This is a genomic window from Myxococcus sp. AM009, assembly GCF_013372605.1.
Classification (GTDB): Bacteria; Myxococcota; Myxococcia; order Myxococcales; family Myxococcaceae; genus Myxococcus; species Myxococcus vastator.
The window spans coordinates 1-57,671 of sequence record NZ_JABXEP010000033.1 but is presented as its reverse complement, the minus strand read 5'-3'; the positions used below and the strand labels follow the sequence as shown (position 1 = coordinate 57,671).

Annotated in this window: 48 protein-coding genes (1 of these 48 running past the window's edge); 22 read left to right on the top strand and 26 right to left on the bottom strand. The window is 68.7% G+C overall.

Translation table 11 applies throughout. The features are described 5' to 3' along the window. Both HV824_RS11365 and HV824_RS11360 read left to right on the top strand, forming a co-directional pair. Nucleotides 1-1,705, top strand: the 3' portion of a protein-coding gene (locus HV824_RS11365) for a lamin tail domain-containing protein (RefSeq protein ID WP_176423257.1). It extends 314 nt beyond the left edge of the window; 1,705 of the gene's 2,019 nt are visible here — the last part of the coding sequence; its start codon lies beyond the left edge, outside the window; the stop codon is at nt 1,703-1,705. 335 nt (nt 1,706-2,040) lie between these two features. Then, nucleotides 2,041-3,009, top strand: a complete 969-nt coding sequence (locus tag HV824_RS11360; RefSeq protein WP_176423256.1) for an abortive infection family protein — start codon at nt 2,041-2,043, stop codon at nt 3,007-3,009. A 1,031-nt stretch (nt 3,010-4,040) separates the two neighbouring features. On the opposite strand, the gene HV824_RS11355 is transcribed toward HV824_RS11360, so the two are convergent. Both HV824_RS11355 and HV824_RS11350 read right to left on the bottom strand, forming a co-directional pair. Next, nucleotides 4,041-7,028 carry a DEAD/DEAH box helicase gene (locus HV824_RS11355; RefSeq protein WP_176423255.1) on the bottom strand — a complete coding sequence of 996 codons (2,988 nt, stop codon included), beginning with the start codon at nt 7,026-7,028 and terminating at the stop codon, nt 4,041-4,043. Beyond that, on the bottom strand, nt 7,025-7,876 hold the full coding sequence (locus tag HV824_RS11350) for a Hachiman antiphage defense system protein HamA (protein ID WP_176423254.1): 852 nt from the start codon (nt 7,874-7,876) through the stop codon (nt 7,025-7,027). The genes HV824_RS11355 and HV824_RS11350 overlap by 4 nt, the downstream gene beginning before the upstream one ends. 374 nt (nt 7,877-8,250) lie before the next feature. On the opposite strand from HV824_RS11350, the gene HV824_RS11345 reads away from it, so the two are divergent. From HV824_RS11345 to HV824_RS11305, 9 genes are all read left to right on the top strand, one after another. Beyond that, complete coding sequence (locus HV824_RS11345) at nt 8,251-8,943, top strand: sigma-70 family RNA polymerase sigma factor (RefSeq protein ID WP_176423253.1); 693 nt, start codon at nt 8,251-8,253, stop codon at nt 8,941-8,943. Next, a complete protein-coding gene (locus HV824_RS11340) occupies nt 8,940-9,698 on the top strand; it encodes a hypothetical protein (protein ID WP_176423252.1) in 759 nt (252 codons plus the stop codon). The genes HV824_RS11345 and HV824_RS11340 overlap by 4 nt, the downstream gene beginning before the upstream one ends. Next, nucleotides 9,695-11,428, top strand: coding sequence for a caspase family protein (locus HV824_RS11335; protein ID WP_176423251.1), 1,734 nt, complete (start codon nt 9,695-9,697; stop codon nt 11,426-11,428). The genes HV824_RS11340 and HV824_RS11335 overlap by 4 nt, the downstream gene beginning before the upstream one ends. A gap of 11 nt (nt 11,429-11,439) precedes the next feature. Further along, nucleotides 11,440-13,299, top strand: a complete 1,860-nt coding sequence (locus tag HV824_RS11330; protein ID WP_255207951.1) for a hypothetical protein — start codon at nt 11,440-11,442, stop codon at nt 13,297-13,299. A gap of 46 nt (nt 13,300-13,345) precedes the next feature. Continuing rightward, complete coding sequence (locus tag HV824_RS11325) at nt 13,346-14,971, top strand: hypothetical protein (RefSeq protein ID WP_176423250.1); 1,626 nt, start codon at nt 13,346-13,348, stop codon at nt 14,969-14,971. Between the two features lie 37 nt (nt 14,972-15,008). Then, nucleotides 15,009-16,880 (top strand): hypothetical protein, encoded by a 1,872-nt coding sequence (locus tag HV824_RS11320; protein ID WP_255207950.1) that lies wholly within the window; start codon nt 15,009-15,011, stop codon nt 16,878-16,880. A 198-nt stretch (nt 16,881-17,078) separates the two neighbouring features. Further along, nucleotides 17,079-18,707, top strand: coding sequence for a DUF6311 domain-containing protein (locus tag HV824_RS11315; RefSeq protein ID WP_368738047.1), 1,629 nt, complete (start codon nt 17,079-17,081; stop codon nt 18,705-18,707). A gap of 58 nt (nt 18,708-18,765) precedes the next feature. Further along, a complete protein-coding gene (locus HV824_RS11310; protein ID WP_176423247.1) occupies nt 18,766-20,154 on the top strand; it encodes an ATP-binding protein in 1,389 nt (462 codons plus the stop codon). A 111-nt stretch (nt 20,155-20,265) separates the two neighbouring features. Further along, nucleotides 20,266-21,054 carry a VOC family protein gene (locus tag HV824_RS11305; protein ID WP_176415656.1) on the top strand — a complete coding sequence of 263 codons (789 nt, stop codon included), beginning with the start codon at nt 20,266-20,268 and terminating at the stop codon, nt 21,052-21,054. Nucleotides 21,055-21,072: 18 nt separating this feature from the next. Here the strand turns inward: HV824_RS11305 and larC are convergent, their stop codons facing one another. The 9 genes from larC to thiL form a co-directional block, all read right to left on the bottom strand. Beyond that, on the bottom strand, nt 21,073-22,245 hold the full coding sequence (gene larC, locus HV824_RS11300; RefSeq protein WP_176423246.1) for a nickel pincer cofactor biosynthesis protein LarC: 1,173 nt from the start codon (nt 22,243-22,245) through the stop codon (nt 21,073-21,075). A gap of 5 nt (nt 22,246-22,250) precedes the next feature. After that, nucleotides 22,251-23,003, bottom strand: a complete 753-nt coding sequence (larB, locus tag HV824_RS11295; protein WP_176415654.1) for a nickel pincer cofactor biosynthesis protein LarB — start codon at nt 23,001-23,003, stop codon at nt 22,251-22,253. A gap of 25 nt (nt 23,004-23,028) precedes the next feature. Continuing rightward, on the bottom strand, nt 23,029-23,631 hold the full coding sequence (locus tag HV824_RS11290; protein WP_176415653.1) for a chemotaxis protein CheC: 603 nt from the start codon (nt 23,629-23,631) through the stop codon (nt 23,029-23,031). After that, the gene (locus tag HV824_RS11285) at nt 23,628-26,108 is read right to left on the bottom strand and encodes a chemotaxis protein CheA (RefSeq protein ID WP_176423245.1); all 2,481 of its coding nucleotides are present in this window, start codon (nt 26,106-26,108) and stop codon (nt 23,628-23,630) included. The genes HV824_RS11290 and HV824_RS11285 overlap by 4 nt, the downstream gene beginning before the upstream one ends. Nucleotides 26,109-26,161: 53 nt before the next feature. After that, nucleotides 26,162-26,530, bottom strand: a complete 369-nt coding sequence (locus HV824_RS11280) for a response regulator (RefSeq protein ID WP_011556618.1) — start codon at nt 26,528-26,530, stop codon at nt 26,162-26,164. 70 nt (nt 26,531-26,600) lie between these two features. After that, entirely contained in the window at nt 26,601-27,023 is a 423-nt protein-coding gene (locus HV824_RS11275; RefSeq protein ID WP_011556619.1) for a chemotaxis protein CheW, read from the bottom strand. Nucleotides 27,024-27,050: 27 nt separating this feature from the next. Further along, the gene (locus tag HV824_RS11270; RefSeq protein WP_176423244.1) at nt 27,051-27,584 is read right to left on the bottom strand and encodes an MmcQ/YjbR family DNA-binding protein; all 534 of its coding nucleotides are present in this window, start codon (nt 27,582-27,584) and stop codon (nt 27,051-27,053) included. After that, nucleotides 27,581-28,966 carry a HAMP domain-containing methyl-accepting chemotaxis protein gene (locus tag HV824_RS11265; protein WP_176415650.1) on the bottom strand — a complete coding sequence of 462 codons (1,386 nt, stop codon included), beginning with the start codon at nt 28,964-28,966 and terminating at the stop codon, nt 27,581-27,583. The genes HV824_RS11270 and HV824_RS11265 overlap by 4 nt, the downstream gene beginning before the upstream one ends. A 56-nt stretch (nt 28,967-29,022) precedes the next feature. After that, nucleotides 29,023-29,970 (bottom strand): thiamine-phosphate kinase, encoded by a 948-nt coding sequence (gene thiL / locus HV824_RS11260; protein ID WP_176415749.1) that lies wholly within the window; start codon nt 29,968-29,970, stop codon nt 29,023-29,025. A 130-nt stretch (nt 29,971-30,100) separates the two neighbouring features. On the opposite strand from thiL, the gene HV824_RS11255 reads away from it, so the two are divergent. After that, on the top strand, nt 30,101-31,627 hold the full coding sequence (locus tag HV824_RS11255; RefSeq protein WP_176423243.1) for a hypothetical protein: 1,527 nt from the start codon (nt 30,101-30,103) through the stop codon (nt 31,625-31,627). Nucleotides 31,628-31,652: 25 nt separating this feature from the next. Here the strand turns inward: HV824_RS11255 and HV824_RS11250 are convergent, their stop codons facing one another. From HV824_RS11250 to HV824_RS11230, 5 genes are all read right to left on the bottom strand, one after another. Continuing rightward, nucleotides 31,653-33,035: a di-heme oxidoredictase family protein gene (locus HV824_RS11250; protein WP_176415648.1), complete on the bottom strand. Its 1,383-nt coding sequence runs from the start codon at nt 33,033-33,035 to the stop codon at nt 31,653-31,655. Nucleotides 33,036-33,105: 70 nt separating this feature from the next. Beyond that, nucleotides 33,106-33,945, bottom strand: a complete 840-nt coding sequence (locus HV824_RS11245) for a hypothetical protein (protein ID WP_176415647.1) — start codon at nt 33,943-33,945, stop codon at nt 33,106-33,108. 222 nt (nt 33,946-34,167) lie between these two features. Further along, on the bottom strand, nt 34,168-34,755 hold the full coding sequence (locus HV824_RS11240) for an NYN domain-containing protein (protein ID WP_176415646.1): 588 nt from the start codon (nt 34,753-34,755) through the stop codon (nt 34,168-34,170). A 70-nt stretch (nt 34,756-34,825) separates the two neighbouring features. Then, nucleotides 34,826-36,334 (bottom strand): ATP-binding protein, encoded by a 1,509-nt coding sequence (locus HV824_RS11235; RefSeq protein WP_176415645.1) that lies wholly within the window; start codon nt 36,332-36,334, stop codon nt 34,826-34,828. After that, nucleotides 36,331-37,050 carry an ATP/GTP-binding protein gene (locus HV824_RS11230; RefSeq protein WP_176415644.1) on the bottom strand — a complete coding sequence of 240 codons (720 nt, stop codon included), beginning with the start codon at nt 37,048-37,050 and terminating at the stop codon, nt 36,331-36,333. Before HV824_RS11230 ends, HV824_RS11235 begins: the two co-directional genes overlap by 4 nt. Before the next feature lie 289 nt (nt 37,051-37,339). Here HV824_RS11230 and HV824_RS11225 point away from each other — a divergent pair, with 289 nt between their 5' ends. The 5 genes from HV824_RS11225 to HV824_RS11205 all read left to right on the top strand — a co-directional run bounded on the left by HV824_RS11225 (nt 37,340) and on the right by HV824_RS11205 (nt 41,963). Beyond that, on the top strand, nt 37,340-37,876 hold the full coding sequence (locus tag HV824_RS11225) for an N-acetyltransferase (protein WP_176415643.1): 537 nt from the start codon (nt 37,340-37,342) through the stop codon (nt 37,874-37,876). Between the two features lie 254 nt (nt 37,877-38,130). Continuing rightward, nucleotides 38,131-39,792 carry a type IV pilus twitching motility protein PilT gene (locus tag HV824_RS11220; protein WP_176423242.1) on the top strand — a complete coding sequence of 554 codons (1,662 nt, stop codon included), beginning with the start codon at nt 38,131-38,133 and terminating at the stop codon, nt 39,790-39,792. Nucleotide 39,793: 1 nt separating this feature from the next. Further along, nucleotides 39,794-40,903, top strand: a complete 1,110-nt coding sequence (locus HV824_RS11215) for a type IV pilus twitching motility protein PilT (protein ID WP_163781809.1) — start codon at nt 39,794-39,796, stop codon at nt 40,901-40,903. A gap of 40 nt (nt 40,904-40,943) precedes the next feature. Beyond that, complete coding sequence (locus HV824_RS11210; protein WP_176415748.1) at nt 40,944-41,333, top strand: VOC family protein; 390 nt, start codon at nt 40,944-40,946, stop codon at nt 41,331-41,333. A 66-nt stretch (nt 41,334-41,399) separates the two neighbouring features. Beyond that, nucleotides 41,400-41,963 carry a regulatory protein RecX gene (locus tag HV824_RS11205; protein WP_176415641.1) on the top strand — a complete coding sequence of 188 codons (564 nt, stop codon included), beginning with the start codon at nt 41,400-41,402 and terminating at the stop codon, nt 41,961-41,963. A 65-nt stretch (nt 41,964-42,028) separates the two neighbouring features. Here HV824_RS11205 and HV824_RS11200 read toward each other — a convergent pair whose 3' ends face one another. From HV824_RS11200 to map, 7 genes are all read right to left on the bottom strand, one after another. Then, the gene (locus HV824_RS11200; RefSeq protein ID WP_163781805.1) at nt 42,029-42,232 is read right to left on the bottom strand and encodes a YtxH domain-containing protein; all 204 of its coding nucleotides are present in this window, start codon (nt 42,230-42,232) and stop codon (nt 42,029-42,031) included. A gap of 89 nt (nt 42,233-42,321) precedes the next feature. Beyond that, nucleotides 42,322-43,779: a S28 family serine protease gene (locus HV824_RS11195; RefSeq protein WP_176423241.1), complete on the bottom strand. Its 1,458-nt coding sequence runs from the start codon at nt 43,777-43,779 to the stop codon at nt 42,322-42,324. 155 nt (nt 43,780-43,934) lie between these two features. Next, on the bottom strand, nt 43,935-44,726 hold the full coding sequence (locus tag HV824_RS11190) for a hypothetical protein (protein ID WP_255207949.1): 792 nt from the start codon (nt 44,724-44,726) through the stop codon (nt 43,935-43,937). A gap of 62 nt (nt 44,727-44,788) precedes the next feature. Then, complete coding sequence (locus tag HV824_RS11185; protein WP_176423239.1) at nt 44,789-46,537, bottom strand: hypothetical protein; 1,749 nt, start codon at nt 46,535-46,537, stop codon at nt 44,789-44,791. Continuing rightward, nucleotides 46,534-47,136 carry a hypothetical protein gene (locus tag HV824_RS11180; RefSeq protein ID WP_176423238.1) on the bottom strand — a complete coding sequence of 201 codons (603 nt, stop codon included), beginning with the start codon at nt 47,134-47,136 and terminating at the stop codon, nt 46,534-46,536. The genes HV824_RS11185 and HV824_RS11180 overlap by 4 nt, the downstream gene beginning before the upstream one ends. Nucleotides 47,137-47,269: 133 nt before the next feature. After that, nucleotides 47,270-47,926, bottom strand: a complete 657-nt coding sequence (locus tag HV824_RS11175) for a DUF2231 domain-containing protein (protein ID WP_217917309.1) — start codon at nt 47,924-47,926, stop codon at nt 47,270-47,272. 96 nt (nt 47,927-48,022) lie between these two features. Beyond that, a complete protein-coding gene (gene map, locus HV824_RS11170; RefSeq protein ID WP_176423237.1) occupies nt 48,023-48,805 on the bottom strand; it encodes a type I methionyl aminopeptidase in 783 nt (260 codons plus the stop codon). A 77-nt stretch (nt 48,806-48,882) separates the two neighbouring features. Here map and HV824_RS11165 point away from each other — a divergent pair, with 77 nt between their 5' ends. Together HV824_RS11165 and HV824_RS11160 are read left to right on the top strand one after the other, a co-directional pair. Further along, nucleotides 48,883-49,161 (top strand): LysR family transcriptional regulator, encoded by a 279-nt coding sequence (locus HV824_RS11165; protein ID WP_176423236.1) that lies wholly within the window; start codon nt 48,883-48,885, stop codon nt 49,159-49,161. A gap of 88 nt (nt 49,162-49,249) precedes the next feature. Continuing rightward, complete coding sequence (locus HV824_RS11160; protein ID WP_255207948.1) at nt 49,250-51,478, top strand: TonB-dependent receptor; 2,229 nt, start codon at nt 49,250-49,252, stop codon at nt 51,476-51,478. A 3-nt stretch (nt 51,479-51,481) separates the two neighbouring features. Here the strand turns inward: HV824_RS11160 and HV824_RS11155 are convergent, their stop codons facing one another. The 3 genes from HV824_RS11155 to HV824_RS11145 form a co-directional block, all read right to left on the bottom strand. Continuing rightward, complete coding sequence (locus HV824_RS11155; protein ID WP_176415633.1) at nt 51,482-53,470, bottom strand: ATP-dependent DNA helicase; 1,989 nt, start codon at nt 53,468-53,470, stop codon at nt 51,482-51,484. A 163-nt stretch (nt 53,471-53,633) separates the two neighbouring features. Continuing rightward, a complete protein-coding gene (locus HV824_RS11150; protein ID WP_176423235.1) occupies nt 53,634-54,431 on the bottom strand; it encodes a hypothetical protein in 798 nt (265 codons plus the stop codon). Further along, complete coding sequence (locus tag HV824_RS11145; RefSeq protein ID WP_176415631.1) at nt 54,428-55,426, bottom strand: site-2 protease family protein; 999 nt, start codon at nt 55,424-55,426, stop codon at nt 54,428-54,430. The genes HV824_RS11150 and HV824_RS11145 overlap by 4 nt, the downstream gene beginning before the upstream one ends. 211 nt (nt 55,427-55,637) lie before the next feature. Here HV824_RS11145 and HV824_RS11140 point away from each other — a divergent pair, with 211 nt between their 5' ends. The 3 genes from HV824_RS11140 to HV824_RS11130 all read left to right on the top strand — a co-directional run bounded on the left by HV824_RS11140 (nt 55,638) and on the right by HV824_RS11130 (nt 57,630). Then, entirely contained in the window at nt 55,638-55,985 is a 348-nt protein-coding gene (locus HV824_RS11140) for a hypothetical protein (RefSeq protein WP_163781778.1), read from the top strand. A gap of 78 nt (nt 55,986-56,063) precedes the next feature. Then, nucleotides 56,064-56,867, top strand: coding sequence for a hypothetical protein (locus HV824_RS11135; RefSeq protein ID WP_176423234.1), 804 nt, complete (start codon nt 56,064-56,066; stop codon nt 56,865-56,867). Nucleotides 56,868-56,913: 46 nt separating this feature from the next. Next, nucleotides 56,914-57,630 carry an HAD family hydrolase gene (locus tag HV824_RS11130; protein ID WP_176423233.1) on the top strand — a complete coding sequence of 239 codons (717 nt, stop codon included), beginning with the start codon at nt 56,914-56,916 and terminating at the stop codon, nt 57,628-57,630. Nucleotides 57,631-57,671: the final 41 nt, after the last annotated feature.

Here is a 57,671-nt window from a genome sequence, read left to right as displayed (position 1 = left end):
GTACGCGCTGAAAATCTATCCACGCCCGGAGGTCACCAGCGACGGGCTCCCCGCCGCCACGGCGGGAGACAGCTACGAGCACGTCCTGGTCGCCACGGGCGGGCGCCCTCCCCTGCAGTGGGAGCTGGTGGGGGGCTCGCTGCCCACGGGCATCGCGTTGAGCGCCGCGGGCGTGCTGACGGGGCAGGCCCAGGGCGAAGGGGACTATCCCATCACCCTGCGGGTCCATGACGCCCACGGCGCCGAGGCCGAGGTCCAGCTGGGGCTGGAGGTGGTGGGCCCCGGGCAGACGCCGGACGGGGGTGCGCCGGATGGGGGCTTCCCGCTGTCGGTGGGGAACTGGAACATCGAGTGGTTCGGGGACCCGGACTATGGGCCCAACGATGAGCCGCTGCAGTTGGCCAATGCGCAGGCCGTCCTCGCCGACGCGGGCGTGGACTTCTGGGGGCTGGCGGAGATTGTCAGCACGGCGCAGTTCAACGCGCTGAAGGCGCGGCTGCCGGGCTACGACGGCTTCCTGGCGGACGACGGCTCGCGGGTGACGTCGGGGTCGAGCTACTACGCGGCCAACGAGCAGAAGGTGGGCGTGCTGTTCAAGTCGGACGTGGTGCAGGTGCTGCGGGCGGACGTGGTGCTGCTGGACCACGACTACGACTTCGGCGGGCGTCCGCCGCTGCGCGTGGACCTGCGCATCCAGCGCGGCGGCGCCAGCGTGGACGTGACGGCGTTGGTCCTCCACATGAAGGCGCTCACCGGTCCCGACGACTACGCGCGGCGCGTGTCGGCCTCCATGGCGATCAAGGACTACCTGGACGTCCGCCTGCCCACGCAGCGGGCCATGGTGGTGGGTGACTGGAATGACGACGTGGATGTGTCCATCGCGACCAATCCCAACACCGGGCTAAAGTTTGAATCGCCGTTCCGCAACTTCGTGAACGACTCGGCCAATTACAAGTTCACGACCCAGGCCCTGTCCGAGGCGGGCATTGGCAGCACGGCGAGCCGCAGCACGTTCATTGACCATCAGCTCGTCACCAATGAGCTGTGGGCCGGCTATGTCCCCAACTCGACCCAGGTGCTGCGGCCGAACATCACGGGCTACCGGAACAACACGTCCGACCACTACCCCATCATCAGCCGCTTCAACCTCGGCAATGGGGGAGGAGGAACGGGGACCGGCGGGACGCAGTACAAGGTGTTCATCAACGAGTACCTGCCGCAGACGCACAACCTCCCGGGCACGAGCACGCCGGATTATGACCAGCAGTTCGTCGAGCTGGTGAACGTGGGCACCACGGCGGTGGACCTGGGCGGCTGGAAGGTTCACGACGCCAGCTCCTACGCGGGCGAGGATGACACACGGCACGTGTTCCCCGCGGGGACGATGATTCAGCCGGGCAAGTCGTATGTCGTGTACTCGGGCCCGACTGCGGTGCCCGGGGGCGTGACGAACGCCACGGCGGCCTCGGGAGGCGGGCTGTACTTCAACCGGGGCGTCAACGTGGGCAGCAGCGGCGACACCGTGTACCTGGTGCGGCCGGATAACACCGTGCAGGACAGCGCGGGGTATCAGGACACGACGGTGGGTGTCTCCTACAACCGGAGCCCGGATGGGAGCTCCAGTGGGAGCTGGGTGCCGCATACGCAACTGTCAGCCGGTGTGGAGGCTTCGCCTGGGCGGCGGGTGAACGGCACGGCGTTTTAACGTCGACACATCAGGGGCAGTCACTGTAGCCCACCTAAAGTAGCTGCAACCGTTACTTGGAACTTGCTGCAATGGGCTGAGGTTAAGTTTAGTTCGCGAGCCATGCAGTGAGGGCAATTCAGATGCCATTCCAATGGCCTGATGCGGCCGCTTCCACCCGTGGCAATCATGCGTGAAGCACACAGCAGAGGGGGCTTGGCGATAGGAAGCGCTCACCAACCTCTCTCAAGCCACCCGCCTCGCCTTGTTCGACATTATCCGACACAACACACCAGCCATACCCCATCTCCAAACATTCCACAGAACCATCCTAAACGCAGCCCCAACAAACATTCATGAAAAGCGACCTGCGCACGAAGCTAGAGGAACTGGAGATTCGCACTTCAGAGCTTGAGCAGCACGACAACCAAATTCGCGCTCACGTGATTAAGCTAAGTGAGCGACTCAAATCCATTTGCATTCAGGGCGGGATCAACTCCTCAACGAAACGCTTCACAATAGAGCACTTCGCTGGCGGAGAGGAGGAAATCTACGGCTACCTACTAGCAGGAGAAGATGGCATCACACTGACTTACAGATCAACACTGGACGACATTAAGTACGCCGAGGATTACGAAGCAGACGCACGTGACGCCCGCATAAAACCTGACGCCTGGGATACCAAGTGGCTTCGGACAATCGCAACCAAAGACAGACTCGAAGAATTAGTCAGCAGTCTCTCGGAAGCAACGAATGCACTTCTCCAAGGGCGCGCGGCTACTGTCGAGAGCGTCCGCAGCGCGGCAGCAGGCCCAACAGCCGTCGCGGGTGAGCGACTCACCGCTATTGCTGGCGAACTATCCTTTGGCCGCGTGAAATCTGATTTTGCGCGAGCCCTCCGATTGGTCGCCGTCGACCCGCCAGCAGCTACTACGGCAGCTTGTGTCTTGCTCGAAACCACACTCAAGCACATCATCAACAAACTCAATCTGGAAACGCCAAATGACATGCAAATTCGGACACTCTACAAGCCAGTGGCAGCCGAATTTGGACTTAAAACCGGAGGAGCAGAATTGCACGCCATATCAAATGCACTCAACACCGTCATACAAAACATAGGCTCCTTTCGTTCAGGTTCGGGGGATGCACATGGAAGAGCACCAGGACAGGAGAATGCTAGCACGGAGGAAGCGGATTTCGTAGTGACCGCAGCCGCAGCTATCAGCACGTTTCTGATGCGCCGCCTAGCCATGCACCAAGAAATCAAATCCACCAGCCCCACCACGCCAAACAAAATGGCGCACACATCAATATCGGAAAGATGAATGGGAAACGACATGCCTCTTGCAATGCCGAACAAAGAGGAGTTCTACCATCGAATTGAGCTAGGGCTCTCCAAATTTCCCTCTCTCCTTGCACGCCTCCCATCTGGGTACCCCCGAGCCGGGACCGCAGCCGTTGATCAAGAACGGGCGTTGACCTTCGAAACAGACCGAACCGGGCACTTCAGCCACAACATCAACCTGCCGTTAGCCCTATACCTCATCGGCTATGATCATGCGCGACCCGGTGCCCGCGCATTCGCCAGCCAATTGCTTCGTGTGGTAGACACCTTTCTTTCTCGATTTCGCGACATTCGTTGCGTCGTTCAGGTAGCCGAGCCACTCTGGCGAGCAGGGTGGGACGTTCATGACCCAACGCTATGGACCGTGGTTGCGCACGCAGCTCGGGCCTTGCGGCTCCAGCACGAAGGGGCCACTGTCATCCAATTCGAAGCGCGAACAGGCGTTGGAAACACAACAGCCGACATCCTCTTCAATCGGGACGGTACTGACACATTTCTGGACATAGAGCTTTGGCATGCAGCCAAAGGAAGCACTATAGAACACGTGAGGGAGCGAGCAGTCCAACGCGCTGAAGAAAAAGCTGCGAAGAAGTTTCCCAACCTCCCAGCAGGCGCACGCGGCATTGTGTCCGAATACTGCTTTCCCGTTTTGGATTCGTTCAACCTCGTCGCGAACGAACGCACTCTGCTAGAGCCGTTTTCGCTAGTTCGCACACCGCGTTGCTCGGGCGAATTGTTCGTATTTCATGGCGTCGCAGACAAAGCCGGACAACTTTGGGGATTTCGGATTGCCGACCCCACCGGGGATGCTCTACCAGTTCTTCCTGTCCGCTTGCAGCGACGGTAACGAGTTGGATGCTCAACTCCCGCGCTCCTCGACTCAACAGCCTCGCCTAACCAGCAAAGACAATCGAATCCCCAATTCAGAGAAGCCAACTCATCCTCTCCCTGTCCTCACCTCCCCAAACGCACAAAACAAACAAGGACTCGACAGCCCCCCCTCACACACAACTACCGAACCACCCCCGGGGCAAGGTCATTCACGGTATTCAAATACACCAACTCTCCAAGTACCTCCCTCCAGTAGCCCGCAGATTCGATCAAAGGCTGACTTGCAAAGGAAGAAAGTAGCGGTCGATTATCTGCTGGCAGGTTGAGCGACTGTAGCGCATTCCCGAGCATGACCGCCGCACGTCGATGCCGGACGCCGTTTGCCGCTAAGGCGCAGCCTGTGGCACTCGGCACGCCGAACCGAAGTCGTTCAGGAAGGTTAGCCACATAGGATGAAACTGTACTTCCCTGCGTTTCGAGTAGCCTCTCCAGCACAGTGACGCCCTGATCCACCAGTGTCTGCAAGACGAATGACACCACTTGCGCATGCACCGAAAGTACATCATCAATCGACAGATCTGCGACGCGCGCAATATCTACAAAAGGCAGCCCGTCAATCCACGCTTTCACGATCATGACAAACTCCGAGAAAGCGGTAGAACGAGGCACATCCTGCTCGTCCGAACGAAATGCCGCCGCGACGGCCGCCTGCATCTCTGGCTGTTCCCATGCCCAAGTTAAAATAGCATCAAGCGCGACGGCCTCAAGATGCTCCGAGATGTCATCCCAGCGCGCAAGCCGAGGAAGCAAGGTACTCTCCACTGAGAAGAGCATCCGCAACGCAACTCCAGCCTCGCGGATCCAACCACCTCGCCCATTAGAATATGCGCTTGACACTCGCCTGGCACGAAGCGCCAAAACTTTCTTTAGAACATTCTTGGACTCTGCAGTAGCGCGAGCGGCCGCAAATGTCTTATCTGCAACCTGCTCAGCAAGTTGTACTAGCTTCGCCTCTCCGAGTTCTTCTGCCGCCAAGTCTACAAGGGTGGCATCGATTCCATCAATAAGAGTATGCAAACTTGGCTGCCGCTCCAACGCCTCATCCGTCAGCATTATGCGCTGATTCCTAAGCGCAGCATCTAGCCCGACAAGAAGTCGATGAAGCGCACCTTCAACTAGTTCACCGGCCTGCTGCTTTGCAGTTGGCGCAACCTGCGGCCATTGCAGCGGATTGGCACAGATAACGAGCCCTCGAGTAGCAGTCCCCGGCCGGCCAGCCCGCCCCACAAGGTTCTTGATGTCGCGTGCCAGCAACGGCTCGGATGCGCCACCGGCCAACTGGCGTATAACTGAGTAAAGGACAAGGGTGCAAATAGGGAGATTGACTCCTTCTGCCAGAGTACTCGTGCAGAATGCGAGCCGGACCTGCTCCCTCCGCAAAAGGGCCTCTAGGACCTCGCGGGTTTCTTGCGGTATATCCCCATGGTGCAAGACTGCTCCCACAGAGAGCACGCGACAGCCTATCCAATCGGCCCCGTACTCCTGAATAAGATAGTCCAACGACGGCCGAACACTCTCCTGCCGCACAAATGCATTCGGCTCGGGCAGCGCCAATCCAAACTCAAGTTGCTGAAGCAACTCACCAGCCAGACCAACAGCACCTTGCTTCCCATGTTTGTTGGCAGAAAAAACGGCAACCATTCCCAAGTGCAGAGATTTTCGCGCGGCAGCAACCGCCTGAGCCTTGATCGCCTTGTACTTATATGTATTAATACGTCCCGTCTTTACATTCCGCCGTTGAAAATCGGTGGGTCCGAGGAAAGCCTCAATGGAGTACCGAGCAGGCTCCTTCTGATGCGGGTGCATTTCAAGAGCAACGACAGGCGAAGCAGCGCCGCTCGGCCTCAAGACCGAAAAATCAGCACCAGTCGGCTGATAATCACTCCGAACTACCGTATCATCCGCCCCACCCAACCAAGCATTAATCTCTTCAATATTCGGAACAATGGCAGACATAAAAACAATTCGTAGAGCCATCTCTTGCTGGACTCGCATGCGCGACAACAGCAATTCCAATCCCACACCACGCGCCCCACTGTCCAACAAGTGTCCTTCGTCACAGATCACCAGCGAGAGGCGCTTGTAAAATCCCGGGTTGGCGCTTAGGAGCCCTGATAAGGACTCCGGCGTAGCAATCAACGCTCTTACATCATCAAGACTGCGGACTTCTTCGCGGGCGGGAACCGTTCCTCCATAGGCGCATCGCGATGCCAAGCCCATGGCATTAAGCCGCTTTACCAACGACGACCGCAATTCTGTCGCCAATGCGCGAAACGGCACCAGCAGCACGGCAGAACTGTTTGGACGGCACTTCAAATGGTGATAAATCAATGTCTCACAAAGCGTCGTCTTGCCGGCCCCAGTCGGCATCTGCAAAGCGAAAGGCTCCTCTCGCGTAAGCAGTCCTTGACGAAGTGCTTCAATCTGCGATGGGAAAAAATCCCAGGTGGGCGGCGATCTTTCCAAGAGCGACTGAACAAGCGGCGTCCAGAAGTCAGACTGGCCCTCAGGCAAAATGGCGCGGATGTTTGTCTGCGTGAAGCGACTCAGAAGAAGATGGAGCAGGGTCTGAACGATCCATTCGTCAGGCCCGACCGAGAGAGCTTGCGCTGCCGCCATCCTTGCCACATTTTCAACAACTGAAATCGCTTCAAGGTCGCCAAGCCGCAGGGAGTTTACGACCAACTCCATCGTTCCTGAGCGCAACTCTCCCGGGCGCGCCAATAATTCAAAACAAGCAAGCTGCGCCTCATTTAGCTTCGTCCGATCAATTTCTTTCGCCACAATGTAAGCGGAGGCCGGAAAGCCTCCGGCATAGAAAGCCGTCGCGGAGAAAAGAGCGGACTCCTCGGAGGAAATATGCGTCCCTTCCCGAGACGACTCAGGACCTATGAAATGATAGAAGGCGTTACCCAATTTTGCCCAATCCGCTCGATGCACATACCCGTGACGCAGGGCATAAAACAGTTCCCCGACAAGCGAGATATAATAATCATCGCTTCGCAATACGACGCGACTAAGTCTGAGTGGGGCTTGGGGGACGCGGAACAGCCTAAGCTGACGTAGCGCATCCGAGTCGATAATCCAGCGTTCGAGCGTAGGCCTCATAGAACTTCCGCCTCTCCCTTGGTCGCGACTGAAGGCCCGTTTTCAGATGTTGTGTTCGGGACTGAGGCTCGAACCGCCTCAAACACTGCTTCATACGTGCACTTCAAATCATGCACCGAAACGATGAGCAGTTTGTGACCTACCGGAACGACAGGCGGAACAGCCGCTAATTCTCCATCCAGGAGATTCGAGCACACCACCGCAACCGCATTAAAACGCCGTTCCGCAGGGGGAGCATCGACGGCCTCGATAAACCGGTTCAACTGCTTGAGGTGAACCCCACATTGGTCACCACCGATTGCCCGCTCCCGTAGCCAGACCAGTGTCTTGGCTAACCGGCTCGTTCGATCTTTTTCCGAATCCTTTAGCGCGCTTGCAATGGGCGTGCTTCCCCCGTCGGTGGACTTCGTTTTCACCTCAGAGCAAATTATGACATCTTCAGCACTAGCCCTCGGCCAGTGGGGAAGGACGAAGTGAAGGACGTCTGAGTGTGGCGCTGGCTTCGTCCTATCCTGCTTCAGACGCCACTTTTTAGGAGCAACGGCGGCGATAGGATTCAGCAATGTAGCTTGGAGAAGGAGAACGAGTATCTCTCCGAAATCTCCAGCCATCGTCGAACCAGGATCTGGTATCTTGGTTGCAAGAACTTCGGATTGGGGAACACCAAGTTGCGAAGCTCTTTCGACGAGTAATTGGTCTGTAACATAGCAGCGCCGAACGGCGATTGCCGCGCCAGTAGGCAAGTCCTCTGTCTGCTCCGCAGGTACACATAGTAAGGTGTACGGACCGTTTTCAGTCCGCGTGAACCAACGGCCAATCACCTCAACATCAAGGCCTAGCTCATTCACAGAGCCCCCAGAAGAAACCACCGCATAGTACCTTCACCACAAGCTCTGGGGGATCTAAGCGACGGCCGCGCTATGCAACCAAGGCATTCAGCACAGATTTCGTACCCTCCATACCTCGGGACATCGCACTAGGAGCAACGATGCTGTGCTTCCGACCTTTACTCACGGTAATAGCGGCATCTGCCGCTGCACGCATGGGTCCTAATGCACCCTGTTTCCGGACGCGAATCCGCAAACGGGCACACAATGAAAACACGCCCCATGCGTTATAGGCGCGACCCATTTTGCGACCCCGCTCCGTATCCCATTTTGAAGGGATGACGGACGGCCGGGCATTGGGCTCGAGCCGGCTCGCGATGAGGGACGGAGCTACCGTGCTGCCTGGAAACGACCGGTCCGTCTTGGAGTCCTTCCGCCGGGGGGAGACGTCCGTCCTCACGCAGGTGTACCGGACCTATTCGCCCGAGGTGCTCCGCTACCTCTCGCGAAAGTTCGCGGTCGGCTCGGACGGGGGGACGCGCACCGCCGCGTTGTCCGCGCTGGACCTGGACGCCGCCCATCAAGAGACGTTCGTCCGGGCCTTCCGGCCCAACATGCGGCAGGCCTATGACGGGGTTCGCCCCTACCTGGGCTTCCTCCTCACGGTGGCGCGCTCGACGGCCATCGACCTCATGCGCGCGTCGGGACGCGTGTCCCGCGAGGCCCTCTCCATGGACGACGCGCCCGAGCTGACGCACCTGCCCACCGAGGGCCGGACGCCCGAAGAAGAGGCCCTCAGCTCGGAGGTGCGCGACCTGGTCCGCGCCTTCCTCGACACCCTCACGGACGAAGGCCGCGCCCTGGCGCACCTGCGCTTCGTGGAAGGACTTTCACAGGAATCCGCCGCCCAGCAGCTCCAGCTCTCCCGAGGCGAAGTCCGGGTGCGCGAGCGGCGGCTGCGGACGCAGTTCACCGAGCATTTGAAGGACTCGGGCTGGCTGGACGCATCGGCCGAGCCCGGGCGGATGGAGCTGGGAGTCCTCCTGGCCTCGCTCGCGCTGTGCGCAATAGGGAGCATGCCCTCATGAGGTGGTACGAGAGACATATCGACGCCAGCCTGACCCGGTGGTCGCTGGGAGAACTGTCCTCCCACCAGTCCGCTCGCCTGCTGCGCCACGCCCACTCCTGCCAGCGCTGCGGCGCCCGCTACGAGCGCTGGGCTCAGGCCCACCGCGCCCTGGAGGGAAATGACCTCCACGCCCCCTCCTCCGTGGAGCTCCAATCCCTGTCACTCGGAGGCCTGGAGGCCGCCCTCGCCGCCGCCGCGCCAGAGCAGGCTCCGTCCCGGTGGCCCTCCCTGGCCCTGCTCGGCGGCGCGCTGGCCGCGGTCTTCCTCGCGGTGGTGCTCGTCCCCACCGCCACGACGACGCCCGGCGAGTTCGTCTCCCGCGGCGAAGGCACCGCGCCCCCCGGCGTCGCCCTGCGAATCTTCTGCGCCACCCCGGGCCAGGCCCTGCGCGAGCTGCACGCCGGAGACACCTGCCGCGCCGGCGCCATGCTGGCCTTCGCCGCCGGTGGCCACGCGCCCTTCACCCACGTCGCCGTCCAGGTCCGCGGCGCCAGGAGTGCGGAGGTGACGGCCGGTCCCTTCACCCTGTCCGGAGGCCTGGGCAAGGAAGCCCCCCTCGAGCTGACCGTGCCCATGCCAGAAACGGCGGGCACCGTCGAAGTCGTCGCCGTCTTCGCAGGCAGCCCGGCCGAGTCCCTGGCGACCCTGCGCGGTGAACAGACAGAGGGCACGGTGGTGCTCAAGCAGTCAGTGAGGGTAGAGGAAGCTCCATGAAAAAGCTGGGAGTGCTCCTCGGCGCCGCGGCACTGCTGCTGGCCCGTGGTGCCTCGGCCGAAGCCGTGGTCCGCCGCGCCCTGGTCATTGCCCATAACGGGAGCGACGACCCGTCGCTCCCGTCATTGCGTTTCGCGGACGATGACGGCGTGCTGTGGGCGGAGACGCTTCAACGCCTGGGCGTGGAGACAACGCTGCTGGTGGACCCGGACGAGGCGACCCGCGCCACGGCCCGGCCGGTGCTCGCGGGCGCCCGACCTCCAACGCCAGACGAGGTGAAGCGCGAGGTGGCCCGCCTGCGCGCGGCCACCCTGGTGGACCATGAACTGGGACGCCAGACAGACGTGCTGCTCGTCTACGTGGGCCACGGCAACACGGACGAAGCCGGACGCGCGTACTTCACCCTCGCGGGCGGACGTCTGGACAAAGCCAGCCTCTACGCGGACGTGGTGGACCCGCTCGGTGCCAACTACGTCCACCTCATCGTGGACGCGTGCCGCGCGTCTGGCGTCGTGGGCAGCCGCGGCGGGCAGACGGACGCGGCGGTGCTCGCGGAGCTGCGCGGCATGCTGGCCCGTGAGCAGCTCGCCACCCGGCCCACCGTGGGCGCCGTGTTCGCGGAGAGCGACGACGGCGAGACGCACGAGTGGTCCCGCATCCGCGCGGGGGTCTTCAGCCACGTGGCCCGCTCCGGCCTCATGGGCGCGGCGGACATCAACGGCGACGGCAGGGTGGAGTACAGCGAGCTGGGCGCCTTCGTCACCGCGTCGCTCCAGGGCGTGAAGGGCCTCCCCGCGCGCCTGTCGCTCCACGCCTTCGCCCCCACCCGCGAGCCCCGGCGTCCGCTGGTGGGCCCCGCTCCAAAAGGTCCCAGCCTTCCGCTGCCCGCGGGGCTCGAGCACTCGCGCATCTCCGTCGAGGACTCGGACGGACGGCGCCTGGCCGACGTGCGCCGCTCCCAGGAACAATACGTGCTGCTGCGCCTGCCCGAGCGCGACGTGTATTGGATTCGCACGCCCACGCAGGAGGCCCGCATCACCCTGGCCGAGCTGTCCACCCACGGCATCATCGACCTGGGCGACCGCGAGCTCCAGGAGCGCGGCCCCGCCGAGGAGGCCCTGCGCAAGGGCTTGTTCGCGGTGCCGCTCGACAAGGACTTCTACGAGCGCTACGTGGCGCTCTCCGGGCTCGCGCCCGTGGGCATCTCCCAGGCGTTTCCCCCCAGCGCGGGCGGCGCCTTCCCGCGGTTCATGGCGCGGCGGCCCGCCACCACCACGGGCTGGGAGCTGGGCTGGACGGGGCAGCAGGCACCGCTCGGCTTGAGCACGCTGGCCACCGGCCCCACGGTGACGTGGCGGCGCGAGGCGCCCCTGCCGTCGCTCTACTACGGCGCGCGCGCCGCATATGGCCTGACGCCCCTGGCCACCGACGGCATCCGCACCCACCGGGGCGCGCTGCTGGGGCTGCTGGGTGCCCAGGCTCCGGCGCACCTGCGGGTGCCGCTGTTCCTGGAGGCGGGCGCGGGCTGGGGCTTCCTGGGCATCTCTCGCGGACCGGTGCGCATGGGCGACCCCACCGTGCTCTCCACGTACACCGCCGCGGGGGTGACGGGGGCGCTGGCGGGGGTGCGGCTGCGGCTGGCGGCCACGCTCACCTATGACCGCGTCACGTTGGACCAGCGCAACTACTGGGACCGCGCCTTCGGCTTCGAGCTGGCGCTGCGACGCTGAGGGACCTGCTCATGAAACGCATGTGGATGGCGATGCTCGTGCTCGTCACGGGGTGTGACGGCATCGAGCTGGACCGGCTCGTCAAGCAGCACCCGCCGCTCACCCGGCTGGTCCCCGAGCCCGCCGGTGCCAACTGCGCCCATGGTGGCCACTTCGTCCGCACGGGGCTGGACCGCGATGACAACGGCGTGCTCGACGACGACGAGGTGAGCGTCACCGAATACGCGTGTGTCACCTCCATCCCAGGCGTGCTGGTGCGCGTGCAGGACGAGCCCCCCGGGGAGCACTGCACGGAGGGCGGCAAGGTGTACCGCGCGGGCCAGGACACGAATGGCAATGCCGAGCTGGAGGACAGCGAGGTCAGCCGCGAGGTCTACGGCTGCGCCAGCTCGGCGGCCGTGCTCACCCGCGTGCGGGCCCGGGAGCCTTTCGTCTACCCCTGCGGGGAGCACGGCGCCGTGGTCGAAGCAGGGCAGGACCCGGATGGCAACGGCGTGCTGGATGATTCAGAGGTCCGCGCGACGTCCACCCTCTGCGTGCTCCCCTCCGAGGTCCGGGTACGCCAGTCACCTGCTCCCGCGGGCGCCGCGTGCCCCACGCCCAGCACCCAGGTGGACGTGGGCACCGACGCGGACGCGGACGGCCTGTTCGAGGACGAAGAGGTGATGGCATCCCTGTTCGTGTGCCAGCCGCTGCACACCCTGGACGGCAATTACTTCGTGCGCAACGCGGTGGACCTGGCGGCGCTGGAGGGCATCTCCCGCGTCCGCGGCAACCTCTACTTCGACCCCGGGTCCGCCACGGAGGCCGTCCTCCCCGACTTGATGCTGGTCGAAGGCGCGCTGGAAATCATCGACACGTCGCTCGAACGTCTGGAGTTGCCCTCGCTGCGCCTCGTGGGTGGCCCGCTCACCGTCGCCAGAAACCCCGCGTTGACCACGCTGAACCTGGGCAGCGGCCACTCCCTGCTCTGGGTCCGGGGAGATTTCAGCCTGGTGTCCAACCCCTTGCTCCCCACGCTCGCGGGGGTGCGCACGGTCTTCCCTGCGAACAACATCCTCCTGAAAGACAATGATGTCCTCGACGGGGGCTCCTTCACGTACGTCTCCAGGCAGCTCGGCAGCATCACCCTGGAAGGCAATGCGAAGCTCTCCACCCTTCCCTTCCAACAGCTCGAATGGGTGGGCGGCTCCCTGAACATCATCGGGAACTCCTCCTTGCTCACCCTGACCGGAACGGTGCTGCAGAAGGTCGTCGGAGACCTGGTCATCGAAAACAACGAGGACCTCTCCGGGTTGTGGGGCATGCCCGCGCTGACGTCCGTTGGCGGAGCGCTCAGCGTGCGGGACAACGCCAACCTGCGCTCGGTCGAAGGCATGAGCGAGCTCACCCAGGTGGGGACGCTCGAATTCGAGCGCAACCCCGCCCTGGAGGCCGCGGGGGAGTTCCCCAAGCTGGCGCGTGTCACCTCCGGCATGCGGTTCCATGACAACGCCATGTTGAAGGACTTGTGGGGACTCGAGCGGGTGCAGAACAGCGGCTTCCTGTTCATCGGCAACAACCCACAGCTCTTCCGGCTGATGGGCTTCGACCGGCTGCTCTCGCTGAAGGTGCTGACCTTGGAGAACAACGCGAGCCTCACGGACTTGTCGGACCTCGTCCTCCTTCAATCAGTGGAGGAGCTGTACGTGCTCTCCCATGAGAACCTGCTGCGCCTGGACCTGAATGCCCTGGAGAGCGTCACCAACATCTTCACCGTCACGGAGAACCCCCGGCTCCCTACCTGCCTGGCCGTGTCGCTCGCCGCACGGGTCAACATGGGCGGCGCGCCGGAGATTCGCGGCAACGACAGCTCGGCCTCCTGCGATTGAAAGCCCCCTGGCGGCACCTCCCGTCACGAGGAAGAGAGAAGCACCCATGCGATGGACCTGGATGGCGGTGGTGCTGCTGGCGGCGGGCTGTGACGGCATCGACCTGCGCAAGCTCGTCACGCAGCACGAGGCACGCACGCGGGTGGACGCGGAGTCGGCTGGCGACCACTGCCCGCTCGGCGGCAGGGCCTTTCTCGCGGGCCTGGACCTGAACGACAACGGGGTGCTCGACGACGGCGAAGTGACGAGCACCGAGTACGTCTGCGCCACGCCCACGCCCGGGGTGCTGGTGCACCTGCAGGACGTGCCCCCCGGCGAGCAGTGTCCCCACGGCGGACACGTGTCGCGGGCCGGCCAGGACGTCAATGGCAACGACCTCCTGGAAGACAACGAAATCACCCGAGAGGTGTACGGCTGCGCTGAGTCGGCTTCCAGGCAGGTGCTTCACCGCACCCGGCATCAGCCTCCGGGGGGCCACGTCCCCCCGTGGCTCTGTAGCTGGGGCCGCACCTGGGTGGAGGCCGGCCCTGACGCGAATGGGAGTGGGCTGCTGGACGACGACGAGGTCCGCGCCATGGAGAGCGTCTGCATTGAACCGGCCCGGCTCATGGTCACACAGGCTCCCGAGCTCGCCGGAGCGGCCTGTCCTCAAGGAGGCGCTCGCGTCCAGGCTGGCGTGGATGCGGATGGAGATGGCGTGCTCGGAGGCCCCGAGCTTCACATGACGGCCTTCGTCTGTGAGGCCCTGCACACGTTCTACGGCGACTACACCGTGCGGACCCCCGCGGACCTCGCGGCGCTCCAGCGCATCTCCCGCATCCAGGGCTCGCTCGTGCTCAGTGACACGTCCCTCACCGAGCTGCGCCTGCCAGGGCTCGCGGTGGTGGACCGCTCGGTGCGCCTCTTGAACAACCAACTGCTGACCCAGGTGGACCTGCCAGGCCTGCGCTTCGTGGGTGATGACTTCGAGGTGTCTTCCAACCCCGCGCTGAGCACGCTGCAAGCCGGCGGCGCCGACCATCAACGGTTGTTCGTGGGACGGGGCCTCGTCGTGAACAACAACGACCAACTCCGCGGCCTGAGCGGCCTGCTGAGCGTGTCCCCCCGGGTGAACCTGTTGTTGATGGACAACGCCTCCCTGGAGTTCAGCCCCGGAGAGGAGTCACCGCTCCTCGGCGTCGACAACCTCATGGGCTCGCTCACCGTCGCTGGAAACGACGCACTGCACGCGCTCCCGCTCTCGAACCTCTTCCATGTCGGTGAAAGCATCCTCATCGCGAGGAACAAAGCCCTGCGCTCCCTGGACGGACTCAACCCCTGGACCATCGGCGGTGGGCTCGACATCAGCGACAACGAGGCCCTGCACGAAATCGCCAGTCTCACGCAGCTACGACACCTGTCCGAGCTGAGCGTGAAGGGGAACCCCGCCTTGACGACCCTGGAGGACTTGAGCGCCCTGAGCACGCTCAAGTCACTTCGCGTGCTGGACAACGCGAGCCTCGTCCAGCTCGGCCTGACCGCGCTGCACCAGGTCGACCAGGCCTTTGAAGTCACGGGCAATCTCGAACTCCCGTCATGCCTCGCGACGTCGCTCGCGGCCTCCGTGTACACGGGCGACGCCGGGCAGCTCCACATCAGCGGCAATGACGACACCGCCACCTGTGGTGAGTGACGCGCCGAAAGGTTCTTGAGCGATGCGATGGATGTGGATGTGGACGCTAATCCTGGCCGCGGGGTGTGACGGCATCGACCTGCGCCGGCTCGTCGAGCAGCACGCGGCGCGCACCCGCGTGGCCAACGAGCCCTCGGGCCCAAACTGCGAGTACGGAGGGAAGGCCGTGCACTCGGGGCTGGACCTGGATGACGACGGCGTGCTCGACGACAACGAGGTGACGGGCACCGAGTACATCTGCGCCACGCTCTCGCCGGGCGTCCTGGTGCGCACCCGGCAGCTTCCTCCTGGCGAGCCCTGTGCGCTGGGCGGGCAGCGCACCCTGGCGGGGACGGACCTGGATGGGGACGGCCTCCTCTCGGATGACGAGGTGACGCGCGAGGTCCACGGCTGCATGGAGCCGGCGCCTGTCGTCGCCCGCGTCCGCCCGCTGCTGACCCACCCCTTCGTCTGCCGGTACGACAACGCGCTCATGGAGGCCGGCGTGGACCTCAATGGGAATGGCGTGCTCGATGAGGACGAGCTCCGGGCGGCTGCCCGCTTCTGCGCGGACCCCGTGGTGACGCTGCTGCGCCAGCGGCCAGAGCCCGCCGGCCCGAACTGCACCACCGGCGGCACCTGGGTGGAGGCAGGCGTGGACGACAACCGGAACACGGTGCTCGACGACGCCGAAATCCGCGCGTCCGCCTACGTGTGCCAGCTGTCGGCGACCCATGACGGGACGTATGCGGTGGAGGACGTGGCCGACCTGGAGGCGCTGAAGTCCCTCACCAGCATCCGCGGCGACCTCAACATCGAGCACACGGAAGTCACGGCGGTGGTGCTGCCCGGCCTCGTCTGGGTGGAGGGCGCGCTGAACATCCAAGGCAACCCGGGGCTGATGCAGGTGGACCTGTCGGGGCTCCGCTACGTCGGGGGGACGTTGAGCATCAGGGGCGGCGACCAGCTCAGCGAGCTGCGCATCGGACCGCAGACGCCGGAGGCGCTTCCGCCCGTTCGCGTCCACAGCCTGACGCTCAACTCGCTCCCTGGCTTGTCGACCCTGAGCGGCCTGACCGCCGTGGCGCCCCGCTTCGACCTCACCCTGTGGAACACCGGTGCCCTGTGGAGCCCTGGCATGTTCCCCCACGTCCAGGTGCTGTCGGGCACGCTCACCGTCCACCAGAACGCCGCGCTGGAGAAGCTGCCGCTGTCCCAGTTGGCCCAGGTGGATGGGAGCTTCATGATTTCGGCCAACCCGATGCTCCAGTCCCTGGAGGGCATGGGCCTGCTGACGAGGATTGGCGGCGTGCTCGACATCTCCAGCAACAACGCCCTCACGCACCTCTCCGGCCTGGAGCACCTGGCGCTCGTGGAGGACCGCGTCAACGTGATGAACAACGCCCGGCTCCAGGAGGTCCGCTTCGATGCCCTCTCCGAAACCGGCGCGCTCGCCGTGGCGGGCAACGCGGTGCTGGAGCAGGTAGGCCCGATGCCGTCGCTGCGCCGAGTGCACGGGGACGTCGTCCTGGAGGAGAACCCGCGGCTGCTGCGCGCGACGGACCTGCCAGCGCTCCAGAGCATGGGCGGCGCCCTGTTCATCAACCTCAACCCGACGCTGACGGACCTGTCCGGCTTCCAGCAGGTGACGTGGATGCGCAGCCTCTCCGTCACGGGCAACGCCGCGCTGGAGCACCTGGGGAGCCTGGGCTCGCTCCACAGCGTGAGCAGCCTGGAGGTGCGGGAGAACCCGGCGATGACGGCGCTGAACCTGGACGCACTCGCGCGCGTGCGCGACGCGTTCATCGTCACGGACAACGCCCGGCTCCCGTCATGCTGGGCCACGATGCTCGCGGACGCCGTCTACACCGGGCCGGCGGAGGAGCGCCTCATCGGGAACAACGACAGCGTCACGCCTTGCCACCTCTAGGCTGGCCGGAAGCGCGCGGCCCGGGACGGTGCTTGCCCGTGTGGGAAGCGCGGTCCTACAGTGCCGGCCTTCACCAAGGCCGCCATGACGACCCCGAGTCCACCGGCGTCGAGTGAGTCCGCTTCACCGGCGCTCGCCCCGACTCCGCCCACCCCCACCGTTGCGCCTTCTCCTTCAGCCGCGAGCCGGTGGGCGCCCGTGGGCGCCGCGCTGGGCGGACTGGCGTGGTTCCTCTGGCTCGGCGGTGGAAAAGCGATTCCGCCCACGCGCCTCGACTGGCTGATGCGCGAGGACTGGGCCTGCGCCACCATGGGCTGGCTCTTCTACCGCAACGCACCTTGGCGACTGCCCCTCACGAGCTCGCCCAACCAGCTCTTCCCCCATGGGACGTCCGTCGCGCTCACGGATGGCAATCCCCTGCTGGCGGTGCTGTTCAAGCCCTTCGACGCGCTGCTGCCCGCTGACTTCCAGTACCACGGCCTCTGGCTGGCGCTGTGCTTCGCGCTGATGGGGTGGTTCGGCGCGAAGCTCGTGTCCGTCGCCTCCTCCCGGCCCACACACCAGGTCCTGGGGGGCCTGCTGCTGGCGCTCGCCCCTCCCATGGCGGCCCGCCTGGGCCACATCGCGCTGTGCGCGCACTGGATGCTGGTGGCCATGATGTGGCTCCACCTGCGCGACGCGCCGGATGCGCGCGCGGCGAAGCGGAGCCTCTGGCTGGCCGCGGCCTTGTGCGCCCTGGGCTCGGGCATCCACCCCTACCTCGTGGCCATGCTCGTCCCCCTCGCCATGGCCCTGGCCGTGAGGCTGGCCCTGGCCCGCGTCATCACCTGGGGACGCGCGTTGCTGGCCTCCGCGGGCATCGTCGTGCTGGACGTGCTCGTCTTCGCCCTCTTCGGCTACTTCCTCGGCAGCACCCTGGGCGCGGAGGGCTTCGGCCAGTTCTCCGCGGACCTGACCGCGCTGTTCAATCCGACGGACTGGTCGCGGCTCTTGCCCTCCCTGCCCGTGGCGCGGCGGCAGGCCGAAGGCTTCGGCTATGTGGGCGCGGGGGCGCTGCTGCTCGTGGGGCTCTCCGTCGTGGGCGCGGCGCTTCGCTTCCGCGTTGTGCGGGACGTGCCCTGGCGGCGGGGCCTGCCCTTCGCGGTGGCGGTGCTGCTGCTGGCCCTCTACGCGCTGTCCTCCCGGGTGACGTGGACGGGCCGGCTGGTGGTGGACCTGGGCGGACTGTACGAGCCCTTCTCGCGGCTGACCTCCGCGTTCCGCGCGTCCGGGCGCTTCATCTGGCCGCTGTGCTACGCGGTGATGGGCGGCGCCGTCCTCCTGTGGCTTCGACAGTGGCGCGAGCGCGCCTGGGTGGGGACGGCGGTGCTCGCGCTGGCCGTCGCGGTGCAGGCCTACGACGTGCGCCAGGACAAGAGCGAGCTGCGCCGACGTCCAGACGGCTTCCGGCGGCTCCAGGCCCCGGAGTGGGCGGAGCTGAAGGGCCACTACCAGCACCTGGCCCTCTTCCCACCGCAGGTGCAGTGGGTGTGTCCCTACAACGAGCCGCTGGTCAACGCGGCGGGGTACATGGCCTACCGGCTGGGCCTCACCTTCAACAGCGGCTACGTCACCCGGACCCCGCCGTCGATCGCGGAGGCGTGCAACGCCACCATGCGCCCTGGCGGCGTGGACGGGGACACAGTGTACGTCGTGGTGCGCCAGCAGGTGGGCGCCTTCCTCCGGGCGGGCGCCCGCTGCGGGATGCTGGAGGGGTTGCCGGTGTGCGTGGCCGGGCAGCGGAGCGACGCCTTTGCTCAGGCGTTGACGCGGCAACCGTTGCGATAGCGCGGGGCCCCGCCGAATCCAATGGACTCCCTGGCGGGGACAGGCAGCATCCCGGCGTATGGGAAGTGACGACATCGTCGCGGCGTTGCGCCAGGTTCCGCTGTTCGCCCGGCTCACCGCGGAACAGCTCCGCTGGATGGCGGACCATGGGCGTCAACTCCACTTCCCCGCCGGCGCGCGCATCGCCGAGCAAGGCGCCTCCGCGGATGGACTGTCCGTCATCCTGGAGGGCCGCACGCAGTGGAGCCGCGACACCAACACGGAGAGCGCGCCCACCTTCACGCTGGAGGCCGGTGACCTCTTCGGCGAGCTCATCCTCTTCCTGAACGCGCCCTACCCCCACAGCGGCGACGCGGTGACGAACGTGCGCCTGTTCCGGATGGAGCCGGCCACCTTCTGGGAGCTGCTGCGGCTGGCGCCCGGACTCAGCCGGGGACTGATGGAGCTGGCCTCGCAGCGCACCGAGCAGCAGGCACAGGATGTCCGTCCGCAGGCGGAGCTGCTCCCCGTGGGACGCATGGCGGCCGAGCTGGGCGCCGAGCTGGGCAGCCCCGCCGCGGCGGCCCGCCGGAGCGCGGCGCGGCTGGGCGAGCTGATGGCCACGGTGTCCGCGCGCGCCATGGCCCTGGGTGAGCACGGCCTTTCCCTGCCCCAGCGCGGCGTCCTGCTGGCCCTGCCCCGGGAAGCGGCGGAGCGCGGGCGGAGCTCTCCGCCGCTGGAGCCCCTGGCCCGCGCGCAGCGCGAGGAGGCGCTGGGCTCCTGGCTGGAGGCGCGCGGCGTGGCTGACGCGTGGGAGGCGGCGCCCGCGCTGGTGGCCTCCGGGCTGGACGTCGCGTGGCTGGAGTCAGTGGCGACGCGCGTGGGCGGGGCGCTGCTGGGCGACGTGCTCGCGTGGCTGGTGGTGGCGGTGAGCTGCGACGTGCTCATGGCGGAGGTGGCGCGCGGAACGGCGCGCGTGTCCGCGCTCGTCGACGGCGTGAAGGCCTATGCCTTCATGGACCCGGTGCCGCGTGAGGACGTGGATGTCCACGAAGGACTGGAGCACGCGCTGGCGGCGCTGGGCCACCGGCTGCGCGGAGAGCACCTCACGGTGGAGCGCGAGTTCGACCCGAGCCTGCCCCGGCTGAAGGCGGAAGGCATCGCGCTCGATGAGCTGTGGACGCAGCTGGTGCTCAACGCGCTGGAGGCCCTGGGCGAGCGCGGAGGCCGCGTGCGGCTGCGCACCTGGAAGGAGGGCGCGCACGTGGTCGTCGAGGTCTCCGACGACGGGCCGGGCATTCCCAAGGACCTGCAGCCGCGCATCTTCGAGCCCTTCTTCAGCACGAAGCCCCATGCGGCGGGCATGGGCCTGGATGTCTGCCGGCGCATCGTCGAGCGCCATGGCGGCGACCTGTGCGTGCGCGCCGAACAGGGCGGCACCCGCATCCAGGTGCGCTTGCCGGTGTAGCCAGCACACGCTGGGTCGCGGTGGATGTCACGCCCCCCTGGCGCGAATCGTGGCTAGGGTGCATGCGCCCGATGTTCATAGGGCCCACACCCCACGAATGAGGAACGCACGATGCCCGAGGTCAAGACACCGGAGATGGGGACGCCTGTCTGGATGGACCTGATGACGCCGGACCTGGAGAAGGCCCGCGCCTTCTATGGCCCGCTGCTGGGCTGGTCGTTCGTCGTTGGCACCCAGGACACGCACTTCTACACGATGTGCCAGGTGAACGGCCTCAACGCCGCTGGCATGGGCCAGAAGCCGCCTGACCTGGCCGCGCCCTCGGCGTGGACGCTCTACTTCGGCGTGGAGGACATCGACGCCACGGCCGCGCTCGTCCAGAAGCATGGCGGCCAGGTGGGCATGGGCCCCATGGACGTGTTCGACCAGGGACGGCTCGCCATCTGCACGGACCCCACCGGCGCGCACTTCGGTCTGTGGCAGCCCCTGGAGCATCGGGGCGCGCAACTCGAACACGAGCCCGGCGCCATGACGTGGCGCGAGGTGAACACGCGCGACGCCGCCAAGGCCATCGCCTTCTACTCCGCCCTCTTCGGCTTCGAGGCGAAGAAGCTCGAGGGCATGGGCGACATGCAGTACTGGACCCTGCACAAGGGCAAGACGGCGGTGGGCGGCGTCCTGCAGATGGGCGAGAGCTGGCCCGCCGAGGTGCCCGCTCACTGGCTGAGCTACTTCGCGGTGGCGGATGCAGACGTGGCGGTGCGGCAGGTGACTGAGCTGGGCGGCAAGGTGCTCCAGCCTCCCGAGGACTCGCCCTACGGCCGCCTCGCCGTCGTCGCCGACCCCGCGGGCGCGACCTTCGTCGTCATCAAGCTGTCCGAAACGTCCCCGGAGATGTAGCCGGTGTAGCCGCGGCGCTCAGGCCTTCGCGCCGAGCGCCGCCACCGCCGCTGCCATCACCTGCTTCACCGGGACGCCCGCGGCCTCCGCCACCTGGCGACAGTCCTCGAACTCCGGGTGGGCGTTGAGCACCGCGCCCTGGCGCAGCCCGCGCTTCACGCGGACCTGCCCCCACGGCGTCTCCACCTCCACCCAGTCCCGCTCCAGCGCCTGACGCTCCACGCGGTGGTAGCGCACGCCCAGCGTGGTGGACTCGCGCAGCACCACGTCCACGAGGGCCTCGCGCGTGCCGCCCTCCACCAGCGCGCTCAGCAGGTGCCCCGGCCGGCTCTTCTTCATCACCACCGGCGTCACCCACGCGTCCAGCGCGCCCACCGCGAGCAGCCGCTCCAGCAGATACCCCAGGAGCTGCGGCGTGGCGTCGTCCAGGTTGGCCTCCACCACCCAGAGCCCTTCGTTGCCGGCCTGCTCCAGCCGGCCCAGCGACGCGCGCAGCACGTTGGGCCGGTCCTTGAAGTCCTTCGTTCCAACGCCGTAGCCCACCTTCTCCACGATGAAGTCCGGCGGGTGGCCGATGTGCGCCAGCACCTTGAGCAGCGCCGCGCCCGTGGGCGTCGTCAGCTCGCCCACGCCTTCGAAGCGCACGGGCACGTCACGCAGCAACTCCAGCGTCGCGGGCACGGGGATGGGCATGGCGCCGTGGGCCACGCGGATGGTGCCGCTGCCCAGCGGCGGCGGCGCCGCGTGGACCTCTGGGTTGCCCAAGAGCTCCAGCACCACCGCCGCGCCGCAGATGTCGACGATGGAGTCCACCGCGCCCACTTCATGGAAGTGGATGTCGTCGATGGACACGCCGTGGACCTTCGCCTCCGCCTCGCCGATGGCGCGGAACACCGCCAGCGCCCGCTCCTTCGCGCGCGGGGGCAGCGTGTCCGCCTCTTCGATGAGGCGCCGGATGTCCGCGTAGGCGCGGTGCGGGTGGGCCTCGCGCGCCTCCAGCACGACGTCCAGGTGCGTGCCGCTGATGGCGTGGCGCACCGCGCGGCTCACCGCCAGCTTCCAGCCCGGGACGCGCAGGCCCGACAGCGCGCGCTCCAGGTCGGCCGGCGCGATGCCCAGGTCCAGGCCCGCCGCCAGGAACATGTCCCCGGCGATGCCGCCCACCGGCTCCAGGTAGAGGATGCGTCGCATGGTGCTCACCTGCGTCCCTTCGTGCGGGAGATGAGGGCGGCGTAGAAGCCACCGCCGAAGCCGTTGTCGATGTTCACCGTGGCCACGTTGGAGGCGCACGAGTTCACCATGGCCAGCAGCGCGGACACGCCCTTGAAGTTGGCCCCGTAGCCCACCGACGTGGGCACCGCGACCACGGGGATGCCCACCAGTCCGCCCAGCGCGCTGGCCAGCGCGCCCTCCATGCCCGCCACCACCACGGCGGCGTGGCACTCCTGGATTTCCTCGCGGCGCCGCAGCAGCCGGTGGATGCCGGCCACGCCCACGTCGTAGACGCGCCGCACCTCCGCGCCCATGGCCTCGGCCGTCGTGGCCGCCTCCTCCGCCACGGGGATGTCGCTGGTGCCCGCCGTCACCACGGCCACGCGGCCCGCGCGCACCTTGCCCTGCTTGAGATGGAAGATGCGCGCCACCGGGTGGTACTGGCCCTTGGGGAAGCGCGCCACCAGCGCCTCCGCCTTGTCCGGCTGGAGCCGCGTCACCAGCACCGTCTGCTTGCGCTCCACCAGCGCCCCGACGATGCCCAGGAGCTGCTCCACCGTCTTGGGCTCCCCCAGCACCACCTCCGGGAAGCCGAAGCGCAGGTTGCGGTGCGTGTCGAGCGTCGCGTACCCCAGCTCCGCGAAGGGCAGGTCCTTCAACTTGCCAACCGCGTCGTCCACGGAGACGCGGCCGGACTTCACGCTGCCCAGGAGCTGCTTCAGCGCCTTTTCATCCATGGGCGCCCGTGTAGCCTGAAACGGGCTACACGCCCAGCCGCGCCAGCAGGTCGCGGATGCTGTCCCGCGCCAGCACCAACAGCAGCTGTCCACCCACCGGCGGCGCCGCGGCCGCGAGGAAGCGGGCCTCCAGCACCACCACGCTGCTGGCGTCGCCCTCCACCTGCCCCACCGCGTCGGACACCGCGTCCCGCGCGCCGCCTCGCCGCACCGTGGGCACCGTGGGCACCAGCCTCCAGCCCGTCAGCCGGCCCATGGCGGACAGGCAGGCGCTGGCGACGATGTTCGCCGTCTCCGCCACCACGCTGTCCCGCTCGGCCTGATGAAGCGCCGTCTGTCCTTCCAGGAGCAGCGCCTCCAGCGCGGCGCTGTCCTCCTGGGGCAGCACCAGCAACAGGACACCCCGCAGCCCGCCCTGGATGCCCAGGCTCCCGGACACCACCGGCGCGGCGCCGCCCAGCAGCTCGGCGGCGTCGGAGGGGCCTGTCAGCACCACGCGGGGGATGGAGAGGTCCACCTTGCGCCCCCCCATCAACCGGGAGAGGGCATTGGCCGCGTGGCCACAACCAATGTTGGCCACCTCGCGCAGGGCGTCGAGTTGCGCGTCGCTGGGGAGGGGCTGGCTCACGCGGACAGTAACCTCGGCACGTCCAGGATGAACACCGGACGCCCACTTCCCAGAATGGTGACGCCGGACAGGCCGGGCAGCAAGTCCAGGGGCCGAGACAGCGGCTTGAGCACCACTTCCTCCTGTCCCAACAGGCGGTCCACCTCCAGGGCCACCCGCCCGGAATCCCCGTCCATCACCACGAAAGGCCGGGTTCCCTGCCTCTGCGGGGCAGGAACGCCCACCAGCGCATCCAACGCGTGGACCGGCAGCAGTGAATTGCCGTGAGGCAGCAGGGCCGTCTCGCGGCTGCGGCTGAGCGACTCCCCGTCCGCCTCCGTCGCACCCACCACCTTGGCGATGGGCAGGCCGAAGACCTCCTCGCCCACCTCCACCAGCAGCAGGTGCACCACGGCGACTGTCAGTGGAAGGCGCAGGGTGAAGCGGGTGCCCCGGCCTCGCTCGCTGTCGATTTCGAGCGTGCCGCCGACGTTCTCCACCACGCGCTTCACCGCGTCCATGCCCACGCCGCGGCCGGAGATGTCGGTGATGTCCTTGGCGGTGGAGACGCCCGGAAGGCACGACAGCATGAAGGCCTCGCGGTCCGTCATGCGCGCCGCGGCCTCCGCCGAGAGCAGGCCCCGCGACACCGCGGCGTTCTTCAGCTTCGCGGGGTCCATGCCGCGGCCGTCGTCCTCCAGCTCGATGATGACGCGGTCCCTGGCGCGCTTCACCGCCACCAGCACCCGCCCCCGGGGGCCCTTCTTCGCGGCGGCGCGGTCCTCCGGCGCCTCCAGGCCGTGGTCGATGCAGTTGCGCAGCAGGTGGAGCAGCGGGTCCGCCAGCTCCTCGAGGATGGCCCGGTCCAGCTCGATTTCCGCGCCGGTGATGACCAGGTCGACCTCGCGCTCCTTGCGGCGGGCGATGTCACGCGCCGCCCGGGGCAGCCGGTCGGTGATGAGGGACAGCGGCGTCATGCGCGCCGTCATCACCTTGTCGTGCAGGTCCTTCACCAGCGTGTGCAGCCGGTAGACGCCCTCCTCCAGCGCGGGGCGCGTGTTCTCCGGCAGCACCTTGCCCACCTCGCGCAGGCGGGCCGTGGCGAGCATCAGCTCACCCACCGTGTCCAGGAAGTAGTCGAGGAGCTCCGTGCGCACGCGCACCGTGCGCGACGCCGTGTCCGCGGGCGCGCGGACGCCGTCGGGGACGGGCACCAGGGCGGGCTGCACCACGGGCGCGGCCACCGCGGGCTTCACCGAGAGGACCTCCACCTCGGCCACGTTCTTCAGCGCCGCGTGGATGCCCGCTTCGCCCGCCGGGGTCTCCAGCTCCAGTTGGATGTTGCCGTCTGGGATGCGGCCGGCCTTCAGCTCCTCCAGCGCGGGCCGGAGGTCCACCAGCGTGCCCAGGTTGGTGAGGCGCTTGTGGACGAGGAAGGCGCGCACGCCGGGCACCTGGCAGGTGGGCGCGATGCGCAGGCGCACCGCCCAACGCTGGGCCAGCGTCTCCGGGAGCGGCGCGCCGGCCGCGGCCTTCAGGGAGTTGGCCAGGTCGGGCGACGGTGCCGCGGCACCGGGCGCGTCCGAGGCCCGGCGCGCGGACAGCGGCAGCACCACGCCTCCGGTGGTTCCGTCCGGGGATGGGAGAGCGCTGGAGGTGGTGGAGGCACCGGAGTCGCTGGCCACGCCTGGGCTGGCACTGCGCCCCCCGGTGCCCGCGCCTCCGTCGACGCCGCTCCCCGCAGCTCCGCCACCTTGCGTTGAGCCGGGACTGGCACCGGCGCCTGTGGGGCCCGAGCCGCTTCCGGCTCCGCCGCTCGTGCCGCCACCGGGGCTCGCGCCGCCAGCTCCGCCCGTGGGGCCCGAGCCACCGCCAGCTCCGCCCGAACCATCCGAGCCAGTGCCCGAGCCACCGCCAGCTCCGCCCGAACCATCCGAGCCGGTGCCCGAGCCACCGCCAGCTCCGCCCGTGGTGCCCGAGCCACCAGAGCCAGGCCCCGAGCCTCCGCCGACGCCCGACCCGCCCGAGCCATCCGAGCCCGTGCCATCCGCGCCGCCGCCCTCCGGCTTCAGCGCCGTCACCTTCGCGACGCGCGTGGCGGCCGGGGCGTGGCCCGTCATGGTGGTGACGCGCTGGCTGAGCTGCGTCAGGAGCGCCGCGGAGTCATCCGGCGGCTTGCCCTCCGCCACCGCGCGCACCTGCGCGAGCATGGTGTCGGCGGCGGTGAGCAGCAGGTCCACCAGGTCGCGGTCCAGGCGGCCGCGGTCCTGACGGACGGCGTCCACGAGGTCCTCCACGCGGTGCGCCACGATGGCGATGGGCTCGAAGCCCATGGACGACGCCATGCCCTTGACCGAGTGGGCATGGCGGAACATCGAATCCACCGCGCTGGACGAGCTCTCGCGCTCGAGCTCCACGAGGTCACGCCCGAGCGCCTCCAGGTGGTCGGTCGCCTCGGAGATGAAGAGCCCGAGGTAGCGGGACATGTCCATCGTCATGGACCCGGCCTCGTGTCAGGAAGGGTGGACGGCCCGCGCCAGGGCGCAGCCGCTCACGTCTCGCCCAGGACCTTCTTCACCACGGCCAGCACATCCTCGGCCCGGAACGGCTTGACGATGAAGTCCGAGGCACCCGCCTCGATGGCCTCCATCACCAGGCTCTCCTGGCCAAGCGCGGAGCACATGATGACCACCGCGCTGCTGTCCGCCTTGATGATTTCCCGAGTGGCCTCGATGCCGCTCTTGAAGGGCATGACGATGTCCATCGTCGTGAGGTCGGGCTTGAGCTCCTTGTACTTCTCCACGGCCTCCAGGCCGTTGGCCGCCTCGCCGACGACCTCGAACCCCCCAGACGCAAAGATGTCCTTGATCATGTTGCGCATGAAGATGGCATCGTCGACGACCAGGACCCGCTTAGCCATGTGAAGAACTCCGCCTCCGAATCACCTAGAGGAGCGCGGACACTAGCATCCGCGCTTTCCAGGGGGCTACTCACTTGGAATGGGTGAACAAGGCAACCACCGCGGCGTCCAACCCCTCTGGGTCCAGGACCGTCACTCCCAGGCCACCCAGCCTGGCGACGCCCCGGATGGCAGGCGTCATTTTTCCTGGCGCCGTGCTCACCCGCTCCACCGCTTCGATGCCGTCTACGTCCGTCACCAACAGTCCCAGGTCTCTCCGCCCTCGGTCCAGTAGAACCACCCGTCCGGGCGGGGTAGGACCCTCGGGGAGACTCAGGAGCTGCCGCAGCTCTACCACCGTCACGACCCGGCCGCGCAGATTCATTACGCCTGTAATGGCCAGTGGCGCACGCGGCACGCGGGTGAAGCGCTCGGGAGGCACGACGACCTCCCGCACCGCCGAGAGCGGCAGCCCGTAACGCTCCTTCTCCACCCGGAAGATGACGTGCCGCACAGGAGTAACGTTCTATCCGCTCTGGAATCAGCGGGACGAACCCGCCGCGCCCCGCTTCGCCGTGGAGGTCTTCTTCGCGCCGGCCCGCACCTTGGGACCTTCGCGCGCCGGGGCCGGCTTCGCCACGGATTTCTTCCCACCCGCCGCCGCCTTGCCCGGTGCGGGCTTCTTTCCGGCCCCGGGGGTCAGCGCCTTGAGCACCTTCTGGGGCGCCACGGCGCGGAAGCTCTCGTGAATCCACTGGGACAAGAGCCCGGTGGGGACCTCGCTGCCCGGCTTGAAGCGGGCGGACACCCAGCCGCTCTTGCCCAGGCCGTAGCCGGTGGGCTCGGTGAAGGGCAGCGTGAGCGCGGCCTCGTGGGACTCGGGGAGCTTGGTGGTGACCCCCAGCCCGTCGTTGTCCAGCGCGAGGATGACGAACATCTTCCCCTTCACCTTGGCCGTGCGGTGGCCCCAGGGGAACTCCTCGGTCGTCTCGGGGAGCGCGAGCATCACCCCGCGCAGGTGGGCCTCCGCGGCCTTCAGCTTCGCGTCGACGTTGTCCGAGGGCGGCTGGCTCATGAGCCCAGGCGGAAGCTGCGCACGACGCTCTGCAGCTCGACGGAGAGGTTGGTCAGCTCACTGGCCAGCGACGTCATCCGGGACACGGCGGCCGTCTGCTCCTGGATGACCGCCTGGATGGCCTCTGTGGAGGAGGCGTTGTTGCGCGCCACCAGCTTGATTTCCTCGATGGCCTTCACCATCTCCTCGCTGCCCTTGAGCTGCTCGCGGGCGCTCTCGGAGATGAGGTGCACCTTCTCGGAGCCCTTGCGGATGGTGTCGGTGATGGCGCCCATGGAGCGCACGATGTTGGTCAGGTCCTCGCGGCCCTCGGCCAGCTCCGCGATGCCTTCCTTCATGGCGCTCACGACGGAGGTGGACTGCCCGGAGATGTCGCGCGCCAGCTTGGAGATCTGCTCGGCGGAGCGGCCCGCGCTCTCAGCCAGCTTGCGCACCTCATCGGCCACCACCGCGAAGCCGCGGCCGTACTCACCCGCGCGCGCCGCTTCAATCGTCGCGTTGAGCGCCAGCAGGTTCGTCTGCTGCGCCACCTGCGTAATCGCGTCGACGATCTTGGAGATTTCCTGCGTCTTCTCGCCGAAGGCGAACACCTGCTGGCTGGCGGACTCGATGCGGTTGAAGACCTTCTTCACCTTCTCGCCGGCCAGCCGCGCCGCCTTGGAGCCGTCCTCGGCCGCGCTGCTCGTCTCCGCCGTCGTCCTCGCCGCGTCCTCGGCGCTGGCCGTGGTGCGCTGGATGCTCCCGGCCATCTCCGTGATGACCTTGGACGCCTTCGACACGAGCTGCGACTGCGACTCGGCGCCGCCGGCGATCTTCTCCATCGACGAGCCCACCTCCTCGGTGGAGCCGTTGACGTTCTCCGCCGAGCGCTGGAGGTCGATGGCGGTGTCGGCCACGCTCTTGGCCGTCTCCTGAATCTTGCCCACCAGCTCGCGCAGGTTCTCCTGCATGCGGGTGATGGCGCCCGTCAGCTCGTCGATTTCGTCGCGCGTGCTGCCGCCCTCGGCGGCCACCGGCTTGGACAGGTCGCCCTGCGAGATTTCGTACGCGGAGCGGCTGAGCACCTTCACGCGGGTGACGCGCGCCAGCCACGAAGGCAGCAGCGCGGCGGCGGCCCCGGTGATGATGATGGCGACGCCAATGCGCACCGCGTCCCTCCCCCCGACGCTGAGCTCGGGGAAGAGGAAGTCGATGAGGCGGTCCGACGCGTACATCCACGCTGTCAGCGCCAGCCCCATCAAGACGTAGCCGTTGAGGATCTTCCGGTGAAGGGACCGCTCGCGGGTCGCGCGAGGGCCGTCCACGGCGCGCAGCAATCGCTGCAGGGGCTCGCGGCGGGGAGTGTGTCCGGGGACTGTGTCGTCGCGGAGGGGACGGCGCACGGGTTGCTTTCGGGGGATGAGAAGCGTCTCGGGTTTAGCCTTGCTGCTCCGCAGGGTCAATCCATCGCCCGAGGTCGGAAGTGGTCGAACCCCTCTGGCGGTGGGAGAACGCGGCCTGTCCTGTCCCGGCTCACCCACCCGCGTCCCTCTGTGAAGTGGCCGATGCGGGTGATGGCGTGTCCCCCTGTAGCGCACGCGCGCTCGAATGCCCGGCTGCGTCCCGGGGGAACGGCCAGCAGCAGCTCGTAGTCCTCGCCCCCCGCCAGCGCCCCTTCAGGCCCCAGCGCCTCGCGCACCGCGGCCGACAGCGGCAGCCGCTCCACCTCCAGCTCCGCGCGCACGCCCGAGGCGGTGCAGAGATGACCCAGGTCTTGTGCAAGTCCGTCGGAAACATCCAGCGCGGCGGATGCATGGCGCGCGGCGAGCAGGCCCAGCGCCACGCGAGGCTCGGGGCGGCGCTGACGGCGCACCGCCGCGCCCCGGCGCAGCCCCGCGCGCAGCTGCGCAAGGCCCAGGCGCGCGTCGCCCAGCGTGCCGGAGACATAGAGGAGGTCCCCGGGCCGGGCCCCCGCGCGGGTGAGGGGCGCGCGTGACAGCTCGCCCGCGGCGGTGATGGTGACGGAGAGCTCGCGCGCGGAGGTGAAGTTGCCACCCACCAGCGCAATCCGGTGGGCGGTGGCCAGCGCGGCCATGCCGCGCGCCAGGCCCGTGAGCTCCCGGAGCGGGTAGTCCTTGGGCAGCGCGAGCGCGCACACGAACCAGCGCGGCGTGGCCCCCATGGACGCCAGGTCCGACAGGTTCACCGCCAGCGCCTTGTGGCCGATGTCCGCGGGGGAGAACGCGGCGCGCGTGAAGTGCACGTCCTCCACCACCGCGTCCGTGGTGACGCACTGCGCGCCCCGGGAGGGGGGCAGCACCGCGCAGTCGTCCCCGGGCCCCACCGGCACGCGCGCGGCGGGGAAGCGCGCGAGGAACCGACGAATGAAATCGAACTCACCAGCCATGGACACGGAGGAAAGACCAGACGGCGTGTCAGGGCAACGACACTTTTCAGCACCTTGGGCAGACGCATCATTTTCGCGCCATTCCCAGACAACATAAGGACTGGGTCTTCCATCTCCCGGGGGGGAGTTCATGCCAAAGATTGGCGAGCGGCTGCCTTTCGTTTCCACGCCCCAAACCCAGACGCGCCCCGCGGGCACGAAGGACGTCAGCACCCAGCAGTGGGTGGACCTGCTCGGCTCCGTCCTTCCAACGCAAAGCGTGACGAAGGCGGCCCCCGCGAGCGCCTTCGCCGCCCAGGCCCCGGGGACGGGTACCCCGCAGCCCCCTTTCGGCAAGGAGATTCTCCCCTCCGCCCTGGGCCCGCTCAGGGATGAGCGCCTGGCGGCCTGCGTCGCCGACGCCTACCGGAATGTCTTCGAGGGCGACCGCTGGCCGAGCGGTCCCGAGCGCTCCAAGTGGTTGGACTTCGCACGGGAGCTCCGCAACGAGAACCCGAAAATCACCGCCGATGAGGTCCGCTACGCCATCCAGGACAAGCTGCGCCTGGAGCGGGACGGGCTGGACGCCCATTCGCCGGCGAACACCGACAGGTTCATCTCCGAGGCCATCGCGTGGGTCACCCAGTGCTACGACGAGAAGGCGCCCCCTCCCACTGAGGCGGACATGCGGCACTGGCGCGACTTCGCCGCCGACCTGATGCGCAAGAATCCGGAGACGACCCCGGAGGAGCTCAAGTACGCCATCATCGACGCCGTCCGGGCGAAGGTGCTGGGGACGGATGCGGTGACTCCGAAGAACATCGACAAGTTCATCAAGGACGCCGTCAAGTGGGTCACCCAGTGCTACGAGGGCAAGGAGCGCGAGGCCACGCCCGCGGAGCTGAAGGAGTGGCGCGCCTTCGCCCAGGAGCAGTTGAAGAAGAACCCAGACATCACGCCCGAGAACCTCAAGTACGCCATCACCGACGCCATGCGCGCGAAGATGACGGGGACGGGCGAGGCGACACCGAAGAACATCGACAAGTTCATCGAGGACGGCGTCAAGTGGGTCACCCAGTGCTACGAGGGCAAGGAGCGCAAACCCACCGCCGCGGAGCTGGCGCACTGGCGCGACTTCGCCCGGAAGCACCAGAAGGCGAACCCGGACCTCACGCCCGAGGAGCTCAAGTACGCCATCCAGGACGCCATCCGCGTGAAGGCGACGGGCATGGACGGCACGGGCAGCGCCAACATCGACAAGTTCATCCAGGACGCCGTCAAGTGGGTGACCTTCTGCTACGAGGGGCAGGAGCGCGACGCCACGCCCGAGGAGCTGCGGCGCTGGCGCGCCTTCGCCAACGAGAAGAAGAAGGAGAACAAGGACATCTCCCCGGAGGAGCTCAAGTACGCCATCCAGGACGCGATGCGCAGCGAGAAGATGGGGACCAACGCTCCCGCCAAGCAAAGCATCGAAGACCACATCAGGGCGGCCTACGGCTGGCTCATCTACATCAACTATGCCGGGCCCTCTCAGCCGTCGAGCGAGCCGACGCCCAACGAGCTGAACGAGTGGAAGAAGTTCGCCGAGAAGAAGTTGAAGGAGACGCCTGAGATGACGAGCGAGGAGCTCCGGTACTACCTCCTGGACAGCCTCCGCACCGCCATGGCCAACAGTTGACGGCGACGGCCCCCCGCGCTCGCCATCAGAGCGAGCGCAGGAAGGCCACCAGCGCGTCGCGCTCTGCCTTGCTCAAGGCCTTGAAGCGCGCGCGGGCACGAGCGCCCTCGCCCCCGTGCCAGAGGATGGCCTCCTCGAAGCCGCGCGCGCGGCCGTCATGGAGCATCCGCACCTGCCGGTTCACCGTCTCCAGCAGGCCCAGCCCCCACAACGGCGGCGTCCGCCACTCGGAGCCGCTCGCTTCACCGTCGGGGCGGCCGTCCGCCAGCTCCGGCCCCATGTCGTGCAGCAGCAGGTCCGTGTACGGGCGGATGCGTTGGTTCGACAGCTCGGGGATATCCTCGACCGTCCCCGTGGTGAACTCCGCGTGGTGGCACGCCGCGCAGCCCGTCTTCTGGAAGAGCGCTCGCCCCTTCACCACCGCCGGCTCCGCGACGCTCCGGCTCGCGGGAGGCGCAATCAGGCGCAGGTAAAGCACCGTCTGCGCCAACTGCTGCTCCGACAAAGCGGGCCCCTTGGCGGGCGGCGGCGCCTGGCAGGGCGCCTGCGCCTGTGTGCAGTTGCGCTCGGGATAGAGCGGTGACGTCAGCCCCAGGTCCTCTGAGAAGGCGCTGGCGGCCTGCTGCTCCAGCGTGGGCTGGTTGGCCTTCCAGCCATAGCGGCCCAGTCGAACCGCGCCATCCCGGGCGGTCCGCACCCGGTTCGGACGGCCGGAGATGCCATCCCCGTCACGGTCCTTCGCATCCGCCCGCGCCAGGATGGCCTTGTCGGGGATGGCCTCCAGCAAGCCGAGCCCGAACACAGGCGCGGGAATGCGCGGCGAGAGCATCACCTGGGAAGACAGCTTCCCGTACCCCAGTCGAGCGATGTCGTAGCGCGGCTGTCGTAGCGTGTAGGGCGTCCCGTCCGCGTACTTCCCCTTCACGTCCGTATAGGTGACCTGGACCTCGCCCTCGGCGGCGACGCCAGGAATGGCGCGGTCATGGAGCTGGCCACCGTAGACGGGCTCGTGGCGCCCCGCGGGCGAGTCCTCCGAAGGCACGCTCAAGCGGACGAGCAGCGGCGCCTCGGGGCCCAGCTCACGCAGGGGCCGCCCACGGCCATCCTTGAAGTGGCAGGAGCCACACCCCGTGGCATTCGAGAAGGGGCCCGCCGTCACGTCCGCCAGGGCGTACCAGTCCCGCATGAACACCGCCTTGCCGTCGAGCATGGGCTGCCAGCGCGCGGGGTCCAGGTTGCCCAGCGCACGGCCATAGGCATTCGGCGTGACGTCGAAGACCGTCGTCGCCCCACCCGAGAGCGCGTCGCGCGCGCGCGGCGCCGCATGGGACGGACCGGCGGCGAGCAGGAGGGCCCCACACCACCCAAACGCCTTCGCGCCCAGCAAGCGCCAGGAATGACGGAACATGGCTCGCCTCATGAAGAACGGCTGGAAGCGGACGGCAGGCCCACCTCCAGCCGGGGAGACACTTCAATGACTACTGCTTCGCGGGCGTGACGCTCTCGCTGACAATCTGGGTCACGTTCGCCGTCGTCTGCAGGTGGATTTCGTCGAAGCCGAGGTAGGGGTAGTTCGTCGGACCATGGACCTCCTCGCTCAGGACCAGCCGGTCCGCCTGCAGGACGCGGCCGTCCGAGAGCTCCACGTACGGATGCGCCAGGTCGATGGTCCACTGGCACTGACCCCGGGGCGTCACGTTGAAGGAATAGCCGCACGGGGTGTAGCAATAGTTGCAGCTCCAGTAGCCAATGCTCTGGCACTGATCCATGCAGGAGTTCCAGCTCTGGTAGGCCGGTCGGCAGGACGGCGACGGCGGCGGCCACGGCGTCACGGGGTCGTGCGGCTCAAGGACATTGACCCCGCCGTTGTGGAGGCGCGTCATCACCCCCTGCAGTTGCCCCTGGTAGTAGACGAGCGCGGAGTGCGTGGACTCCTCGCCCGCGCCCGTGAAGGTGGTGGAGTAGGCGGCCCGCCCGTCCTCCGTCACGAGGGTCGCCGTGCTCGTCGTGGACCCCTCGGATACGGAGGAGAGCAGCATCTTCCCGTGCTCGGGCGCGTCGCTCTCGCTGAAGACACCCGCGGTCCAATGACTGGCAAGGCCCGTGTGAATGACGACGCCGGACTCGCCGCTCACATCGCCATTCTCAATCCGGACGCCTTCGTCCGTCACGCTGACATAGGCCTCGCCGACGCCACAGTGATTCAGGTCCTGGAACATCACACAGTCCTGGTCCTGCGCCTGGGCCTGCGCCAGGGGCAATGCGAGGGAGAACACGGCGGCCCACAGGGGGGTTCCAAAATTCCAAAGCAGACGCATCTGACGGCTCCTCACGCTTCCTGGGAAATCCAAGAAGCGGGCTTTCCCACTTCAATGGACATGCCAGGATTTACCACCCTATGAGGAGCCGTCTGGATTGTGACAGGATTTGCCACAATCCCTTCCTTCGCAGTGACCTCCAAAGTCTCACGCAGCGCAGCGCGCCCTGACCAAAGGCACACGCCGCGGTCCTCAGCGGCGTGCGCCTGGGTGAGCGGTTCGCTACAGGAACAGCCCCGGGTCGAACTCGTCCACGTTGACAGGGAGCATGCGCGGCAGGGGCCGGTTGAACACCTTGGCGTTCAGCTCCAAATCCAGAATCTTGAGTCCGGAGGGGACGAGCTCCCGGAAGCGCTGGCTGACGTATTCGCGCAGGCCGAGCACGGCCACCTCGCGTTTCTCCTCGAGCATGGGCTTGAGGGCCTCGGCGAAGTCCGCGCCGTCATGGCTGGCGAGCACCACCGCCGCGCCGGGGCGCTGGGTGCGGATGTTCTCCAGCAGCTTGAGGATGCCCAGGTCCACCACCTTCTGGTCGGGGCGGCCGTAGAGGAGGGCCACCTCACAGCCGGCGGACTTGAGCGCGCGCACGAAGCCAATCATGACGTCCGGCAGCTGCTCTCCGCGGGCGTTGAGCACCACCACGCAGCGCACGGGCGCCGGGAAGTTCGTCTCACAAAAGGACACGAGCCGGTCGAACTGGACGCGGTCCTGGGACTCGGGCTTGCGGCCCACCACGTTGGACACAGCCCAGTCGATGTTTTCTGCGTCGATGAGTACGTAGGAAGCTGCGGGGGGGCGTCCGGAGAGCATGCGCGCGAGGATACGCGGGAGCCCTTCCGCCCGGGGAACTCAGTTCAGCCCCCCGGCGTGTCGGCCCGCGTCAGAAGCGGTCCTGTCCGCCAGGCGACGGCATGGGCGCCAGCGCGGAGAAGCCGCCATGCTCCGACAGCGGCGGCTGGAGCGGCAGCACCACGGTGAAGCGCGAGCCCCGGCCAAACTCGCTCTCCACGGACACGCGGCCGCCGTGGCCTTCCACCAGGCTCTTCACGATGGCCAGCCCCAGCCCGGCCCCGCCGTGCTCGCGCGTGGAGCTGCCGTCCACCTGGTAGAAGCTCTGGAAGATGTTCTCGAACTGGTCCGCGCGGATGCCCATGCCCGTGTCTTCCACGCTCACGCGGTAGCCCGGCGCGGCCAGCTCCTTCTGCGCGGTGACCTCCGACATCACCACCGACACCCGGCCTCCGGACGACGTGAACTTCACCGCGTTGGCGAGCAGGTTCACCACCACCTGGCGCAGCTTGTCCGCGTCCGCGGCCAGGCGCGGCTGGGGCAGCGGCGGCAGGCGCACCTCCAGCTCCACGCCCTTGCGCTGCGCCTGAGGCGCCACGCTGGACACCGCCGTCTGGATGACGCTGCCCAGGTCCACCGGGCCCATCACCAGGCGCAGCCGCCCGGCTTCAATCTGGCTCAGGTCCAGGATGGAGGAGATGAGGTTGAGCAGCGACTCGCCCTTCTCCACGATGGTGCGCACGTAGAGCAGCTGCTCCGGGTTGAGCGCGCCGGCCAGGCCTTCCGCCAGCATCTCCGAGTAGCCGATGATGGAAGCCAGCGGCGTGCGCAGCTCGTGGCTCACCGTGCCCAGGAAGGTGGACTTCAGCCGGTCCAGCTCCTTCAGGCGGGTGTTGGCCTGCGCCAGCCGGGCGTTGTTCGCCTCCAAATCCCGGTGCGTCTCCAGCATCGCCTCGATGTGGAGCTGCGTCGCCAGGAAGGCGCGCTGCCCGCTGGCCACCAGCGCGGCCAGCACCTGCCCGAAATGCACCAGCACCTGCGCGGCGGTGCGCTCGGGCACGCGCCGCACGCGGCCCACCAGCTCGTGCGCGCGCGACAGGTCCACCCCGGAGATGTCCGTCAGCGACTGCGGGAAGTCCGCCAGCTCCTCCGGCGTGAAGGGGCCCAGGATGACGCGGCCCAGCGTGTCGCCTTCCCAGCGCACCGGCATCACCAGGTAGCGCAGGCCGGTGAAGCACGGCAGCGCGATGATGCCCGCGGCCTCCGCGCCGTCACCGCGCGCGGGCCGGGCGCCCTGCACCGGGGCCACAGGTCCGTCCTTCACGCGGGCCACCGTGGCGGTGCAGCGCGAGCGGCCCTCCGGGAAGCCGAACACGTACGAGCAGAAGTCGCCGTGGCCCACCTTCACGTCGGCCAGCTTGTCGCCCGCGGTGTCCATCACCTTGATGCCCACGCGGTACAGCTCGCTGAAGCTCCGCACCACCTCCACGAAGGAGGGCAGGTCCAGCATGTCCGCCAGCGACAGCCGCCGCTGGAGCACGGACTCACGGCGCGAGGCGCCCACGCCGTCCGACGCCCCGTTGCCCGACGCGCCGTTCATCGCCCGTCTCCGCTGCGCGCTTCACCCGCCGCGCGCCCGTACATGGCGGCCAGCGCCGTGCCAGTGAGGTCCATGCGCCGGAAGATCTGTCCCAGGAACTCCGCCTCCGTCAGGCCCAGGTTGCGCGCCAGGTGGGCGCGCATGTCGAGCCGCCGGTAGGCGGCCTGCGCCACCGCGTGGAAGGTCTCCAGGACGCCTTCGCCCCGCAGGGCCACCGCGCCCACCACCGCCTCGCCGCCTCGCCGCCGGGACTCCTCGATTTCGGCATCCGTCCGCGCGTCTGGCAGGTCCTTCTTGTTGAACTGGATGACCACCGGGACCTGGCTGGGGTCCAGGTTGTTCTCCTTCATGTTCTCCTGGAGGTTGCGCCAGTAGGCGTTGTTGTCCGCCGTGGCGCCGCGCCGGCTGTCCGCGATGAAGACCACCGCGTCCGCGCCCTGCAGGACGATGCGCCGGGTGGCGTTGTGGATGACCTGGCCCGGCACGGTGAAGAGCTTCACCTTCACCTTGAAGCCCGACGACGTGGAGAAGAAGACGGGCAGCAGGTCGAAGAAGAGGGTGCGGTCGTCGTGGGTCTCCACGTTCAGCAACCGCCCCCGCACCTCCGGGGACGCCTTCGCGTGGAGGTGACGCAGATTGGTCGTCTTCCCGCTGAGCCCGGGCCCGTAGTAGACGATCTTGAGCGTCAGCTCTCGCTGGGCGTGGTTGAGTTGCAAGGTGGGGGCTCTGGCTGACGGTCGAACGGAGGAGTTTGACGCCTTCGCGCCCGACTGCGGGTTTTTATAGTGGGAAGCGGCCCGGCACGGAAGGCCGGCGGGGTGCCAGGCGTGGAAGCGATGCTCATCCTTGGAATGGGCTGAACGCATGGCCGGTTCGACGAAATCCGGCTCCTCACCAAGGAGAGGAGGGCCTCTCCTCACTTCATGGGACAATGTGCGCGGAATGACTGCGTGCACCGGTGCCGCTGGAGCGGTTAGGATCGCAACTCGACGGAGGAGCAAGGCGATGACGATGAAGCAGGTGGACGCAGGCGTGGAGGTGGCCCCAGCACCGGTCCTGGATGTGGCTGGCCTCCCCAACGACCTGATGGCGGCGGTGAAGTTCGGCCTGCCCACCGACGAAGACATGACGGCGGTGGCGGACCTGCGCGCCGGCTCCGAGCCCTGGAAGACCCGGGGTGAGACGCAGGAGGACAGCCTCAAGGCCCTGGCCCAGCTCAAGCCCTTCATCCATGTGGCGAAGCTGCAGAGCCAGCTTGTCGGCTATGTCACGGTGGAGCGGGACGGCCCGGTTCCGGGCGCGGCGTACCTGCGCAACATCGTGGTGAAGCCCGAGCTGCGCCGCAAGGGCCTGGGCAACATCCTGCTGGAGCAGGCGCTGAAGGCGGCCCGGGACATGTACCGGAAGACCATCGCCCTGCGGGTGGACCCGTCCAACTCGCCCGCGGTGAGCTTCTACCGGAAGGAGGGCTTCACCACGGTGGCCACGGTGGTCTCCAAGAAGTCCGGGAAGCTTCGCCTCCTGATGTCCCGCGAGCTCTAATTTCGCGCAGGACGCGTTGCCTCCGGGCGGGAGGCCCTCCTCCCGCCCGCTGCTCCGAGCGGGCCCCCTGGTGGGTCCCGGAGCTCCCTCCCCCTCCTTCCGGGTGACAGTCTCCGTCAGGCACGGACGATTTCCGTCTGCCCGAAAGCAGGCGGGCAGTCCCGGGACAAGGGGGGCCGATTTCCTCGCGATGTCGTCTATCCTGCGGCTCCCCCGCGCCCGCGCGCAGTCGCGGACTTGAGCCGACATCCCGCATGAAATCGCTCGCAGAACTGTTGCGGCACCTGTCGCGTCCGGGTGTCACCGAGTTGACCCTGGCCACCGGCCGTCCACCGATGATCCGCGGCGCCAACGGCTATGAGCCGGTGGACCCCTCCACCGCCACGGCCGAGGACATCACCCGCGCCCTGCAGGCGATGGTGGGCGTGGCCCGAGCCTCCACCGTCACGGAGACGCCGGTTCAGTGGTCCGTCAACGCCACCGGCCTGGGCTCGCTGTCCATCGCCGCCATGCGGCGAGGGGACCTCATCCACCTGCGGCTCAGCAAGGCCGCCGACGCGGGGGCCGCCGCCCAGGCCGCCGCCACCGCGCGGCCCGCTGCGCCTGCCGCCGCGCAGCCCGCGCGCCCCGCGGCTCCAGCGCCCGTGCAGGCCGCGGCACCGGCCTACCGCGCGCCCGAGCCCGCCGCGCCCCAGACCTACCGCGCGCCCGAGCCCGCGGCACCCCGTCCCATGGCCGCGCCGGCCCGGACCTTCACGGGCGCGGGGCGTGAGCTGGCCGTGCTGCTGGAGGAGGGCCGCCGGGGGCTGGCCAGCGACGTGCACATCATCGCGGAGCGCCCGCCCCTCTTCCGCTTCGCGGGAGAGCTGACGGCGCAGGGCCCGGTGCTGGACGCGACGACGGTGGAGAAGCTGCTGCTGCCGGTGGTGCCGGAGCGGCTGCGGCCGGTGCTGGAGCGCGAGGGCAGCTGTGACTTCTCCCTGGAGACGCCGGAGATGGGGCGCTTCCGGGTCAACGTCAGCCGCCAACGCACCGGCCTCAAGGGCACCTTCCGCCTGATTGCGAGGGAAGTGCCGACGCTGGAGTCGCTGGGCCTGCCCGCGGACATCGCCAAGGCCACGCACCACCACCAGGGCCTCATCGTCATCACCGGCCCGTCCGGCCACGGCAAGACGAGCACGCTGGCGGCCCTGGTGGACCTCATCAACCGCGAGACGTCCCACCACGTGCTCACCGTGGAGGACCCGGTGGAGTTCGTCCACCCGCGCAAGCGCGCGCTCATCAGCCAGCGCGAGGTGGGCTCGCACACCAAGACGTTCGCCAGCGCGCTCAAGGGCAGCCTGCGTGAAGACCCGGACGTCATCGTGGTGGGCGAGCTGCGCGACACGGAGACGGTGCGCATGGCGCTGTCCGCCGCGGAGACGGGCCACCTGCTCATCAGCACCATGAACACGCCGAGCGCGGCGAAGACCATCGACCGGCTCATCGACCTCTTCCCGCCGGGAGACCAGCAGCAGGTGCGCCTGTCGCTGTCCAGCGGCCTGCGGCTCATCGTCAGCCAGCGGCTGATGCCGAGCGCGGATGGAAAGGGGCTGGTGGCCGCGGCGGAGGTGCTGCCGGGCTCGGTGTCGCTGGGCAACCTCATCCGCGACAACAAGACGTTCCAGATTCCCTCGCTCCAGCAGCGCGGCAAGAGCCTGGGCATCATCCGCTTCGAGGACTCGTTGGCGGACCTGGTGCGCGCTGGGAAGGTGAAGCTGGACGTCGCCAAGGGCTTCGCGGACAACCCGGACGAGTTGGAGGCGGTGGTGACGGGCAAGCGCGCTGGCGCCACCGTGGCCGCGCCGGAGACGCAGCAGGAGAGCGCGCGGCTGCTCAGTAAAATGGGCTCGCTGATGGGAAGGAAGGGCTCCTGAGATGACGACGCCCCGTCTGGCGGTCTTGTTCGATGCGCTGCTGGAGCAGAAGGGCAGCGACCTGCACATGGGCATTGGATACCCGCCCATGGGCCGCATCCGCGGCGAGCTGGTGCCGCTGCGCGAGCAGCCCCTCACCGCGCCGGAGCTGCAGGCGCTGCTCTTCGAAATCTGCTCGCCGGAGCAGCAGCGGCAGATTGTCGAGGACCTGGACCTGGACTTCGCCTACAGCTACGGGACGAAGGCCCGCTTCCGCGCCAACTACTTCAACAAGATGACGGGCCTGGCGGCCGTCTTCCGCACCATCCCCAGCAAGGTGCTGTCGCTGGAGGACCTGAAGACGCCGGAGGTGGTGCGCAAGCTGTCGGAGCGCCGCAGCGGGCTGGTGCTCGTCACCGGCCCCACGGGCAGCGGCAAGTCCACCACGCTGGCCGCGATGATCAACTACATCAACAAGACGCGGCCCGCGCACGTGCTCACCATCGAGGACCCGGTGGAGTTCGTTCACGAGTCCATGCGGGCGCAGGTGACACACCGGGAGGTGGGACCGCATGCGTCCAGCTTCTCCACGGCCATCCGTTCAGCGGGCCGCGAGGACCCCAACGTCATCCTCATTGGCGAGCTTCGCACCAACGAGACGATGAAGCTGGCGCTCCAGCTGGCGAGCTTCGGCGTGCTGGTGTTCGCCACGGTGCACACCAACAGCGCGCCGGCCACCATCGACCGCATCATCAACGCCTTCCCCGCGGACGAGCAGCAGCAGGTGCGCGGCATGCTGGCGGAGAGCCTGGCGGGCATCGTCGCCCAGCAGCTCATCAAGACGGCGGACGGCAAGGGTCGCGTGGCCGCGCTGGAAATCCTGGTGGGCGGGCCCGCCATCGCCTCCATGATTCGCGAGGGCAAGGTGTTCCAGATTGCCTCGAAGATGCAGGCGGGCCAGGGCCAGGGCATGCAGACGCTGGACATGCACCTGGAGCGGCTGGTGAAGGATGACGTGATTACGCCCGAGGCCGCGCTGGAGAAGGCCCAGGACAAGGAGAACCTGGCCAAGGTCATCTCCCGCCTGAAGCCGGACTGGCAGGTGCCGGAGTCCCTGAAGTCGCTGGGCTGAAGCCGCGGGCGGAAAACCCGAAAGGAGCACAAGCGTGTCGATGAAGAAGCCGGCGGTGGGCAGCGTGGGCTGGATGGACCTCACGGTGAAGGACGCGGTGGCGGTGAGGGACTTCTACAAGGACGTGGTGGGCTGGTCCGCCACCGGCCTGGACATGGGCGGCTACGACGACTTCGTCATGATGCCCCCGGGCGGCGGCGAGACGCCCGCTGGCGGCATCTGCCACGCGCGGGGCCCGAACGCGGACATGCCCTCCGGGTGGATGGTCTACATCACCGTGGCGGACCTGGAGCAGAGCCTGGAGCGCGTCACGGCCATGGGTGGCCAGGTGCGAGGCAGGATTCGCGGCTCCGACAAGGCGGGGCGCTTCTGCGTCATCGAGGACCCGTCCGGCACGCTGTGCGCGCTCTACCAGTCAGGGAGCGACTGACGGGCCGCACGCTCCTCCCGGCGTTCCTTCCGGGCGTCGGACCTGGGTGGTAGACCCGAATCCGTCATGGATGAGGCGCGGGGAGCACAGGACAGGAAGCGGGAGCGCGGGCCCAAGCGGCCCCGGAAGGTGTCCCCCACCTATCTGGAGAACGCGGCGCTGCACTACCTGAAGCGGTATGCGGCGACGAAGAGCCAGCTTCAGCGCGTGCTGCTGCGCCGGGTGGACCGCTCCCTCAAATTCCACGGCGGTGAGCGCGGCGAGGCGCTGGCCTGGGTGGAGGCGCTGGTCGCGAAGCTGGTCCGCAATGGCCTGCTCAACGACGAGGCCTATGCCCAGATGAAGGCGCAGTCGCTGCGCGCCTCGGGCCGCAGCACGCGAATGATTGCCCAGAAGCTGCGCCTCAAGGGCGTCCCGGCGGAAGTCGTGGCGAAGAAGGTCGCTGACGCCACCCACGAGGTGTCCGAGGAAGACGCCGCGCGCATCTGGGCGCGCAAGAAGCGGCTGGGCCCCTTCCGCAAGCAGCCCGGCACTCGGGAGGAGCACCGGAAGAAGGACCTCGCGGCGCTGGCCCGTGCGGGCTTCTCCTTCGGCATCGCGAAGAAAATCATCGACTCCAGCCCGGCCTGAGGAGCCGGTCCGGGGTGAAACAGCGGCGGCCCGCCCGCTCGGGGCGGACCTCCGCGAAACCACGCTCAGTCGTCGGTGGCGTCTTCGATTTCGTCCCCGGCCTCCTCGGCCGTGTCCTCAATCTTGTCGCCCGCCTCCTCCGCGGCGTCCTCCGTCTTGTCCACGGCGCGCTCGGCGTCGCTCTCCGCGCTCTCCCGCGTGTTGCGGTGGCAGCCCGTGCCCACCACCAGAACGCCCAGCGCCGCGGCCATCAGCAGGTTCTTCAGCATTCGCTCAACCCTCCCTGAAAGTGCGGCGGAAGATAGTCACGGCCGCCTGAACGCCAAGGATGGTTTGAGCTCAAAAAGCATCGCTCCCGCTACCGGGCACGCCAGACCTTCATGCGCGCGTCGCTCGACTCGCGGCGGCGCAGGGCCTCCATCCCCGACGGGAGCTGCACCGGGGCGTCCGCCCACTCCGACAGGCGCCCGAGCAGGAAGCTGCGCTGCGGCTCCGGCAGCGCGCTCAGCGTCCCGAAGAAGCCGACGCTGTCATCGGCGATGACGCGGTATGCGTCGTTGCCCGTCGTGGTGCTGAAGGCGCTGGCGGACCAGGGGCTCAGCGCGCCGTAGACGAGCAGCACCCGCTTGGCCTCGAAGCGGGTCCACGCCTCCAGCAGGCTCCCCGTCCACGGCTCGTACTGCTTGCGCACGCCCGTGGGCGGGAAGCGCGTGGGGAGGTGCTCACCGGCGTAGCGCAGCAACGGCCGCAGGTGCACCTCCGGGTAGCCCGGGCCGCCCAGCTGCGTGGCGCCCTGGTAGTAGAGCGGCGCCGACTCCTCCAGCGCCTGGTCGGAGAAGGTGAACTCCAGCGTGGAGACGTAGCTGAAGAAGGCGAAGAGCTCGTCCGCGCTCGCCTCCGGCGAGGGCAGCCCCTCACACGTCCCCGCCATGCCGTAGTACTGCCAGAAGATGAAGGGCACCTCGATGACGGCGAACTCGAAGGCGCGGTCCTTCCCCAGCGTGTTGAAGGTGAAGCCCTGGGCGTCGTAGCCATCCATGAAGGGCAGCAGCTCGTCGCGGCGGGTCAGCGCGGCGTACTGGAGGGACGCGAGCTGCTGGCGGCAGGCCGCGTCTCCCACCTTCGTGAGGAGGAAGCGCCCGTGACGCGCGTCATGGAGGCCCCGGTTGTGCTGCGCCGAATAGGTCACCGTGGCGTGGACGTCGCTGGGGAAATAGAAGCGGTGGGCCAGGGCGGCGGTGCCACCCTTGAAGACGCCGGTGGACAGCCAGCGCCCGCCGTACAGCGGCTTGAAGGCCTCGACGAGCCGGTGGGCATCCGCCGCCGCCTGCCACATCGTCAGCTTCCGCCAGTCCATGCTGGCCGGCTTGGACGCGCCGTAGAAGCGGTGCTCCACGGTGAGCTGGTTGCCCTGGAGCAGGTCCGTGGGCTCGGCGGGGATGGGCTCCTCGAAGATGGCGGCGCCCTCCGTGTCCAGCACCATGGGCGCCGTCTCCGAGCGGTGCATCAGCGTCACCCGCTGCTGGAAGCGCGTGCTCCAGGGACGCAAGTGGTCCACGGGCTGCTCGTAGTCCATCGTGAAGAAGCGGAAGCCGTTGACCTCGACGTCGGTCAGCACCGTGAGGCCGGCGATGGACTCCAGGCGGGTGCGGAGGTCCGCGCTCGACAGGTCCACGGAGGCGGACTCGGGCGGCGCGGTCCCCTGCTCCAGCGACTCCAAGCCCTCCGTCGTCGAACCACCACAGCCGAGCAGCCATGCGCCGAGCAGGCCGCCCACCGCGACACCCGCCCAGTTCCGCTTCAGCCCGCTTCGCATGGTGTCGTCCTCAGGTGTCCGTTGAAGCCCGCGAAGATAGCAGGCCCGGGCACTCGCCACGCATGAAGTGCTCGGGCGCGGCGGGCCTACATACCGGCGTCGCACAACGAGCGGCAAGGCAGACTATTTCCAGGAACGGCACACGGCGCCCTGACTCAGGGTCCGGGCCGCGCCTGTTCGAGCAGGCCCTCGCGCATCAGCGTGAAGACCGCCTGCCCACACCGGCCCCGCATGTCCGCCGTGGCACGCGCCACCCGAACGACATAGCGCACACCGTCCAGCGTCACCCGGGCCGACTGTCCTACCTCGGCCGTCACCGTGCTCCCCGGGCCTGGCGGATGATTCGCGTGCGTCACACGGAGCTGGACGCCCAGCGCAGGCGTCCCGTCCGCCAGCGCGCAGCCCGCGTCCTCCCAGCGGAAGCGCAGCTCCGGAACGAGCCCCGCGGGGAGCAGCACGTCTCCCGCGAGGGTGGTGGGGGCGCTCGGCACCGTGAGCAGCAGCAGCCGGCCCTCCGCGTCCCGCAGGGTGTCTCCCGACAACAGCACGGGAGGCGCACCTTCCTCCGTCGTAGGACAGGACGCGGGCTCGCGATGGCTCGTCCACTGAACGACCTGCCCCGTCAGGTCCGCCAGCACGTCCGGCACCTGGAGGCTGTAGCTCACGCCGCCGCGCACCGGCCCCGCCTCGTACTCCAGCACCGAGGCCCACCGGTCCTGGTGCCGGTACGCGCCGCGCAGCTGCCGGGCGACGGTGAAGCGGCGCTCCAGCCGCGTGTCCGTGCGCTGCTGCGCGGCGTCCTCGGGCGTTTCCTTGAACGCCACGTCCACCTGCGCCGCGCGCCAGACCTGGACACACGGGCGCTCGCGTTGGAGCGAGGCCAAGGCCTGCCCGGCGTCGGGGACCGGCGCGGAGCACTTCGGCTGGCAGCCCATCAGGCCGACCATGAGGAGCCCCGCGGCACCGTGCGCCCAGCTCGCCGGGGCACGGCAGCGTCCCGGGCGCGGGCTCATGGGCACTCGGCGTAGAGCGTCGTGCCGTCGGTCGACACGAAGAAGTCTTGCCCCTCCACCTGCCCCCGCGCCCGCAGCCGCTCCCGCTTGCGCTCCACCGACAGGCGCCGCGACGCGGCGGGCGGCTCCGCGTGGGGCACGCGCGGCTGGAACCGCGCCGGCCCACCCTTGTCGTCCGGAGCGTACTTCGCCAGCAGCGCACGACCGGTGCCGTCGTCCGCGTCGCCGTCGTCCAGGAAGTCGAGCTCCACGGCGCCCCACTCATTCACATCGCAGTCGCACGAGCCGCAGCCGGGGAAGCCGCACCCCAGGAAGCCGCTCCGGCAGGAGACACACTTGCTCTTGGGGGACGCGCTACACGCCGCGCACGCATTGGCGCCGAATGAGTACGTGTGCGAGCCCGGAGAGCCCACGCCGAGCATCTGGTAGCGGTAGTTCATCACGCTGGCGTGCACCACGCTGGTCTGCCCCGGCATGTCGTTGCCGTTGTGGTCCAGCGCCAGGTTGTGGCCCAGCTCATGGATGAAGGTGCCGCGCTGCTCCTGGATGCTCGGGCTGCTCCAGCACCCCAGGCTGAGGATGAGGTCATTGCCCAGCACCTCCGCCTTGCCGGATGAACACGACGTGCTGCTGCCTTGCCGGTAGGCCCACACCGCATAGTGGAAGTAGGGCCGCCGCTCCGGGTTCCCGGTGGAGAACCCGCCCTGCTTCAGCGAATAGAAGTCCACGCCGCCGCTGCACGCGCCGAAGCACACCACTTCATGCCAGGGCAGCGCGCCGTCGATGAAGGCATGCAGCCGCACGCCCGCGTCCCGCGCGAACACCGCCGCCGCGTCCGCCACCAGCCCGGCATAGGGCTTTCGCGTGAGATAGGGATTGGTGGGGTGCTCCATCCAATCCACCTCCACGTAGAGGTCCTTCACCGTGGGGCTGCCCCACTCGGAGAAGGAGAAGCCGTCGTTGCCGAACAGCTCCAGCGTGTCCGGTATCCCATCCCCGTCCGAGTCCTTCGAGTCCGGGTTCATCCCCACCAGCGGCTCCAGGGCATTGGAGATGCCGTCTTCGTCCTCGTCGTTGTCGCTGAAGATGGTAGACCACAGCGCGTCATCGTGGACGAAGCTGGCCGTGCCCGTGCTTCCGGGGAAGCGGCCCACCACCACGCGCTGGGCGCCCGCGTTCTGCGTGCTCGCCGCGACAACCAGCGGGTAGGCGCGGGGCCCGCTGTCATCGTCGTGTTGCAGGTACTCCGCGTTGGAGCGCAGCAGGAAGACCAGGTGGTCCCCCGCGCCCGGCGTCGTGGACGTGGCCCGGAAGGTGTCCCTCACGTTCCAGGCGAAGCTGAGCGGCACGCCGCCGAAGGGCTGGCTGCTCAGGAGGAGCGCGCCGTTGCGATACAGACTGGCCGTCCCGCCGCGCCCGTCCGCGTAGGCGCGCACCCAGACGCGGTAGAGGCCGGAGTCCGGCGCGGTGAACGTCACGCACGAACGCGCCGCGCCCGCGCAGTCGTCGCCCATGGCCACCTGGCTCCAGACGCCGCCGCGGTCCCTGAGCACGTGAAGGACGGTGTCCGGCGCGGTGCCCGTCAACTCCCGCGTCTCGAAGGTGTACGTCTGCCCCGCGTCCAGCCACGTGCTCAACCAGATGAAGCTGCCCCAGTCGCGCGAGGCCACGTAGTGCGGCCCGGCCAGCACCAGGGAGGGCGCCAGCAACACCAGCGCGAAGAGACTCCTCGGAAGCGCCTTCATCGCGTCTCCTCCGCGCGGAAGAAGGCTTCCTTGAAGGTGTCGTGCTGGCGCGACTGTTCCTCTGGCGGAAGCGACCGCCACTTCACCCGCTCCAGGGTGAGCGTCTGTTGGTAGCGCGCGTCCACAGCTCGCGCGCGGGCGTCCGCGTCCGAGGGCTCCGGCGGCGTGGCCAGCTTCGCCACCAGGTTCAGCGCCGCCAGATAGCGCCGCTCCTTCTCGGCGCGCGCTTCGGGCGTGGCGTCCATGAAGGCCCGCTCCGTGCGCGTCACCAGCGCCGCGAGGTCTTCCACCGGCTCCTCTCGGAGCAAAGCCAGTTCGTCAGGTGTCAGCGGCACCAACGCGCGCGCCGCGAACCGCTCCCACTCCGGCGCTTCTTCGCGAAGGCGCGCCACCCGCACCGCGCGGCCGGTGTCATCCTTCGCGGGCTCGACGTGGAAGCGCGGCTCGGCGGCGACCTTGGGTGGCGATGCGGGCGTCCGAGCGACCTCGGGCGGGGTTCCTTCATCGCCGAGCGCCCACCGAGGGACCAGCAACGAAGCACCTGCTCCGACCAGCATGATGCCCAGCACCACCGCTGCGACTTCCCCGCGTGCGCGCATGCGTCGTCCCCCACTCGCTGGCGCGCAGCTCTAGCGCCATTTGCCGGGGACGGCAAACCCACCCCGCGGCAACCCGTGCGGGGCATCCACGCCACGGGGAAGTGTCATGACATGGACGCCCGAGGGACGGGCACTACGCCTGAGGCATGGGGCGGCCCGGGCCGTGGAACACCACGACGGGCGCGGGCAACGTGAGCGATTCGTCCTCCGGCTTCGTGCCCGTGGCGCCCTTCGCGAGCGGACGCCCACCGGCGAGCACCTCACGCGCCCGTGACACCAGCCACCGCGCCCCACGAAGCGCGTCACGCACCAGCAGCAGCGGCGCGTCGCGAGACAGCAGCGCGGGGGAGGTCGCCTCGCTCGTTGAAGCAGGCTGTCCCACGCCCAGCTCGTAGACCAGCTTTCCACCGAGCGTCGCCGTGTAGAGCGCCAGCCCACAGGCGCCCAGCCCCAGCGCCACGGTGGCCGCGGTGGGCTCGCGCCGCAACCGCCACACCGTCACGCCCAGGGCGCCGAGCAGCACGGTGGCATTGCCCACGCCATGCAGGAACGTCATGTCCCGGGCACGCGGCGACTCCAGACGGACCTCCTGGCTGGCCGCCAGCCCCGACACGCCCGCGAGCAGGCCGCCAATGGAGCCGGCCACCCAGATGCGACGCGCCACCTGGGCCCAGGCGCCGTCGCCTGTCGTCACCGAGATGAGGTCCGCCACCGCCGCCGTGGGAAGCAGGGCAAGTGGCATGTGCACCAGTGCCGGGTGCAGCTCGTGCAACAGCATCTCCTTCTTCATCGCGTGGCCTCCTGCCCTCGTCCTCCAAGGGTAGGCACCCCGAGGACCCATGGCAGGCACGGCTGCCTGCCCGCCCTCTCCGGACGGGGGAAGCGTTCAGCAGGCGATTTCGAGCGAGAGGGCGTGCTCGGGCTGGGTGAGCACCTCGCAGCCGTCTGGGGTCACCAGGAGGGTGTGCTCGAACTGAGCGGACAGGGCGCCGTCCTCCGTCACCACCGTCCAACCGTCAGCCAGGATGCGGATGTCCGGCTGGCCCAGGTTCACCATGGGCTCCACGGTGAAGACCATGCCCGAGCGCAGCTTGATGCCCGAGCCTCGCTTGCCAGTGTGGGAGATGGTGGGCGGCCCATGCATCTGGTGGCCGATGCCATGCCCGCCGAACTCCTCCACCACGCTGCAGCCCTCCTTCTTCGCCAGCTCCTCGATGGCCGCGCCGATGTCGCCCAGCCGCGCGCCGTGGCGGACGACGGCGATGCCCGCGTCACGGCACCGACGCGCCACGTCCACGATGCGACGGGCGTCGTCGGACACCTCGCCAATGAGGAACGTCGCGGAGGTGTCGCCGTGGAAGCCGTCCAGGAACGTCGTCACGTCCACGTTGATGATGTCCCCACGGCGCAGCTGCTCGCCGGGGTTCGGGACGCCGTGACAGACGACGTGGTTGCGGCTGGTACAGACGGTGGCTGGGAAGCCCTTGTACCCCAGTTGGCTGGGCTTGCCTCCCCGGCGCGCCGTGTCCTCGCGCACCCACTGGTCGATGTCCGCCGTGGTGACACCGGGGGCCAGCTTGGAGGCAACGAAAGCCAGCGTACCGGCGGCGGCCTGACTCGCACGGCGCAGACGTTCGACGTCCGTGCCCTTGAACAAGGGAATGCTCATGGGCGCCAAGGTGCGGGGCCAGGGGGCCAGGCGTCCAATGCTGTTTCGGTATGGCTGATGGCGGTAGAGTGGCGGACGTGAGCCTCACGCACATCCAGTCCTTCGTCGCCGTTGCCGAGGAGTGCAACGTGGGCCGGGCCGCGCGCCGCCTGCACCTGACGCAGCCGCCGCTCAGCCGTCACATCCAGGCGCTCGAGGACGAACTCGGGGCGCGGCTCTTCGAGCGGACCCGGGGTGGCATGCGCCTGCTCCCCGCGGGCGAGGCCTTCCTGCAGCACGCGCGTCGCATCCTGGCGGAGGTGGACGCCGCCCTGCTCACCGTGCGGGACGTGGCGGGCAGCCGCGACGGCGGATGACGCAGCCGGGTCCGGTGCGCGTCTCGGCCTGTTGAGCCTGGGGCGTGCGTTCAGCATCGGACGGACAGGCGCCTCCTTCGGCGGCGTCATGTGCCCGGTGACCTGGAACCGCGGCGTCGGGCTGCTAGAGCGGGCACTGATGCCCGACCTCCTCGTGACTCATCGGAGTCCTCACGTGCGTCCCACCCGGCTGCTCGCGCCCATGCTCTGGGTCCTCGCCTCCACCACGGTGATGGCGGCGCCGGGCCCCGAGGAGCAGGAGGTTCCCGACGCGAGCCGGCAGCAGCCGTCAACGGATGCGCCCACGCGGGAGCGGACTGAGGGAGCGGACACTGGCGCCGCGCGGACCGTCGTCACGGGCTCACGGCGTCCCCGGCCGGCGCGGGACGTGCCCGCAACCACCACTGTCCTCCCCCGCCCGGAAATCGACCGGAGCCCCACGCTGACGCAGGACTCTCTGGTCCGCACCGTGCCCTCCGCCGCCACCTTCCGCCGCACGCCCAGCCTCGTCTCCGACCCGACGGCGCAGGGGCTCAACCTGCGCGGGCTCGCGCCTTCGGGCGTGGCGCGCAGCCTCGTGCTGCTCGACGGCATCCCCGTCAACGACCCGTTCGGCGGCTGGATTTTCTGGCGCTCGCTGCCACGGCTCGGGCTCGAGCGCATCGAGGTCGTCCCCAGCGGCGGCTCCGCCCTCTACGGCAGCGGCGCGCTCGGCGGCGTCGTGCAGCTCGTGTCACGCGCCATCACCGGAGCGCAGCTCGACGCGGATGCCACCTATGGCAATGCGCATACGGGCCTGCTCGCGGCACGCGGGGCGGAGGCGTGGGGCCCCGTCCGCGCCTCGCTGGAGGCAGAGCTGCTCGACAGCGACGGCTACCCCATCGTCAGCCCCGCCCAGCGCGGCGCCATCGACGGGGACACGCCCAGCAGCCACGCCGTCATCAACGGACGCGTCGAAGCGGATGCCACCGAGGCGCTCACCCTCTCCGCCCGCGCCGGCCTGTTCCGCGAGGACCAGAGCGGCGGCACCCGGCTCACCACCGCGCGCGTGGAGCTGGCGCACTTCAGCGCGGGCGCGCGGCTGCGCACCGCGCACCGCGGCACCTTCACGCTGGACCTCTTCGGCCGCGTGCAGCGCTTCGAACAGGACCGCGCGCGCATCACCCAGGACCGCGCCTCCGAGGCGCTGGCCGCAAGCCAGGACGTACCCGCCAACGACCAGGGCGCGTCCCTCGTCTGGACCGGCCCGTCCTGGACCGCCCTGGGCACGCACGTCCTCACCGCCGGCCTGGATGCGCGCCGCATGGCGGGCACGTCCCGGGAGCAGCTCTTCCCTCCCGCGCCCTCCGAGACGTCCCTCCACCTGCGCGACACCGGAGGCACCCAGGTGTCCGGCGGCGTCTTCATCGAGGACCTCTACACGCCCTCGCCCGCCGTGGAGCTCAGCGCCGCGCTCCGGATGGACGTGTGGCGCAACCAGGACGGTGAGCAGCGCCTGGAGCGCGCCAACGGCGCCGTGGACACCACGCGCTTCGACGACCGCACCGAGCAGCAGCTCAGCCCGCGCCTGGGCCTGCGCGTGCGTCCGCTGGAGGGGCTCACCCTGCGCGCCTCCGCCTACCGCGCCTTCCGCGCCCCCACGCTCAACGAGCTGTACCGCCCCTTCCAGGTGGGCACCCTCCTCACCGCCGCCAACGCCACCCTGGGCGCGGAGCGGCTGTGGGGCGGCGAGGCCGGCGCGGAAGCCGAGTCCTCCTCGCTGGGCCTCACCACGCGCGTGACGGGCTTCTGGAACGTGCTCGACGACCCCATCACCAACGTCACGCTGGAGCAGCCGCTTCCGGATGGCTCCACGCGCCAGCGCGAGAACCTGGGACAGGCGCGGGTGCGCGGCGTGGAGGCGAGCGTGGACTGGAAGCTGGCACGTCAGTGGACGGCGCTGCTCGCGTACACCTTCGTGGACCCCGTCGTGACGCGCTCGCCGGGACAGCCCGGGCTGGTGGGCAAGCAGCTCGCGCAGGACCCCAGGCACCGGGGCACCGCCATCATCACCTTCCACGACCCCGACATCGTGACGGCCACGGTGCAGCTTCGCGCGACGGGCGCTCAGTTCGAGGACGACCTCAACGAGCGCCCCATGGGTGGCTACGCCGTGGTGGACGTGTCCGCCAGCCGCCACCTCTTCTGGAAGCTGCACGTCTTCGGCGCGGTGGAGAACCTCTTCGACCGCGAGTACCTCGCGGGCCGCGCCGGGGTGGACACGTTGGGCCCGCCCCTGCTGGCGCGCGTCGGCCTGCGGCTGCGCGACGCGCCCTGAGGCTCAGCGGAGGGTGCGCACCGGCCGCACCGGGCCGTTGAACCAGCGGCTCAGCGACACCACGTCCTCCATGCGGCGCGCGGGCGGGAGGCTGTCGAGGAAGACGCGGCCATACGCCTTCGTCACGATGCGCCGGTCCAGCATCGCCACGATGCCCCGGTCCGACTGCGTGCGGATGAGCCGGCCAAAGCCCTGCCGCAGCGCCAGCGCCGCATGCGGGAGCTGATACAGCTCGAAGGGCTCCTCGCCCCGCTGCTGGAGCTGCTTGATGCGCGCGGCCACCAGCGGGTCTCCCGGCGACGCGAACGGCAGCCGGTCGATGATGACCAGGCTCAGCGCATCACCCGGCACGTCGACGCCTTCCCAGAAGCTGTGCGCCGCGAAGAGGACGCTCGGCGTCTCGCGGAAGGCCTCCAGCAGCTGCTGCTTGGGGCGCTCGCCCTGAAGCAGCGCCTGATAAGGCAGCCGGGGCGCCACCAGCTCATAGGCCCGCACCATGTTGCGCAGGGACGTGAAGAGCACGAAGGCGCGCCCGCCCGTCACCTCGCAGAGCCGCTCAATCTCCTCCGCCGCCTCCTCGATGAAGCCCGGGGCGGTCGGGTCCGGCAGGTGCGTGGGCAGGTACAGCGCCGCCTGCGACGGGTAGTCGAAGGGACTGGGCACCGCCAGCGTCCGCACGCGCGTCACCGGCTGGCCATCCTCGCCGTACAGGCCCATGCGGTTGGCGAAGAAGTCGAAGCGGCTGTCGGCCGCCAGCGTCGCGGAGGTGTACACCACCGTGTCCAGCGCGCCATACATCCGCTCGCGCAGCTCCTTCGCCACGTCGATGGGGCTGGCGCGCAGGAAGAGGCCCTTGCCCCGCTGCTCCGCCCAGTAGACGTGGTCCGCGGACTCGGCCTTCTCCAGGAAGGAGAGCTGCTCCTCCAGCTCGTCCGCGCGGCGGGTGATGGCGGCCAGCTCCGGCTCGCGCTCGCCCACCGTGAAGGCGGACAACGCGGCCAGCGCGTCCCGCACGCCCTCCAGCGGCGTGGACAGCTTCGCCATGACCTCCGAGCGCAGCGCCACCGAAGCCTCCTGGCCGGACAACCCCAGCGCTCGGGGCGCCTGCGCGAAGAGCGCATCCGCCCCCGCGCGCAACCGGGCCGCCAGCGCGCGCAGCATGGCGTGGCGGGCGTCGTCCTCCTTCAGTGACGCCACCGCGTCCCGCGCCAGCTCCTCCAGCCGGTAGTTGGACACGCTGCAACCGAAGTAGCCGCTGGCCGCGTCTTCCAGCGCGTGGGCCTCGTCGAAGATGACGGCCTCGTACCAGGGCAGCACGCCCTCGGTGCGCTTGCCGGAGCTGCGCAGCGCCAGGTCCGCGAAGAAGAGGTGGTGGTTGACCACCAGCAGGTCCGCCTGCTCCGCGCGCTTGCGCATGCGCGTGACGAAGCACGTCTCGTACTGCGGACACCGGGTGCCCACGCACGTCTCGGACGTGGTGGACAGGCGCGACCAGGCGCTGAAGGACTCGGGCAGGTCCAGCTCGCCGCGGTCGCCGGTGTCCGTCGCCTCCGCCCACGCCTTCAGCTTGGACCAGTAGCGCGACTCCTCGCGCGAGCCGAACTGCGGCTCCTTGGAGAAGGCGTCATAGCGGTGCAGGCACAGGTAGTTGCTCCGGCCCTTGAGGTACGCGGCCTCGAAGCGCAGGCCCATCTTCTCCCGCATCAGCGGCAGGTCCTTGAAGAAGATCTGGTCCTGCAACGTCTTCGTGGCCGTGGACACCACCACCCGGCGTCCCGACAGCAGCGCGGGCACCAGGTAGGCGAGCGTCTTGCCCGTGCCGGTTCCCGCCTCGGCCAGCAGGTAGCTGCGCTCGGCGAAGGCCCGCTCCACGGCGCGCGCCATCTGAAGCTGCTCCGGGCGGTGCTCGTACGCGGGCAGCGCGACCTCGAGCGCGCCTCCCGGACCGAGCAGGCTGTCGACGGACGGAGGGGTGGAGACAGAGAGCGACATCGGCACCGAGGGGGAGGCGGGAGGCGGCCGGGCAAAATAGCAGCGACCGCCGCTTCAAGCGCGTTTCCGGCCGCGTTCGCGCCGCCTGGCCCGGGTGGCTGCCTGCCCCTTGGCCAACAAGCCGCTCTGCCCTCGGCGGCGCGGCGCCCGGACAGCCCGGCGCTCAGTACCCCGCGCTCAACGTGCGCAGGTGCTGGAAGACGAGCACCGCCAGCACCAGCACCACGATGAAGCCCACCCCCGCCGCCAACGTCTTCAGGCGGCGGGAGACGTCGGAGGTTCCTACCAAATCCGTCGATGACGGCACCACCAGGGTGGCCCGGCGCACCACCTCATCGCGGCCCCGCCGGGCGACGGCGTCGTCAGGCACATGCGCCAGGCGGATCCGGTATAGCCGCCCCACCATGGCCAGCTCGCCCCGCCCCACCGCCAACGTCATCAGCCGGTCATGGGCGTCCCATTCCTCCCAGCGCGCCGCCAGCGTCCGCCACGCGTCCGCCAGCACGTCCGACAGGGGCTGCTCCTCGGGTTGGTAGTTGACGTAGACGAGCCCGCACTGCGGGCAGGACAGGGCCTCCTCGCGCCGAGGCGCCACGCACTTGGGACAGACACCTGGGGGCGGCTCGAAGAGCGCGTCGTCCGTCAGCGGCGCCACCACCGGCCCCGGCTCCGAACGCACCACCCGCAGGGCCGGCGTCACCGGCGCGGCGGCGCTCCAGCTCTCGGAGGGCGGAACCACCGGAGCCGACGGCACCGGAGCCGACGACACCGGAACCGACGGCACCGGCGCCGCCCCCGCGGCGGGAGCAGCCCGCGCCTCCGTTCGCGGCGCGGTGGTGGCAGACGGGCCCACGCGGCTGTCCGCGCCGCAGCGGCCACACGTCACCACGAGCCCACCGGCCTCTGTCCGGTAGGTCTCCAGCGGCACGAGCCGCTCGCACGCGTCACACTGGAACTTCATGTCATCACCTGGCGCAGGGGAATGGGCATGGCGCAGCCGATGAGTGCCAGCAGGCACAGCGCGCAGATCCACTTCCGCAGCGGACTGAGCGGTGCCTGGGGTTCCACCACCTCCGGATGGCCGAAGCCTACCAGCTTGCTCGTCACCAGCAGCCATAAGCCCCAGGACGCGGTGACGAAAAGGGTGAGGACCAACAACACCAACGCCACCGCGCGGCCCACCCAGCGCGCGCGCCGCCCCCACAGCGCATAGGCCAGGTGCCCGCCGTCGAGCTGCCCCACGGGCATCAGGTTCAGCAGCGTGACGAGCAGCCCGAACCAGCCGGCGATGACCACCGGGTGGACCAACACGTCCTTGCCCTCCGGAAGCGGCCCCAGGGCCAGGCGCGTCAGGCCCTGCATCAACAGGCTGTCGCCGAAGAGCGTCTGCACGCCGTTGAAGGGCGGCTCCGGCGCGGGCGGCGCGTTGGTGACGCGGTCCATCACCCAGGTGAAGACGTCCCGGCCAATGGCCCACAGCGAGCCGTCTCCCGGGAAGGTGGTGGACGGGAGGTCCGGCGCATCCACCACGGTGGAGTGGGCCAGCCCCCAGAAGAGGATGGGCAGGGCCACCACCAACCCCGCCAGCGGCCCCGCCGCGCCAATGTCCACCAGGGCGTTGCGGTTCGGGATGCGGTCGCGGATGCGGATGACGGCGCCCAGCGTGCCCACGCCCAGCACCGGCAGCGGGATGAAATAAGGCAGGGAGGTCTCCACCCGGTGCCAGCGCGCCAACACGTAGTGCCCCATCTCGTGGGTCCCCAGGATGGCCAGCAGCGACAGGCTGAAGGCCAGCGCGCGGAAGGCCGCTTCGGGGGACACCTCTCCCAACGAATAGGGCCGCTGGAAATGGAAGTAGAGCAGGTACGAGGTGAAGGTGGTCCCCACCGTCAGCACCAGGAGCAACAGGTGCACCCAGTAGCGCGGCGCGGGGCGGGCAGCGGAGACGGTGTCCATGAAGGGAGCCTCAAGGTTGGCTAGCAAGGGGAGATGTGCATTGCAACGCGCTGCCGCCCAACCGCACTGACACCGAGTGTCTCGGACGGACCTTGACATGGAGTCGACATCTGCTACGACCCCGCCCGCTTGAAGGTTTCAAGACAACGGCCGGTCGCTCTCCAAGGCGCCCGGCCACCACACAAGCGTCCAAATTCAAGAGGGGAAGATCATGAAGAAGCTCGTCCTGTCCGCCGTTGCCGCCAGCAGCATGGTTGCCTGCACCAGCGTTGAGAGCGCCGTTGTCTCCGGCACGGAGATCGCCTCCAACGGTGAGGCCGTCGCCGTCGTTCAGGCCAACGCCCTGGGCCTGACCGCCATCTTCCACATCGTCGACATCGTCCAGAGCGACCTCGACACCGTCATCAACAAGCTGCTCATCGCCGAGGCCAAGGCCATGGGCGCCTCCAAGGTGGAGCTGCTGACCGCGGGCACCACGCCCCGTCACGGCATCTACGCGCTGACGGGCACCATCATCGGCGTGACCAGCTCCGGCGCCGTGGGCGTGGCGGTCAAGTAGTCCACACCGCGCAAGCCGCGCGGTTGATGCGGGAGGCCCCCTGGCGACAGGCGGGCCTTCTTGCTTTTGTGCCCTCCCATGCGTGAACGCCTCCTCCTGCTCTGTGCCCTGACGGCCCTCACCGGCTGCCCCAAGAAGGGCGGCGATGACGCGGCCACGCTGCTGCCCGAAGTGAGAGCCGGGCTCGCCGCCCGCGAGGCGAAGCTGAAGAGCTACCGCATCGCCGGCGCCGTACAGGATGCGGGGCTGGAGCCGGTGACGTTCACCTTCGAATACCGCGCGCCGCGGCGCCTGCGGGGCACGCTGGGCCCGCCCGCCTCGCGCACCTTCGCGTGGGACGGCACGCACTTCTTCCAGCAGCTCGACGGGGAGAAGCGCTTCAGCACCTTCACCTCGGAGCTGCCGCCCGCGAAGCTCGCCGGCTTCCTGTCGGAGACGTTCCACCCCTTCATGCCCGAAGGCTTCCGCACGCCGCTCCTCCTGAGCCACGCGACGGTCCGCCGCGCCACGCACCCGCTGGCGCCGCAGGCGGTGGAGCTGGTGCAGAAGCTGGAGGGTGATGCCGCGGGCCTGGAGATGGTCTACGTGCTGCGCTGGCCCCAGCTGGACTTCCTGGGCCGGCGCACCGGCGCACCGGACGGCGCGGCGGCCGAGGAGCGCGTGGAGGAGGAGCACTGCGACGCGGCCCTGTCGCTGTGCGTACCCAAGCGCCTTGGCCGGTGGCAGGGCGGCAAGCGCGTGGGCGAGACGGTGCTCACGCGCGTGGAGCTGAACGCGGCCCTGCCCAACGACGGCTTCACCCTCACCGCCCCCGAAGGCTACGACGTACAGACGCGGACACTGGTGGAGTCCGCCCCCGCCACCCAGCCCACGGACGGTTGACCGCCACCCTCGGCATCCCCACCTTCGGGGCCGAGGGACAAGGCACATGGTGGAAAACGTCATTTTCGACGTGGATGGAACCCTGGTGGATTCGGTGGATGAGCACGCCGAGGCATGGCGGCGCGCCTTCCTTCACTTCGGCCGGGACATCCCGTTCGCGCACGTGCGCAGCCAGATTGGCAAGGGCGCCGACCAGCTCATCCCCGTCTTCTTCAACGACGAGGAAGTGGAGCGCTTCGACAAGGAGCTGGACGAATACCGCGGCAAGCTGTTCCTGGACGAGTTCCTGCCGAAGGTGCGCCCCTTCCCCCGGGTGCGGGAGCTCTTCCAGCGGCTGCGCGCGGGCGGCCTCCGCATCGTGCTGGCCTCCAGCGCGAAGGAGCCGGAGCTGAAGCACTACGTGAAGCTGTGCGGCATCGAAGGCCTGTTCGAGTCGAAGACGAGCGCGGACGAGGTCGACAAGAGCAAGCCCCACCCGGACATCTTCGAGGCCGCCCTGGCGCGGCTGGGCAAGCCTTCTCCGGACGTGACGGTCGTCGTGGGTGACACGCCCTATGACGCGCTCGCCGCCAACCAGTCGAGCCTGCCCACCGTGGGCGTGCTCGCTGGCGGCTTCCCCCCGGATGACCTGCGCTCCGCGGGCTGCCGCACGCTGGTGAAGGACCCGGCGGACCTGCTCGCACGCTACGAGGCGTCCCGGCGCGAGTGGCCCTGGAACGAGTCCGACGCCAGCCAGGTGGCCAAGGACGACGAGCGGCGCTGAAACCGCGCCCCCGCCCTTCCCCCTGTCTCTTATACACATCT

Excerpts from the sequence above, each read along its gene's own strand:
- HV824_RS11360 (WP_176423256.1), top strand. The coding sequence starts at position 2,041 with ATGAAAAGCGACCTGCGCACGAAGCTAGAGGAACTGGAGATTCGCACT.
- HV824_RS11355 (WP_176423255.1), bottom strand. The coding sequence starts at position 7,028 with ATGAGGCCTACGCTCGAACGCTGGATTATCGACTCGGATGCGCTACGT.
- HV824_RS11340 (WP_176423252.1), top strand. The coding sequence starts at position 8,940 with ATGAGGTGGTACGAGAGACATATCGACGCCAGCCTGACCCGGTGGTCG.
- HV824_RS11335 (WP_176423251.1), top strand. The coding sequence starts at position 9,695 with ATGAAAAAGCTGGGAGTGCTCCTCGGCGCCGCGGCACTGCTGCTGGCC.
- HV824_RS11330 (WP_255207951.1), top strand. The coding sequence starts at position 11,440 with ATGAAACGCATGTGGATGGCGATGCTCGTGCTCGTCACGGGGTGTGAC.
- HV824_RS11325 (WP_176423250.1), top strand. The coding sequence starts at position 13,346 with ATGCGATGGACCTGGATGGCGGTGGTGCTGCTGGCGGCGGGCTGTGAC.
- HV824_RS11320 (WP_255207950.1), top strand. The coding sequence starts at position 15,009 with ATGTGGACGCTAATCCTGGCCGCGGGGTGTGACGGCATCGACCTGCGC.
- HV824_RS11310 (WP_176423247.1), top strand. The coding sequence starts at position 18,766 with ATGGGAAGTGACGACATCGTCGCGGCGTTGCGCCAGGTTCCGCTGTTC.
- HV824_RS11305 (WP_176415656.1), top strand. The coding sequence starts at position 20,266 with ATGCCCGAGGTCAAGACACCGGAGATGGGGACGCCTGTCTGGATGGAC.
- larC (WP_176423246.1), bottom strand. The coding sequence starts at position 22,245 with ATGCGACGCATCCTCTACCTGGAGCCGGTGGGCGGCATCGCCGGGGAC.
- larB (WP_176415654.1), bottom strand. The coding sequence starts at position 23,003 with ATGGATGAAAAGGCGCTGAAGCAGCTCCTGGGCAGCGTGAAGTCCGGC.
- HV824_RS11285 (WP_176423245.1), bottom strand. The coding sequence starts at position 26,108 with ATGACGATGGACATGTCCCGCTACCTCGGGCTCTTCATCTCCGAGGCG.
- HV824_RS11280 (WP_011556618.1), bottom strand. The coding sequence starts at position 26,530 with ATGGCTAAGCGGGTCCTGGTCGTCGACGATGCCATCTTCATGCGCAAC.
- HV824_RS11270 (WP_176423244.1), bottom strand. The coding sequence starts at position 27,584 with ATGAGCCAGCCGCCCTCGGACAACGTCGACGCGAAGCTGAAGGCCGCG.
- thiL (WP_176415749.1), bottom strand. The coding sequence starts at position 29,970 with ATGGCTGGTGAGTTCGATTTCATTCGTCGGTTCCTCGCGCGCTTCCCC.
- HV824_RS11255 (WP_176423243.1), top strand. The coding sequence starts at position 30,101 with ATGCCAAAGATTGGCGAGCGGCTGCCTTTCGTTTCCACGCCCCAAACC.
- HV824_RS11250 (WP_176415648.1), bottom strand. The coding sequence starts at position 33,035 with ATGTTCCGTCATTCCTGGCGCTTGCTGGGCGCGAAGGCGTTTGGGTGG.
- HV824_RS11245 (WP_176415647.1), bottom strand. The coding sequence starts at position 33,945 with ATGCGTCTGCTTTGGAATTTTGGAACCCCCCTGTGGGCCGCCGTGTTC.
- HV824_RS11240 (WP_176415646.1), bottom strand. The coding sequence starts at position 34,755 with ATGCTCTCCGGACGCCCCCCCGCAGCTTCCTACGTACTCATCGACGCA.
- HV824_RS11235 (WP_176415645.1), bottom strand. The coding sequence starts at position 36,334 with ATGAACGGCGCGTCGGGCAACGGGGCGTCGGACGGCGTGGGCGCCTCG.
- HV824_RS11225 (WP_176415643.1), top strand. The coding sequence starts at position 37,340 with ATGACGATGAAGCAGGTGGACGCAGGCGTGGAGGTGGCCCCAGCACCG.
- HV824_RS11220 (WP_176423242.1), top strand. The coding sequence starts at position 38,131 with ATGAAATCGCTCGCAGAACTGTTGCGGCACCTGTCGCGTCCGGGTGTC.
- HV824_RS11215 (WP_163781809.1), top strand. The coding sequence starts at position 39,794 with ATGACGACGCCCCGTCTGGCGGTCTTGTTCGATGCGCTGCTGGAGCAG.
- HV824_RS11210 (WP_176415748.1), top strand. The coding sequence starts at position 40,944 with ATGAAGAAGCCGGCGGTGGGCAGCGTGGGCTGGATGGACCTCACGGTG.
- HV824_RS11205 (WP_176415641.1), top strand. The coding sequence starts at position 41,400 with ATGGATGAGGCGCGGGGAGCACAGGACAGGAAGCGGGAGCGCGGGCCC.
- HV824_RS11200 (WP_163781805.1), bottom strand. The coding sequence starts at position 42,232 with ATGCTGAAGAACCTGCTGATGGCCGCGGCGCTGGGCGTTCTGGTGGTG.
- HV824_RS11195 (WP_176423241.1), bottom strand. The coding sequence starts at position 43,779 with ATGCGAAGCGGGCTGAAGCGGAACTGGGCGGGTGTCGCGGTGGGCGGC.
- HV824_RS11190 (WP_255207949.1), bottom strand. The coding sequence starts at position 44,726 with ATGGTCGGCCTGATGGGCTGCCAGCCGAAGTGCTCCGCGCCGGTCCCC.
- HV824_RS11185 (WP_176423239.1), bottom strand. The coding sequence starts at position 46,537 with ATGAAGGCGCTTCCGAGGAGTCTCTTCGCGCTGGTGTTGCTGGCGCCC.
- HV824_RS11180 (WP_176423238.1), bottom strand. The coding sequence starts at position 47,136 with ATGCGCGCACGCGGGGAAGTCGCAGCGGTGGTGCTGGGCATCATGCTG.
- HV824_RS11175 (WP_217917309.1), bottom strand. The coding sequence starts at position 47,926 with ATGAAGAAGGAGATGCTGTTGCACGAGCTGCACCCGGCACTGGTGCAC.
- map (WP_176423237.1), bottom strand. The coding sequence starts at position 48,805 with ATGAGCATTCCCTTGTTCAAGGGCACGGACGTCGAACGTCTGCGCCGT.
- HV824_RS11160 (WP_255207948.1), top strand. The coding sequence starts at position 49,250 with ATGTGCCCGGTGACCTGGAACCGCGGCGTCGGGCTGCTAGAGCGGGCA.
- HV824_RS11155 (WP_176415633.1), bottom strand. The coding sequence starts at position 53,470 with ATGTCGCTCTCTGTCTCCACCCCTCCGTCCGTCGACAGCCTGCTCGGT.
- HV824_RS11150 (WP_176423235.1), bottom strand. The coding sequence starts at position 54,431 with ATGAAGTTCCAGTGTGACGCGTGCGAGCGGCTCGTGCCGCTGGAGACC.
- HV824_RS11145 (WP_176415631.1), bottom strand. The coding sequence starts at position 55,426 with ATGGACACCGTCTCCGCTGCCCGCCCCGCGCCGCGCTACTGGGTGCAC.
- HV824_RS11140 (WP_163781778.1), top strand. The coding sequence starts at position 55,638 with ATGAAGAAGCTCGTCCTGTCCGCCGTTGCCGCCAGCAGCATGGTTGCC.
- HV824_RS11135 (WP_176423234.1), top strand. The coding sequence starts at position 56,064 with ATGCGTGAACGCCTCCTCCTGCTCTGTGCCCTGACGGCCCTCACCGGC.
- HV824_RS11130 (WP_176423233.1), top strand. The coding sequence starts at position 56,914 with ATGGTGGAAAACGTCATTTTCGACGTGGATGGAACCCTGGTGGATTCG.